Here is a 54,674-nt window from a genome sequence, read left to right on the forward strand (position 1 = left end):
GCCCCGGCCCAGGCCGACTGGCTGGACGACTACGCGCTCTTCATGGCCATCCGCTCGCCGCTGAACGGCCAGGCCTGGTGGACCTGGGCGCCCGCCCTGGCGCGCCGCGAACCGGCCGCGCTGGCGCAGGCGCGCGAGAGCCATGCCGAAGAGTTCCGCTTCTGGCAGTTCGTGCAGTGGTGTTTCGACAGCCAGGTCAGTGCGCTCAAGGCTTACGCCAACAGCAAGGGCGTGCATCTGATGGGCGACCTGCCCATCTTCGTGGCGCACGACAGCGCCGACTGCTGGTCGCGCCCGGACCTGTACGAGCTGGACGAACACTTCCAGACCGCCGTGGTCGCCGGTGTGCCGCCCGACGCCATGTCGGCCGAGGGCCAGCGCTGGGGCAACCCGCTCTACCGCTGGGACCGCATGGCCGCCGAAAACTACGCCTGGTGGACGGCGCGCGTGCGTCGCGCGCTGAGCCAGGCCGATGTCTTCCGCATCGACCATTTCCGCGGCTTTGCCGGCTACTACGAAATCCCCGGCGACAGCCCGGACGCCCGCCGTGGCCAGTGGAAGACCGGCCCCGGCCAGGCCTTGTTCGATGCCATCGCCGCGGCCCTGGGCCCGCTGCCCATCGTGGCCGAGGATTTGGGCTTCATCACCGAGGACGTCCATGCCCTGCGCGAGGGCTGTGGCTTCCCCGGCATGAAGATCCTGCAGTTCGGCTTCGGCGGCGACGGCACGCATGAGTTCCTGCCCCAGAACTGGCCGCGTGCCAGCGTGGCCTACACCGGCACGCACGACAACGACACGGTGCACGGCTGGTGGCGCACGGCTTCAGCGCGCGAGCGTGCGTTTGCCGGCGCTTATCTGCCTTGCAACGAACACGATGTGCACTGGGCCATGATCCGCGCCTGCTGCAACTCGGTCGCCAATATCGCCGTCTTCCCCATGCAGGACGTGCTGGGCTTGGGCAGCGAGCACCGCATGAATGTGCCCGGCGTGCTGGGCGGCAACTGGGCCTGGCGCTTCAGCTGGGACATGGTCGGCGCAGAGCCCGGCCGCGTGCTGGGCCTGATCACGGCGGCCAGCGGCCGCGCCGATGTGGGCTTGATGCAGCTGCCGGCTTGATTGATTGAGTTGGGTCGCTTGGCACAGTCGGATTAGGACTAACCCGTCCACACTCCTGGGGGATGGACGGGCATGGTCGTGGCTGCGAAGCTTCGTCCCATTGCAGCGAGCAATCTTTCCAAGGACTGGACGAGATCTGAAGCCATCAAGAGCCGGGCTCCGCTGTCATGGCATTGAGCAGGGCAGGAGCAACCAGGGGAGCCGAAAGGCTCCCTTTGTTGTTGGGGCTTCACTTGTTCGTCCTGTCACTCATTAGGTCATTCGGTCGAGCTCGCAAGAATGCGAGGCACATCCGGGTTCCGGGCGCGAGTGCGCCTGAACGGCCATGAGTTCTCCGACGCTTCCTGACTGCCACATGTGCTGCCCAGCGGCATCCAATGCATACGCCACCACGGCGTATTGGCCCATCAGGCCTCAAATTGCGGCTAGGCACTTTGCGGGAATATCACGCGCGTCTGATTTTGGATGCCGAGCATAATCGGCGTCATGTCTGTCCCCATTGCGAACCAATTTCCATTGTTAGCAAGCCGGCGGTGTCCGGAATTTGGGGTCAAGTCTTAAATGCCAAGTTGCTCGGCGGGCCATCTACTTCTGCTTCTAAGGAACTCCGCGACAGGCGAAACTGATGGTGTTTGGTGTCATCTAAAAAGACCAGATCCATTTTGGTGTGAGGTCGCAAACTAGCAACTAAAACTGAGCAAGCCAAGTAGCTGAATGAAGAATCCAGCGGCTGGAGGCTTAATATTTAAGACTTGACCCCGAATCGCACTGTGGGGTGAGGTTGTTGAAGGCTTTCGAACGTTGGGCAGAGAACCGACGTGTGGTTGAGATCTGTTTTGGCGTTAATAGTGGAACTAGCCATATACCGGGTGGATTCCGATTTTGTGAAAAAATGGGATACCTTGGCACTGGGGTGAATTACTCAAAGCAACTCAACTGAGCAGGAGGTTATGTCAACAATGAATAAGGCAACTTGCTATTTAAGTGCAATTGACTTTCATTTGCATCGGGCTTGCAGAATTAATAATATCTTCATTGTCATTTGCTCTGCTTGCCGTGTGGGGCTGTTGCTTGTTTTTTTGGTTGGCTATGAACAAGCTCGGGCTGAATCACTTGTGAATTCCCGCATATTGCCTGAAGTCACTCAAAAAGAATGCCTTGACGGAAAGACAATATTTCGTTCACCTGTGTTGGTGGAGTGGTTTCAAATATCGACCGGAGGCAGGGCAAGTGCGGAGGCTTCCCTCAATCCAGGAACCAAGAAGTTGTTGGATGTGGTACTTAAGTCTGTATGTGTGGACGACTATTTCTTTCAAGAAAAATCTGCGATTCGTGAGCTGAACGGAAAAGTCGAAAAAAGAGAGTGGCGCGATCCAGGTAAAAAGACTGCTGGTTATATCAGTTTCATCATTCAATTGGATATTGCTGAGGAGAGTTCTAACTGGCGAGCTGAATTGGATGTGCGCGGCCATGAACAGAGCGGCGGTACGCATTGGTATGCGGGGCTGAAGCTAGCTCGAATTGCCGACTCATGCTTATCGATAGACGCTGTTCGAGGTTACCTTGGGTTACCACTTCTTAGTTTGTCGAGAATTGTCGTGCGAGAAGCTGAAGCATCGCCCCGGGCTGGTGGATTAAATGAAAAATTCACGTTTGGAAATTCAAATCGTCGGCGCGCAAACCTCGGAATTGAATTTAAGGGGCAATGCGTGGCGAGTATTTTGATTGATAATTCAGGTATCTATAAGGGGGGTGATGAAAATGAAATTTACTAAAGACTTCGAAAATCTGGGTTGAGTCTTAAATATTAAGTTGCCCTCGTTGTTTTTGGAGGAAATCTCTGGTGTCGAGTCAAAGTCTGAACGCCCGCATACCCGCCTACAAAAACGCATTTTCCAGCGGTGAACTTCAAAAAACCTACCAGGACTTGGTCGGTGTGGTTCAGAATTTAAGAACCGAATTCTCGAAGAGATACGAAACCGAGTTCTCGGTCGCGGCCATTCTGCATGGGTACATCGACTTCACCTACTTCTACCTGCAGAATGAGTATCTCAAGCGCAAGAAGCTCAAGCTGGCCTTGGTTTTCAATCATCAACACGCGAACTTTGAGTTGTGGCTTCTGGGGCAAACCAAGGATGTGCAGATCCAGTACTGGAACAAGCTGCGGGGCGCGAAGTGGGTGAACCCAGAGGCCATGCCGGCGTATTCGGTGTTTGAAGCGCCGCTGCTGGTTGCGCCAGATTTTGATGATGCGGTGAAACTGACCGAAACGGTTTGCAGTCAATTTGAGCTTCTGCTGCAGGAGATTTTGGAGTTGCTGGAGGCGAGCGAGTAACTGCATTGAACGAATGAATCGTTCCCCGGCGTGCCCTGATTCATTGATTGAAGCCGGGTTCAAGCCTTCGTGGAGCGGTCTGCCAACCGCCACAGCCCTTTCACCGACCGGGTGAAGAAGTTCCCGGGCTTTGACTGCCAAGTGTTCCGCCCGGCTGTGCTCAGTATGCTGTTGCGCATTCGGCTCCAGTGAGGCCGCGATGTCGACGCTGGTACGGCCACTTCGCTTTTGAGACGCGCAGGCGCTCCTCTGGCACTCCCACAGCTGCATCCCAAGTTACACCTCAGTTCTTTCTGCGCCCGCAGGGAGGCAGGCCCTAGGCAGAAGCGCTCGGGGGAGCGCCGACCATTCGCACGCTTTTCCATTCCGTTGTGCCTGGCAAGGAGAGCGATGTGCACCGGGTCTTGAGCCGCGCCTGCTGCAACTAGGTGGCCAATATCGCCGTCCTCTTCAAGCAGGAGGCGCTGGGGCTGGCCAGCGAGCAGCGCATGAACGTGCCCGGCGTGCTCGGCGGCAAATGGCTCTGGCGCTTCAGCTGGGACATGGTTGGTGGGCAGCGAGCCCGGCTGTGTGCTGGGCCTGATCATGGCGGCCGGGCCAGCATGGACCAGATGGCGCTGGCGGCTTGAGTCAGCTTTTTTGCAAAGTCAAGGGTTGCTTCGGATTGCATGGCTAACATTTCGTGACCAATTTCATGCTCGTTAGGGGTACGCAGTTCGGCTTTGAGCTGTCATGCTGCGCTGCAACATGTTCGGGCACCTCAGGTGCCCGGCTGTTTGTTGTAAACCCAACATCTATGCGAGGTACTGCATGAAACTCAAATCAACGGCTGTTGCCGTCTTCGGTCTGTTGGCGGCGCTGTCCGCCCAGGCGACTGAAGTCGACTACGGTTCATTCAAGGTCAATTACGACGCCAGCACCGTCTTCGGTTCGCCGACGCTGAGCTTCAGTTCGTCCGGTGATGTGGTCGGCTTCGGTTGGACCGTGCCCACCGACGTACAGGTGCTCAGTCTGGGTTCTTTGGTCACTGCCAGTTTCGACCTGCCTTCTTTCACCATCACGGCCAACAGCGGCTGGGCTCTGAGCGGCGGCGTCAATGGCTTCCTGGGCAATCTGGTCTACAACGAGCTCGGTGGCAGCACCGCAGCTTCGGTGACCGGTTCGGTGGTGGTGGACGGCTCGCCGGCCTTCCCCTTCGGCGGTGCCCTGGACAAAGTCGTCCTGAGCTCAACCAGCGGTCTGTCGACCGGCTACTACTCGGGTTCCTATTCGGCCCCGGTGGGCGCGTTCAACAGCTTCAGCTTCAGCGGCGGCAGCCTGTCCCTCCAGGCTTCGGGCGGCGTGTTTTCGTCCATCATCGGCCAGCCGCAGAACGAGCTGCGAGTCAGCTTGGTGGCGGTGCCGGTGCCTGAGCCGGAAACCTATGCCTTGTTGCTGGCCGGTTTGGGCGTGATGGCCCTGCTGTTCAGCCGTCGTCGCCAGAGCAGCTGAACCCGTCAGACGCGATAACAGGTAGGAGCAGAGAGGGGAGCCGCAAGGCTCCCTTTTTTGTGGGCGATTGGCGGCTGCTTCGCTCGCTGTTTCCGGTGCGTGCCAGGGCTGGCACCGAGATACGAGGAGACGCTGCAAACATACGATGGCGACATCGTTCTCCGGTGCGAGTGGTGTCCAGTTGCCGATGCCGCCGCACCGCTTTTTTTGCAGCCATGAACACGACCGAAATTTTCCTGATCGCCATGCTCATCATTCTGAGCGTGCCTTACCTGGTATGGCGGCTGTTCAGGACCGACCATTTCGCGCCCCTGGTGGTGGTGCAGATCATTGCCGGCATCTTGCTGGGCCCGGGTGTGCTCGGTGCGGCATTTCCTGAGTACTACCAGTTCGTTTTCAACCCGGCGGTGATCCAGTCGCTCAGCGGCATTGCCTGGTGGGCGGTGATGCTGTTTGTGTGGATTGCCGGCATCGAGTTGGACCTCAAGGCCGCTTGGCAGCACCGGCGCGAGAGCGGCATCACGGCGGGCCTGGCCCTGGGCATGCCTTTGCTCTTCGGCTGCGGCGCGGCCCTGGTGATGCTGGCCGGCAGCGGCTGGATCGGCCCCAAGGCCCTGGACTGGCAGTTTGTGCTGGGCGTGGGCATGGCCTGCGCGGTCACGGCCTTGCCCATCCTGATCCTGCTGATGGAAAAAATGGACATCCTGCGCCAGCCCCTGGGCCAGCGCATCCTGCGCTACGCCAGCGTGGATGATGTGGCGATCTGGGGCGTGCTGGCCCTGATCCTGATGGACTGGAGCCGGGTCGGCAAGCAGCTAGCCTTTGTGCTGGCCTTCATCGTCGTGGGCGCCTTGTTCCGCCGCCTGATGGCGCGCCTGAATGCCAGCGACCGCTGGTTCGTCAGCCTGATCTGGCTGGCCTTGTGCGGATTTGGGGCCGACTGGTCGGGCCTGCATTACATGGTGGGCGCCTTCCTGGCCGGCGCCATCATGGATGCCGATTGGTTTGATCAGAAGCAGCTCGACAGCCTGCGCCACCATGTGCTGCTGGTCATCATGCCGGTGTTCTTCCTGAGCACGGGCCTGCGCACCAACTGGGGCGTGGGCGGCAGCATGGTGTTCCTGGCGGCGGCCGGGCTCTTGGTCGCCTCGGTGGCGGGCAAGCTGATCGGCGTGCACATGGCCGGGCGCATCCTGCGCTGGCAGCCGGGCGAGGCTTCGCTGATCGGCTGGCTGCTGCAGACCAAGGCGCTGATCATGATCATCTTCGCCAACATCCTGCTGGACAAACAAATCATCACGCAGGAGAGCTTCACCGCCTTGCTGCTGATGGCGGTGGGCAGCACCATGCTGACCACGCCGGTGGTCAAGCCCAAGCTGGCGCGCATGGCGGCGCTGCTGGGGCGCAGCAGCTGAGGCCTTTGCGCCTCAGAGCATCAGCGCATCAGCGCAATTCCAGCAGCAGGGCCGAGCGGGCCGGTAGCTCCAGGCTCTCGCTCCAGCGCCGCGTCTGGCCGCTGAGCACGTCGTGGCCCTCGCTGTGGCTGCCCAGGGCTTCGCGGAAGCGCGTCATATCGACCCGGCGCGGCTCTTTGGCCTTGTTCAGCATCAGCATCACCGTCTGCCCGCCACCCTGGCGGAACAGGGTGTAGACCTGGTGCATGGGGGCGTAATGCAGGCTGCGGCCGCCGTGCAGGGCCGGGGCGCTCTTGCGCCAGTTGAAGAGCCGGCGCACCAGGGCCTGGGCCTCTTGCTGCTCGGCACTCAGGCCCTGGCCGGTGAAGCCATTGGCCGCATCACCGGCCCAGCCGCCAGGGAAGTCGGCGCGCACCCGGCCGTCGTCGCGCTGCGCGGGGCTGGTGAGCAAGAGCTCATCGCCGTAGAAGAACTGCGGGATGCGCGGCGCGGTGGACAGGTAGAGCAGGGCCATCTTCCACAGGGCCAGGTCTTGCCCTAGCGCGCTGAACAAGCGGGGTGTGTCGTGGTTGCCCTCGAACAGCACCAGGCGCTGTGGGTCGGGGTAGAGGAAATCGTGGGCCAGGGCCTCGTAAAGCTTGGTCAGGCCGCTGTCATGGCCGTCGTCTTCTTTGAGCCCGGCGAGCAAGGCGCCGTGCAGGGGAAAGTCCATCATGCTGGGCATGTGGGAGACATAGCCGTCGTGCTTGCGCTTGCCGCGCTGCCAGTAGGCGACCACGGCCGGGTGCGGGCTCCATTCCTCGCCCACCAGGTTCAGGCGCGGGTACTCCTGCATCAGGCGCCGTGACCAGTCGGCGAGAAAGCCGCGGTCGGAGTAGGAGTAGGTGTCGGTGCGCAGGCCCGAGAGCCCGGCGTACTCCACCCACCAGATGCTCATCTGCGTCAGGTAGCGGGCCACGCGCGGGTTGCGCTGGTTCAGGTCGGGCATGCCGCGCGTGAACCAGCCGCTGACAAAGCGCTCGCGGTCGCTGGCGGCGGCGTGCGGGTCGAGCAGGCTCAGGCGCGCATGGTGGGTCTCGGTGTAGCTGGGCCACTGATTGAGCCAGTCGGGCTCAGGCAGCTGTCGCAGCCAGCGGTGGCCGGCGCCGATGTGGTTGAGCACGATGTCCTGGATCACGCCCAGGCCTTTGTTCCGCGCCTCCGCGACCAGATCGCGGTAGTCCTCATTGCGGCCGAAGCGCGGGTCGATGCGGTAGAAGTCGGTGGCCGCATAGCCGTGGTAGCTGTAGCTGGCGCTGTTGTTCTCGACCAGGGGCGTGGGCCAGATCTGGGTGAAGCCCAGGCCGGCGATGTAGTCCAGGTGCTGACGCAGGCCGGCGAGGTTGCCGCCGTGGCGGCCGCCGGGCTGGCTGCGGTCTTCGGCCTCGAGCATCTCGGCGTTCGAGACGCTCTCGCCGGCCTTGGCGAAACGATCGGGCACCAGCAGGTAGATCGCATCCTGCGGGCCAAAGCCGTGGCGCTGGGCCGAGCCGGGCGCGCGCGCTTGCAGGGCATAGCTCAGGCGCTGGGCGACGCGGCCGTCGGGCTTGAGCAGCTCGATCTGCAGCGTGCCCGGCCGAGCGGTGGCGGCGATGTGCAGGTTCAGGAAGAGGTAGTCCGGGCTGGCCACGCGCTCGGGCGGCAGCATGCGCACGCCGGCATGGGGCGTGTGGAGCCGCGGGCGCAGGCTGCCGATCTGCGAGCCCTGCAGCATCAGCTGCAGGCGCGGCTCCTTCATTCCGGCCCACCAGCTGGGCGGCTCGATCTGCTCGACGGTTTGGGCCAGGCTGCTGCTCGCGGGCAGCAGGACGGCGGCCAGGAGGAGTGCGGCGAGTTGCAAGCGCTTCATGGCCGGCCTTTCTGGGGTAAATCCAAACGCCAGACCTGCACGGACTGTGCCGGCACCCGCAGCAGGGCCTGGCCTTGCGCGTCGCTGCCCAGGCTGGCTTGCGCCGCGGTCTTCGGGTAGGCCTGCTGCAGCAGGGCGCCCGCAGGCAGGCCGCTGACCGCCTGCGTGGCGGCCTGCTCGCCGTAGTTGATCAGCACCAGGCTCAGCTCATCGCCCAGCCGGCGCTGGAAGCTCAAGACCTGAGCCTCGGCCCGGGCTTGGATGAAGCTGCCGCGCGCGATTGAGGGCAGCTGGCGGCGCAGGGTGATCATGGCTTTGTAGAAGTTCAGCAGCGAGCCGGGATCGCGCGCCTGAGCGCCGGCGTTGTGGCTGGCGGCATTGGGCGAGAGCGGGCGGTAGGGCGTGGCGCTGGAAGTGAAGCCACTGATGTCAGCCGTCCAACTCATGGGTGCCCGCAGGGGCTCGTCGCCGGGCAGCTGGGAGACGCCGGCCATGCCGATCTCTTCGCCGTAGTAGATGAAGGGCGTGCCCGGTGCGAGCAGGTAGCTGGCGGCCGCCAGCTTGTAGCGCGCCTCGTCGCCGGCCAGCTGGTCCCAGACGCGCGCGCCGGCAAAGATGTCGTGGTTGGCCAGCACATTGGCCATGGTGCTCGGGGCCTGGCTCAGGATGCGGGCAATCTCGCCCACGGCAGCGGCCTCGCCCCGCGCGGCCTTGATCATCTGCGCCTCCAGGCCGAAGGCAAAGGCGCTGCCGCAGACCTCGGGGCTGGCGTACTGCTGCGGGTTGGCGGTGGCTTCGCAGACCACATGGCGGCGCGGGTATTGCTTGATCAGGGCTTGCAGCTCGCGGCTCAGGCGGCGGCTCTCGGGTTGGTCGTTCCAGTCGACGGCGTTGTTCTCGATCAGGTGCGGCACGGCGTCGAGCCGGAAGCCGTCCAGGCCGCGGTTCAGCCAGAAGCGCAGGCTGCTGCGGTGGTAGTCGAGCACAGCCGGGTGGCGCAGATTGAAATCCGGCATGTGCGGGCCGAAGGTGCCGAAGTAGGCGCCAAGGTTGCTGCCGTCGCTGGCCTTCGTGGCGGTGGTCCAGGGGTTTTTGCCCCAGATGTCCCAGCCTTCCGGCGCAGGGTCCTGCCAGACAAACCAGTCGCGGTAGGGGCTGCGGCGGTCTTTCAGCGCCTGCTGGAACAGCGGGTGTTCGTGCGAGGCGTGGTTGATCACATAGTCGATGATGACGCCGATGCCGCGCCGGTGGGCCTGGCGGATCAGCTCGTCGAAATCGCGCAGGCTTCCGTACTGGGGCTCGATGCGACGGAAGTCGGTGGTGGCGTAGCCGTGGTCGTGGTCGGCGCTGGCGGTGATGGGCATCAGCCAGATGCCGCTGATGCCCAAATCCTTGAGATAGTCCAGGCGCTGGATCAGGCCGCGCAGATCGCCGACGCCATCGCCATCGCTGTCCTGGTAGCCGCGCACGAAAATTTCCATGAAGGCGCCATGCTCCCAGCCCGGGGACAGGGCGCTGGCCTTGGGGCGGGCGGGCACGGGAGACAGGTCCACCGGCGGGGCGGCGAGGCTGACGCCGCTGATCAGGGCGGCGCTGAGTGCCAGGCTGGGGAGCAGGCGTCTCCAAGGTGCAAGGCGGCTTTCTGATTCTGTAATTGAGTTACTTTTCATGGGTCGCGCCTTGGCAGGATTTCAATGGTGAAAAGCTTAGATGCTTTGGGTGGCTCATGGAATCCGTGCTGTTGCTATTGATGTAGTTTTGCTACTATTTTGAGCTTAAGGCTGCGGGTCCTGTGGGCGCAGCGACTTCACCTCTTGCACCGGATCGGATCGCTGTCGATGACTTCCCTTTCTTCCTCCCGGCTGGGCCTGATCCTTGCGCTGAACTTGCTGTCCAGTGCCACTTGGGCCGGATCAGTCACTGCTGCTTCAGCCGCCGAGCTGCGTGCCGCCTGTGACAGCGCTGATGCGGCCACCGTCTTGCAGCAGGCCGCCATGGCCGCGCCCGAGGCCCGCGCCTTTGCCCTGAGCCCGGCGCTGCTGCAGTGGCCGGGCCAGAGCCTGGCGCCCGGCGAGCGCGCGGCCCTGCTGGCCAGCGCGCGCGGCGGTATGCAGGTTAAGTTCGGTGCGGCAGCTCATGGCGTGGAGCAGCGCGTCGAACTGGCGCTCAGCGAGGCCCAGCTGCTCCCTGAGCTGGCTCAGCGTTTCAAGTACCTCGAATCCTTCGGCCCCGGCTTGCGCCTGGCCCTGAGTGCGGCCGACCAAGCCCGCTTGCCCCAGCTCTTGCGCGGTGAGCTGCTCCTGGTCAAGGAAGACGCGGCCGGCCAGGTGCTGGCGGTCACCGGCCTGCAGACACCGGGTGCCCTCGATGCGCTCTACGCTGATGCAGCCGAAGCGGCGGACGAGCTGGGCGCGGTGGTGAAGAAGGGCCGGCAGACAGAGTTCAAGCTCTGGGCGCCGACCGCGCAGCAGGTGCACTTGTGCCGCTATGCCGGCCCAGAGAGCCCGGCGGAGGACGTGAAAGCGCTGACCTTCGATCCGCGCAGTGGCTTGTGGCAGCAGCGCCTGACCGCGAATTTGAGCGGCAGCTACTACCGCTATCTGGTCGAGGTCTGGGTGCCCGGCCTGGGTCGGGTGCGCAACCGGGTGACCGATCCCTACTCGCTGAGCCTCAGCGCCGATTCGGCGCGCAGCATGGTGGTCGATTGGGCCGATCCGCGCCTGCAGCCGCCCGGCTGGCAAGACCGCCGCGCGCACCGCCAGGCCTCGGCCCGGGTGCGGCAGTCCACCGATATGGTGATTTACGAGCTCCATGTGCGCGATTTCTCCATCGGCGACGCCAGCGTTCCGCCGGCGCAGCGCGGCAAATACCTGGCCTTCACCCAGGCCGGCTCGCAAGGCATGCGCCACCTGCGCGCCTTGGCTCAGGCCGGCCTGACCGATGTGCATCTGCTGCCGGTGTTCGACCTGGCCAGCGTGCCCGAGCAAGGCTGCCTGACGCCGCAAGTGCCGGAGGCGGCCGCACCGGACAGCCCGGCCCAGCAGGCCGCGGTGATGAAGGTGGCCGGCCAGGATTGCTTCAATTGGGGTTATGACCCCTGGCACTACAGCGCGCCCGAGGGCAGCTACGCCAGCGATGCGCAGCGCGGAGAGCGCCGCATCCGCGAGTTCCGCCAGATGGTGCAGGCCCTGCACGGTGCGGGCCTGCGCGTTGGCATGGACGTGGTCTACAACCACACGGCCGCCAGCGGCCAGGGGCGCCATTCGGTGCTCGACCGCATCGTGCCCGGCTACTACCAGCGCCTCGATGCCAAGGGCCAGGTCGAGCGTTCGACCTGCTGCGACAACACGGCCACCGAGCAGCGCATGATGGCCAAGCTGATGATCGACTCGGTGGCGATGTGGGCGCGCGAGTACCGCATCGATTCCTTCCGCTTTGACCTCATGGCCCACCAGCCGCGCGCGGTGATGGAGGCGCTGCAGCAGCGCGTCAATGCGGCCGCGGGCCAGCCGGTGCAGCTGATCGGCGAGGGCTGGAACTTCGGCGAGGTGGCCAATGGTGCCCGTTTCGTTCAAGCCTCCCAGCTCTCGCTCAACGGCAGCGGCATCGGCACCTTCAGCGACCGCGCCCGTGACGCGGCCCGCGGCGGCAGCGCTGGCGACAACGGCCTCGATGTGCTGAAAAACCAGGGCTGGCTCAACGGATTGGGATATGCGCCCAAGCGCCACGCCGGCGCGCCTGCAGCGGCCACGCAGCTGATGGCCAGTGCCGACCTGCTGCGCGTGGGCCTGGCCGGCTCGCTGCGCGACTTCGAGCTGGACACCTGGCGCGGCCCGCGCCTGCGTGCGGAGCAGATCGCCTACGGCGACCAGCCGGCCGGCTATGTCTCGGAGCCCGGTGAGGTGGTCAATTACGTGGACAACCACGACAACCAGACCCTGTTCGACATCAACGTGCTCAAGCTGCCCCAGGACACGCCGCGCGCCGAGCGTGCACGCGTCCAGCTGCTGGGTGCGGCGCTGACGGCCTTCAGCCAGGGCGTGGCCTACTTCCACGCCGGCATCGATGTGCTGCGCTCCAAATCGCTGGACCGCAACAGCTATGACTCGGGTGACTGGTTCAATCGTCTGGACTGGAGTTACCAGCGCAACTTCTTCGGCACCGGCCTGCCGCCGGCTGCCGACAACCAGGCCATGTACCCCTGGCTGGCGCCCTTGCTGGCCGACCCGGGCATCGCCCCCGGGCCGGCCGAGATCGCCTGGATGCGCGATGGCTTTCGGGACCTGCTGAAGATCCGCGCCAGCAGCCGCCTGCTGCGCCTGAGCAGCGCGGTCGAGATCCGCCAGCGCCTGCGTTTTCTCAACACCGGCCCGGCGCAGAACCCGATGGTGCTGGCCGCTGAAATCGACGGTCAGGGCCTGAAGGACGCGGGCTTTGCCCGCCTGGCCTATTTCCTCAACACCAGCCCTGAGGCTCAGGTGTTGAACTTGCCCGAGCTGGCCGGACGGCGCTATGTGCTGCACCCGGTGCATCTGGCGCCCGGGGCGGCGGACCCGCGGCCGAAGCGGGAGTTCGCCTTCGAGGCCGCCAGCGGCCAGATCAAAGTGCCGGGGCGCACGGCCCTGGTGCTGGTCGAGCGCTGAGTTGGCTCGGCTTCAGCGCAGCTGAGCCCAGCGCTCCAGCATCAGCCGGGCGCCGGCCGTGTTGGTGGCGCAGGGCACGTTGTGCACGTCGCAGGCGCGCACCAGGGCGTTGATGTCCGGTTCGTGCGGCTGCGGCGTCATCGGGTCGCGCAGAAAGATCACGGCATCCACCTCGCCGACGGCCAGGCGCGCGCCGATCTGCAAATCGCCACCATTCGGGCCGCTGAGCAGTCGCTCCACGCTCAGGCCTAGCTCGGCCACCAGGCGGCCGCCGGTGGTGCCGGTGGCCATCAGCTGACAACCCTGCAAAAAGGCCTTGAACTCGGCCGCCAGCGCGACCATCTCGTTTTTCTTGCCGTCGTGGGCGATCAGTGCGAGTTTCATGGCGGGCATCTTAGTGAGTCCGGCTCGGCGGGACACAATCAATCGAGTTACCAAATCGCTTGCTGCCCGGACCTGCCATGCCCCGCTTCGCTGCCAATCTGTCCATGCTTTACACCGAGCTGGATTTCCTCGACCGCTTTGCCGCCGCCGCGCGCGATGGTTTCCAGGCGGTTGAGTTCCTGTTTCCCTATGGCTTTGCGCCCGAGGCGCTGGCAGCCCGGCTGCAAGAGCACCGGCTGCAGCAGGTGCTGTTCAACGCCCCGCCGGGCGATTGGGCGGCCGGTGAGCGCGGCCTGGCCTGTCTGCCCGGGCGCGATGCCGAGTTTTTAGCCGGCATCGAGCAGGCCCTGGTCTATGCCCGGGCGCTGCAATGCCCGCGGCTACATGTGATGGCCGGCCTGATCCCTGCCGATGAGTCGCCTGCAACTGCGCGGGCCTTGTATGTTCGGCGCCTTCGCGAGGCTGCCGGCTTGGCAGCGGCCCAAGGCGTGAGCTTGATGATCGAGCCCATCAACCAGCGCGACATGCCCGGCTATTTTCTGCAGCGCCAGGATCAGGCCCATGCCTTGCTCGACGAAATCGCCGCGCCCAATCTCCAGGTGCAGATGGATCTGTACCACGCGCAAATCAGCGAGGGCGACCTGAGCACCAAGCTGCGCCAGTACCTACCCAGCGGCCGTGTCGGCCACCTGCAGATCGCTGGCGTGCCCGAGCGACATGAGCCGGATGTCGGCGAGATCAACTACCGCCACCTGTTCCGGCTCATCGATGAGCTGGGCTATGTGGGCTGGGTGGGCTGCGAATACCGGCCGGCGCGCGGCACGGTGCCGGCGGGGACGTCGGCAGGCTTGGGCTGGCTGCGCACTGCGTCCTGAGGATCGAAAGTCATGGGTGTTCTTCTGGGGTCGCAATTGGGCGGGCGCTGCCTACACTTTGAACATCACCGGCGATTCGGCCGGTCTTGCTGAAGCGCAGGGAAAGGGGGCGGCCATGAGCATCGTGTCGGGGTTGCGGTATCTGTGTCTGTGGGCCGCAGTCGGCCTTTTGTCGGCCTGCGCCAGCGTGGCGGTGCCCAGCGGACCCGCGCCGGAGCTGCTGCGCGATGATTTGTTCAAGCCCAGCAGCAGCCCGATCTCGGCTGAGGCGGTGTTCGCCTTGAGTCCGGCCATGCGGGACTATGTCGATCATGAGATCGCCTACCGCATCCGCAGCCGCGGGGCGCGCGAGGCCTTGCTCGATTCGCTCTACACCAAGGGCCAGTTGCAGCTGGATTACGACTCTGAAGTCACCCGCACGGCGGCCCAGGCCTTTGAGCAGCGGCGGGGCAATTGCCTGTCGCTGGTGATCATGACAGCAGCCTTCGCCAAGCATCTGAACTTGCCGGTGCGCTTTCACAGCGTGTTTGTGGACGAGTTCTGGAGTCGGCGCGGCGATATGTACTTCCAGACCGGCCATGTCAATATGGCTCTGGCAGCGCGCCGGTCTGAAATCAACGCCACGTCGCTCCAGGAACTGGAGATGATGACGGTTGATTTCCTGCCTGGTGTGGATCTGCGCGGGCAGCGGCGTCGTTTGATTGAAGAGCACACCGTGATCGCCATGTTCATGAACAACCGTGCGGCCGAAAGCTTGGCTCAGGGTGCCGTGGACGATGCCTATTGGTGGGTGCGAGCTTCGCTGCAGGCTGACCCGAGAATGCTGTCGGCCTACAACACGCTTGGCGTGGTCTATCGTCGCCGAGGGGAACTGGATTTGGCCAAGGCCAGCTTTCAGGCGGTCTTGAGTTTGGAGCCAGAGAATGTGCAGGCCATGTCCAATCTGGTGCTGGTGCTTGAAGCAAGCGGGCAGTCACAGGCCGCCGCGAGCCTGAGCGCGCGCTTGCGCGACTTGCAGCCTTACCCGCCTTACAAGTTTTTTGACGAAGGTGTGCTTGCCATGCAGCGGGGCGACTATCAGCAGGCCAAGGCCTTGTTTGAACGCGAGTTGGCGCGCTCTGCCTTTTTTCATGAGTTCCATTTCTGGGCGGCGCTGGCCAACTATGGCTTGGGCGATGTCAAAGCCGCCCACAAGCACATGGCCTTGGCCTTGGAGAACAGCAGCACCGAGCGCGAGAAGCAGCTTTACACCGCCAAAATGGATTCACTGCGCTCTCGCAAGCACATCTTCCATTGAGCGGCGTTGTATGGGCTCAGGCGAGCGGCGGTAAGCCGTGCCTCGCCCGGGCTCGTGCACAAGCCTCATCCCCTATGCCCATGGGCGCGCGCAAGCCGAACTCCCGGCAAGGACCGGGGCGCCACTCGTAGATGCCGCAATGCGCGGCCTGGCCCACAGTGCCCACCAGGGCGGCGCAACGCGGGCGGGCATGGTCGGTGCCGCGCATGCGGGCCAGGCTGTCGTTGAGCTCCACGCTCAGGCCATCGGGCACGCAGCCGCCCTCGCTTTGCAGCTCTTCGCGTGCGAAATCGACGCGGAAGCTGGCGCAGCACGCGCCGCATTGGATGCAGGGGTTGGCAGCCGGCGCTGGAGCGGGCGCTGGAGCGGGGGTAAGGGAGGGCGCAGTGGTGGACATCACGCCAGTGTAGTGAGCTGCGCTTGAGCGATGCGCTGCCCGCCGGACTTGCTCAGGCCTCGGCGCCCAGCGGTTCTCGCACCACGGTGACCGAGCATTCCGACTGCGTCACCACCTGGGCCGACACACTGCCCAGATAGCGGCGCAGGGCCGAGGCGCCGCGCGCGCCCATGATGATGTGATCGGCGCCGTTCTTGGCGGCGAACTCGATGATGGCGGTGGCCACGTCCGGGGCTTCCAGCACATGGAAGGTCAGGCGGCCGTCTTCCAGATTCAGCGCCTTGCTGATCGGCCGCGCCCAGTGCTTGAGGGCTATCAGCTGCTTCACATGCACACTCTTGCCATCCTTGTCGGTCAGCTCGTCCATGCCGATGCGGGCAATCTTCATCACGCTGACGCAGGCCAGTCGGGCGCCCGGCTCGGTCTGCACGATGCGGCGCACGGTCTCGCGCAGCTGTTCCAGCAGGGCCGGCGTGGCGTGCTGCGTGTCGACTGCGGCCATGATGATGGGGCTGCGCGTGACCTGGGTGGTGACGGTGGCCTGCGGCGCTGGCTCCGAGCCCAGTGCGAAGAACCAGCGCTTCAGGGTCTTGAGGCTGCTGCTGCCCGTCATCTTGTCGGCGCGCCGGGTCAGCGTCACGCCTTCGGGCTGCTGCAGATCCAGGGCCAGCTGGGCGGCACTTTGGTAGCGGCGCTCGGGCTTGACCTCGAGGCAGTGCAGCACCACCTCCTGGAACCAGCGTGGCAGCTCGGGGTCGATGGCACGCGGGGGCACCGGTTCGATGTAGAGCCGGCGGCGCAGGCCGCGCACCGAGCTGGGCTGGCCGAAAGGCCGCTCACCGGTGGCCAGGTGGTAGAGCATGACGCCCAGGGCAAACAGATCGCTGCGCGGGTCGTTGCGCACGAATTGCACCTGCTCGGGCGACATGTACGGCCCCGTGCCCATGGGCAGGGAGAACTCTTCCTCCAGCAGATCGGGCAGGTGGTCGTGGCGCGACAGGCCGAAGTCCACCAGCACGGCCAGGCCGTCGGGCCGGAACATGATGTTGCTGGGCTTGATGTCCAGGTGCACCACATGCTGGCGGTGCAGGTCTTGCAGGGCGGTGGCCACGCGGATGCCGATGTCCACCACCTCGTCAAGTGGCAGCGGTGCCTCATCCAGACGCGGCCGCAAGGACTGACCCTGCACCTGTTCCATCACGATATAGGCCTGGCGGGTCCAGTCGCCGCGGGCCACGAAACGCGGCACATGCGGGCCTTTGAGCGCCGGCATCAGCATCTGCTCGACCTCGAAGCCGACGATGGTGGCCGGGTCCTCGCCGCCCTTGATGCGCGGCACCTTCATGATCAGCGGAAAGTCTTCACCGGGCTTGGGCTGCAGCCGCGTCACGCGCCAGATATGGGCCATGCCGCCCTGGTGCATGCGTTCTTCCAGGCGGAAGCCGTCCAGCTCCATGCCAGGTTCCAGCGGGCCCAGGGGCGGCGGGAGGTGCTGGACGCTGTGGGGGCCGGACGCGGAACTGGGCATGGTGGTGAAGATCCTGTGCTGGGGCCAGTGCGGCCTCTGGCCGCGAGTATGGGGTCAGGTCTTGCCTTGAATCGGGATGCTACTCGCCTTGCAGCAGGCGCGCGGCCAGGCGCTCGGGCAAGCCGGCAGCGCGAATCTGGGCTGCCGCCGCTTCGGCGTCGTAGGCCACGCGCTGAAAGCTCAGCTCGCTCGCCGCGCTGTCGAAGATGGCGTAGCAGGCGGCAGGGTTGCCATCACGCGGCTGGCCGCAGGAGCCGGGGATGGTCAGCCACTGGCGATTGGGCAGCAAGGGGATGCTGACGCCCTCGGCCGGGGTGAACTCACCGGCCTTGCCGGTCAGGCTCAGGTGGTAGAGCATGGGCTCGTGCATGTGGCCGCAAAAGGTGTAGCGGCATTCGGTGGCATGCAGGCTGCGCATGGCTTCCAGGCGGCCCTGGATGTATTCGTAGCCAGCCGGGTCGAAGGCATTGGCGTGGACATAGAGCCGGTCCTCGCGGGTGACGCTCAGCGGCAGCTTGGACAGGAACTCGAGCTGGGCTGGGTTCAGGCGGGAATGGGTCCATTCCACCGCCAGGCGGGCGTCTTCGCGCATGGTGCTGGAGCTGCCTTGCACCACGGCGGCATCGTGGTTGCCCATGACCGCCACGGCGCCCCGCGCCACCAGCTCGGCCACCTTGTCCACCACCCAGGCCGGGTCGCCGCCGTAGCCGACGAAATCGCCGAGCAAGGCGTAGTCGCTGACGCCCTGGGCCTGGGCATGCTCAAGCACCGCAGCGAAAGCCTGCGCATTGGAATGGATGTCGGAAATGAGGGCAATTTTCATGGCGATGCTGAGCTTGCCATGAGCGGCTGACGGCAGGCTGAAGGCAGGCAGAAGGCGGTGAAGCCCGGAGTTGGAGGAGGGGGGCGGGTGGCCGCGGCGTTGGATCGGGGGTGCCAGGTCTTGCGCAGCCCTGGCCTCCGGTGCAGCTTGCCGTTTGCGGGCACAAAGGGCAACAGGATTGACCCGCCCCTGCATTCGCGCGGCAGCGACACGCGAAAACGCCAGATCGCGTAAGCTGCGGGCGACTCGCAAGCGGGCCTTTCGTGTGCCTGCAATCCCCCGAAATTCTCAAAAGGTGCCTGATGTTGCGGTGGCCGTGGTGCGAAGGAGCGAACACTTGTCGGGCGGCCGGGTCCGCGGGTCTGATGGCCCTGGCCTTGGCGGCCCTGCCTGGCGCAGCGGCGGCGCAAGCCGGCTGTTCGCGCGAGCTGGTGGTGCCCGTGGCGCCGATTGGTCTCAGCGTCACGGTGACGGGCGAGGAGGTCGCGGGCGTTTACCCCGAGGTCTTGCGCAGCAGCCTGGCTCGTGAGGGCTGCCCGCTGAAGTTCTCGGTGGTGCCTCGGGCGCGGCAGGAGCTGATGTTCGAGACCGGCCGCGCCGATTTGCTGGTGCCCGCCACACGCACGCCCAAGCGCGATGAATCGGGCGTGTTCGTGCCCATGGTCAGCAGCCGGGCCATGGTGATCTCCATGATGCATGCGGAGCGCGCGCCGCTGCGCAACCTGGCCGATTTGCAGGCGCGCCGCGAGATCCGCGTGGTGCTGGTGCGGGGCTTTGATTACGGCGAGTCGTACCAGGCGCTGATCAAGGAGCTGGACCAGCAGGGGCGCCTGTTGCTGGCGGTGGATGCCGTGTCGGTGGCCCGCATGTTGGGCAATGGCATGGCCGAGGCTACGGTGATGGCACCCAGCATCCTGGTCGGTGCCATGCTGGGCGATGCCCGTGTGCGGCCTTTGCTGGAGCAGCTGCGCTACGAGCCGATGGACGAACTGCCCTGGGGTGAGAGCGGTGTCTACGTCTCCAAGACCGCCTTGTCCGAAGCAGACCGGCAGAGCCTGCTGGCGCTGCTGGAGCGCGCGGCCAAGTCGGGTCAGATCTGGCGCGAATTCGTCAAACACTACCCGCCGGGCAGCTTGACCGGCAGCGTGCGTCCGCGCTGAGCGGCTCGCACGCGGCGGCTGGTCAGCCGATGCGACCCAGCAGAAGGTACTCCATGAGTGCCAGCCCTTGCGGACAAGGGCTGGCCTTCGTCAGGCGTCAGACAGGCCGTGGGGCCTGTCTTCGGCCCTGACTCAGCCTTCTGCACGTGCATTCTGTTTGGGTGTGCACCCGCCGCTGACGCGGCTTCACTTGGCGGGCGCCAAGTGAGTGCACCCCGAATCGCATGCTGCCTTGACGGGCAGGGTTCACATCGGCTGGTCAGCCGATGCGACCTAGCAGTAGGTACTCCATGAGTGCCTTCTGCACATGCATGCGATTCTGGTCTTTGCCGCGCCTGGCGGCGCTTCACTTTGCGTCGCAAAGTGAGCCAAGCCCAAACAGAATGCACCCTGGCGGGCGCGTCTCGGCTGTCAGCCGATCCGCCCGAGCAAAAGGTACTCCATGAGTGCCTTTTGCACGTGCATTCTGTTTTCAGCCTCGTCCCAGACGACGGATTGGGGGCCGTCGATCACCTCGGCGGTCACCTCTTCGCCGCGGTGGGCGGGCAGGCAGTGCATGAAAAGGGCGTCGGGCTTGGCCACGCCCATCATCTCGGCATCGACGCACCAGTCGGCAAAGGCTTCGCGGCGCTTGTCGTTCTCGGCCTCATAGCCCATGCTGGTCCAGACATCGGTGGTCACGAGGTCGGCGCCGCGGCAGGCATCGAGCGGGTTCTTGAAGACCTTGTAGCAGTCGGTGTTCTGGATGCCTGCCACCTGCGCGTCCACCTCGTAGCCGCTGGGCGTGCTGACATGGACGGTGAAGCCCAGGATCTCGGCCGCCTGCAGCCAGGTGTTGGCCATGTTGTTGCCATCACCCACCCAGGCCACGACCCGGCCTTTGAGGCAGTCGGCATCGACGATGCCGCGCTGGTTCATGCCGCGGTTCTCGATGAAGGTGAACAGATCGGCCAGAATCTGGCAGGGGTGGTACTCGTTGGTCAGGCCGTTGATCACGGGCACGCGCGAGTGCGCCGCAAAGCGCTCGATCTTGGTCTGCTCGAAGGTGCGGATCATCACCAGGTCCACCATGCGGCTGATCACGCGGGCACTGTCCTCGATGGGCTCGGCGCGGCCCAGCTGGCTGTCGCCTGTGGTCAGGTGCACCACCGAGCCGCCCATCTGGTACATGCCGGCCTCGAAGCTGACGCGGGTGCGCGTGCTGGCCTTCTCGAAGATCATGGCCAGCGAGCGGTCGGCCAGGGGCTGGTAGCGCTCGTAGTTCTTGAAGCGGCGCTTGATGATGGCGGCGCGCTCGAACAGATAAGCGTACTCCTCAGCGCGGAAATCCTTGAACTGCAGGTAGTGGCGCATCAGTGCGTTGCCGGGCTTCATGCTTGCGGCTCCGACAGGAAGGTCTTGATCAAGGGCACCAGGATGGCGGCGATCTGGGCGGCTTCCTCGCGGCTCAGGATCAGGGCCGGCACCAGGCGCACCACGCGCTCGGCGGTGACGCTGATCATCAGGCCGGCATCGGCCGCGCGCTGCAGCAGGGCGCCGCAGGGGCGATCCAGGGCCACGCCCAGCATCAGGCCCTGGCCACGCACTTCCACCACGCCAGGCACGCCGTCCAGGCCCGCTTTCAGCGCTGCCTTGAGTTCGCTGCCAACCAAGGCGGCGTGCGCCAGCAGGCCGTCTTCTTCCATGATCTTCAGCGTCTCGACACCGGCACGCATGGCCAGCGGGTTGCCGCCGAAGGTGGTGCCGTGGTTGCCCGGCTGCATGATCTTGGCGGCGCGCGGGCCGCAGACCACGGCGCCGATGGGCACGCCCGAACCCAGGCCCTTGGCCAGAGGCATGACATCGGGCCGGATGCCGGCCCACTGGTGCGCGAACCACTTGCCGGTGCGGCCGATGCCGCACTGCACCTCGTCCAGCATCAGCAGCAGATCGCGCTGGTCGCAGATGCGGCGCAGGCCTTGCAGGAACTCGATGCGCGCTTCGTTGATGCCGCCTTCGCCCTGAATCGTTTCCAGGAAGACGGCGGTGATGTTGGGGTGGGCGTCCAGCGCGGCTTCGACCGCGGCCAGATTGTTCAGAGGCACGCGCACGAAACCGGGCACCAGCGGGCCGAAGCCGGCATGGATCTTGGGGTTGGCCGTGGCCGAAAGCGTGGCGATCGACCGCCCGTGGAAGGCGCCTTCAAACACCAGCACTTCCGGGTTGTGGTTGCCCCGGTCGTTGCCGAACTTGCGGGCGATCTTCAGCGCCGCTTCATTGGCCTCCAGGCCGCTGTTGCAGAAGAAGGCCACGTCCAGGCCGGACAGCTCGCACAGCTTGGCGGCCAGCTGCTCCTGCAGCGGCACGTGGTAGTAGTTGCTGCTGTGCATCAGCGTGGCCACCTGCTCCTGCAGGGCCGGCACCAGGCGCGGATGCGCATGGCCCAGGGTGTTGACGGCAATGCCGCCCAGCCCGTCCAGGTATCGTCGGCCGTTCACGTCCCAGACCCAGCAGCCTTCGCCACGCGCCAGGGCGATGGGCAGACGGCCATAGGTTTGCATCACGTGAGGTTCGGACGGCACAACAGCAGACGGGACAACGGGGGCGTTCATCAACTCTCCATGGGTTGGGGCATGCAAAAAAAGAAGACGTTTCGGCGGCCCGAAACGTCGGCGGATTCTAAAGGCCTGGTCTTTCTTCACGGCCTGACACCGGCCTGACGCGTGCGAATGTCCGGTCTTCCTGGACTGCCTGTGCTGCGGCGCAACACATCCAGGGCACAATAGCGCCTGTCGTAAAACCGTCTATTTTCGCGGCCGCGGGGTTGGCACCCAGCCCGGCGTCGAAGTCGCCCACCCATGAGCCAGTCCCCCAAATCGCGCGAAGTTTTCATCCAGGGCCTCACCCTGGAGGGCCGGACCTTCCGGCCCAGCGACTGGGCCGAGCGTCTGGCGGGCGCCATGTCCTGCTTCCGCCCGGGTGGCGCGCGCGGCGGGATTGGCGCCTACATCGGCTATTCGCCGCTGTGCGTGCCGCGGGTGATCAACGGCGTCAAATGCGTGATCGTCAACGAAGAATTGCGTCGCCTGGAGCCCATGGCCTGGGACTTCGTCATGAACTTCGCGCGTGACAACAATCTGCAGGTCGCCGAGGCCTGTTTGCTGCCCGAGGCTGGCTCTGCGGCCGCTTCGTCGCCCGCGCCCAAATCCACGGACTGAAGCGATGCGAGGTCGGGTGCCTGGGCGGGGTGGTTGCCGCTTCGGGCGTGGCTTCAGCGGCCGCGGCGTGCCCTCAGCAAGGCCAGCATTTCGATCCCGCCACCGAGCAGGCAGAGCAGCCAGCTGAGCTGTTGACGCAGGCGCTGGCCCAGGCTGGGCGTGTAGGTGTCGGCGCAGGTGTCGGTGTGTGGGGTTTGGGCCTGGATGTCCATGAGGAGGAGGCTAAACCGGCATTGTGAAGAATTGGTGACGGCTGACCTGAGCCCTTCGGCTGGTCAGATGCACCCTGGCTGCAGCAAGGTCTGGAGTCCGCCGCATTCAGCAGCTATGCTTGCCGCCTTCCGCGCGCCTGCGCGGGCGTCCAAACGTCTGGTCTCAGCGGATTCCGTCCGGTGCCTGGTTTTCACTCCTCTTCAGCGCAGCGCAGCCTGTCTTTGCCCGCACCGGCGCTGCCCGAGCTGGCGGAGCTGGAGCATTTGCTGCAGCAGGGTGGGGCGCTTTTGCAGCGTCATCACCTGGGTGATGTGGTGTTGCCGGGCGGCAGTCTGCCGGTGCTGGCCCTGACCTTGGGTAACCCCGATCCTGCGGTGCCTGCGGTCGGGTTTTTCGGCGGGGTTCACGGACTCGAGCGCATCGGCGCCGAGGTTGTGATGGCATTTTTGGCCAGCCTGATCTCGCGCCTGAAATGGGACAGCAGCCTGCATCGCATGCTCGAGTCTTTGCGTGTGGTGTTTCTGCCCCTGGTCAATCCGGGCGGCATCTGGCGTGGCACCCGGGCCAATCCTCAGGGCGTGGATTTGATGCGCAATGCCCCCGTGGATGCCGGTGCCGGCGCCTCGCCCTGGGTGGGTGGTCAGCGCCTCAGCGCCAAACTGCCGTGGTACCGCGGTATCGAGGCCGGGCCGATGGAGGCTGAAAGCCAGGCCTTGTGTGGTCTGGTGGAGCGTGAACTGCTCAGCCACGGGCAATCGCTGGCGGTCGATTGCCATTCGGGTTTTGGCCTGGTCGACCGGATCTGGTTTCCTTACGCCCATTCAGCGCGGCCGATCCCTCACCTGGCCGAGATGCACGCGCTGAGTCAGATCCTCGATCAGACCCACGCGCAACACCGTTATGTTTTTGAGCCGCAGAGCCGCCAGTACCTCACGCATGGCGACCTGTGGGACCATCTCTACCTGCAGGCCTGCAGCCGCCCGGCCTGCCTGCACCTGCCATTGACCCTGGAGATGGGTTCATGGCTGTGGATCAGGAAGAATCCTCGGCAATTGTTTTCCCGTCACGGCATGTTCAACCCCTTGGTCAGTCATCGTCAGCAGCGTGTGCTGCGCCGCCATATCGCATGGCTGGATTTCATTCTTCGGGCGGCGGCCGGCATGCCGCGCTGGTTGCCTTCGGGGCCGCAGCGGCTCTGGCATGAAGAGCAGGCCTTGAATCGCTGGTACCGGCGGGGAGCACGTGCATGAGCGGGGTGAAATCGTCGGCATTGGCGGACACCGTGCCCCAGGCTTTGCTGCCCTCAGAGCCCGCAGTTTCTGATGAGGCTGCGACCTGGGTGTTGTTGCGTGGCCTGTCCCGCGAGTCCGGGCATTGGGGGGAGTTCCCGCAGCAGCTCTTGCGCAAGATCCGTGAACAGCAGCCGGGCGCGCAGCTGATCATGTTGGATCTGCCGGGCAATGGCATGCTGCACCGCCAGTCCAGCCCGAGCGAGGTGCCGGCCATGGTGGAGGCTTGTCGTGCGCAGCTGGCGCGCTTTGGTGTGCAGGGTCCTGTCCATGTGCTGGCCATGTCGCTGGGTGCCATGGTGGCCAGCGACTGGATCGCCCGCCACCCCAGCGAGGTCTGCGCCGGAGTCTTGATCAACACCAGCTTGCGTCCTTTCAGCCCTTTTTACCGCCGCTTGCGGCCGCTGAACTACATGACCTTGCTGATGCTGAGCCTCAGCCGCCTGGGCTATCGCCAGCGCGAGGCCAAGGTGCTGCGCATGACCACGCGATTGCTCAAGCAGCCCGAGGCGGTGTTGGATCACTGGGTGGCCTTGCAACGCGAGCGGCCGGTGGGTGTGCGCAACACCGTGCGCCAGTTGCTGGCGGCCGCGCGCTATGAAGCCAGCCGGCGCCGCCCGGCGGCGCCCATCCTGCTCTTGTGCAGCAAGGCCGATCGCCTGGTCGACTGGCGCTGCTCACAGGCCATCAGCCGGGCCTGGGGTGCGCCTTTGCGCCTGCATGAGCATGCCGGGCATGATCTGCCGCTGGATGATGGCCCCTGGGTCGCGCAGGCCGTGGGTGACTGGCTCAAGATGCGTCGCATGCAGGGCCTGGATCACGGCGAGTGGCATTGATGGCGGAGGCGCGATGCGGCGCAGGCTGAGCGCTGCGCAGCAGGGTGCTTGCGACTTTGACGCGGTCCAGACGCAAAAAAGCCCGCTTGCGCGGGCTTTTCGACTTTGCACCAGAACTGGTTGTTAGGCGGCCAGCGCCTTGATCTTTGCCGACAGACGGCTCTTGTGACGAGCAGCCTTGTTCTTGTGGAAGATGCCCTTGTCAGCGACCGAGTCGATCACCGATTGAGCGGTCTTGAACAGTTCGGCGGCCTTGGGCTTGTCGCCAGCGATCACGGCCTTTTGCACGTTCTTGATGACCGTGCGGAAATGGGAGCGCAGAGCCGTGTTGGCTGCGTTGAGCTTGATGTCCTGGCGAGCGCGCTTGAGGCCCGATGCCGTACGGACAGTCTTCTTGACTTTGGAAGAGGATGCCATGCTGTAAATCTACCCAGTTGGTGCAAAGACCGCGAGTATAGCACTGAAATAACAGTGAAACAAAGGCCCATGCGGCGTTGGCCGCTCGAAAGCGACGAGGGCGCACATCATAATGCGTCGCCCGGCTCGCCATCAAGCGCGCCGTGGCCTGCTTTCGGTGTGACCTGTGCGACTTGCTTGCGGCTTGGTTTCGCGCAGCTGAAGCGGAGGGCGAGGGCGGTAGTTCTCGCGCATGCCGCTGCGCCGCCGGCTTGGTTTGCCTCGGCCCCTGTTCTTTCTTTTTGTTTGAGCCCGCTGCGCACGGCGCAGCGGCCGTCTTGCTCTTGATTGAGTCTGTGTCGACCATGAATTTATTGCGCGCTGCGTCCCTGATTTCCATCTTCACCCTGGTGTCGCGCATCACCGGGCTCATGCGCGAGCAGATGGTGGCGGCCATGTTCGGTGCGGGCGTGCTGTCGGATGCATTCCTGGTGGCCTTTCGCATTCCGAATATGTTGCGCCGCCTGTTTGCGGAAGGTGCTTTCTCGCAGGCCTTTGTGCCGGTGCTGGCGGCCACGCGCGCCAAGCATGGTGACGAGGCGACCCGTGATTTGATCGATGCGGTGGCCTCGGTGCTGGCCTGGGCTCTGGCGGCCACCTGTGTGATCGGCGTGCTGGCGGCGCCGGTGCTGGTCTGGATGCTGGGCTCTGGCATGCCTGACAAGGGACAGGATGCGGCCGTGGTGATGACGCGCTGGATGTTCCCCTACATCGGCTGCATGTCCATGGTGGCCTTGGCGGCCGGCATTCTCAACACCTGGAAGCGTTTCATGGTGCCGGCGGTGACGCCGGTGATTCTCAACCTCTGTGTGCTGGCTTTTGGTTGGTGGATGACACCGGTGGTGGCGGATTGGGGTTGCCCGCCGATTTATTCGATGGCCGTCGGGGTGATGGTCGGTGGCGTCCTGCAATTGCTGATTCAATTCCCGGCGCTGAGCCGCATTGGCGTGCGCCCGCGCATTGCGTTTCGTCCCTCGGGCCTGCGTCGCGCCAGCACCCACCCCGGCGTGGGCACGATCTTGCGTCAGATGGGGCCGGCCCTGCTGGGCGTGGGTGTGGCCCAGCTGTCCTTGTTGATCAACACGCAAATTTCCAGCCACATCGCCGAAGGCGCCACCTCCTGGCTGAACTACGCCGACCGCCTGATGGAATTCCCCATGGCTTTGCTGGGCGTGGCCCTGGGTTCGGTGCTCACGCCTCAGCTTTCGGCCGCGCAGGCCAAGGACGATGGTCAGCAGTATTCCGATCTGTTGGATTGGGGCTTGCGCCTGGTGCTGCTTTTCGGTCTGCCGTGCGCCGTGGCGCTGCTGGTGTTTGCCGAGCCGCTGGTGGCGGTGCTCTACCACCGCAAGGCGTTTCTGGCGGTCGATGTCGTGAACACCGGCCATGCGGTCATGGGTTGGGGCGTGGGTTTGATGGGCTTGCTGGCCATCAAGGTGCTGGCGCCGGGCTTTTATGCCAAGCAGGACACGCGCACGCCGGTGCGCATCGCCATCGGCGTGCTGGCTTTGACGCAGCTGTTCAATCTGATCTTTGTGCCCCTGGTGGGCGTGGCGGGGCTGGCCTTGTCGATTGGCCTGGGCGCCATGGTCAATGCTTTCTGGTTGCTGCGTGGCCTGCGGCGGCAGGGCAGCTACCGTCCGGTGGCGGGCTGGTGGCTGTTTGCGCTCAAGGTGGCGCTGGCCAGCGCAGCCATGGGCGTGCTGCAGTGGCAGCTGGCGCAGCGCCTGGACTGGATCGCCCTGGGCAAGACCGAGGGTCTGCGGGCGCTCTGGATGGCGGGCAGCCTGGGCGCGTCGGCCTTGCTGTACTTCTTGCTGCTCACGGTCATGGGCTTGCGTCTGCGACAGTTCATGCGCCGCGCCTAAACTGAGGCCATGAGCCATTCCCTGCGCCTGGAGGCGCCCACGCCGATCGAGTACTTTGCCGCGCTGGTGGCCGAGGATGCGGGCCTGAACCTGCTGGAGGCGGCCGCCTCGCTGGCGCAGGATGAGCACCCGGATCTGGATGTGCAGGCCGTCTTGTCCGAGGTGGATGCGCTGGGCTTGCGTCTGCGCCAGCGCCTGCCGGCCGATGCCTCGGCTCAGAGCAAGTTGCGCAGCCTGTGCCGCTACTTCTACGAAGAGCTGGGCTTTGCCGGCAACGTCAACAACTACTACGAGCGCGACAACAGCTTCATCCATCAGGTGCTGGCCACGCGGCGCGGCATCCCCATCAGCCTGGCCGTGGTTTTTCTGGAGCTGGCCACACAGCTGGGGCTGCGTGCGCAGGGCCTGGCCTTTCCCGGGCATTTCCTGGTGCGCATCAGCATGGGCAATGGCGAGCTCATCCTGGACCCGTTCACCGGCCAATCGCTGTCGCGCAGCCGGCTGGATGAAATGCTGCAGGCTTTTCGCGGCAGCACCGGCCTGCAGGGTGAGGTGGATCTGCCGGTGGACTTGTTCCTGCAGCCCACGCCACCGCGCGACATCCTGGCCCGCATGCTGCGCAATTTGAAAGAGATTCACCGTGCCGCCCAGGACTGGACCCGCTTGCTGGCGGTGCAGCAGCGCCTGGTGATCCTGCTGCCGCATTCGGCTCTGGAGCGACGGGATCGTGGCCTGGTGCTGGAGTCACTCGGCCATTGGCCGGCGGCGGCGGCGGACCTGGAGGCCTACCTGGCCCAGGAGCCCAAGGCGCTCGACGGCCCCGTGTTGCAGGAGCGGCTGGCGCGTCTGCGCGAGCGAGGCGGCCCGGCGCTGCATTGAGGGCTGGCGATGAATTTCATGCCGGCGCACGCCTTTAGAATCGGGGCCGCCGTGAGCGAGCTGTTGGCTTGGGCTGACAGATTTTTGGCTTGCAGGGCACAGGCGTTTGCTGCCAGCTCGCATGGGGTGTGCATGAGGTATGAGGTGAACGTGGTCTTGGAGATGAACCGGTTTTGAAGCAGATCCCGCTTGCCATCGGCCCCGCGCCGATGTTCACCTTTGACAATTTCCTGCCCGGTGCCAACAGCGCGGCGTTGGCCCATCTGCAGTCGCTGCGCACCGGTTCGGTGGCGCCGCCGCCGGTCTTCCTCTGGGGTGTGCCCGGCTGCGGCAAGACCCATGTCCTGCGTGCCCTGGCCCACGCCTGGCAAGAGGCGGGCGCCCAGGTCGGCTGGTACGACGCCGACACGCCGCTGCCCTGGGAGCTGCCCAGCCAGCCCAGCCTTTTGCTGATGGACGATTGCGAGCGCTTCGATGCGGGCCAGCAGCATGCCGCTTTTGCCCTGTTTGTCGAGGCGGCCACCCATGGCCTGGCCGTGGTGGCCAGCGGCAGCGCGCCGCCGGTCGATCTGGATTTGCGCGAGGACCTGCGCACCCGCCTCGGCTGGGGGCCCACCTTTGCCTTGCAGCCGCTGAGCGAGCAGGAGATGCGCGCCGCCCTGCGCCGCGAGGCCGACCGGCGCGGCATTTTGCTGGCCGATGAGGTGATCGATTATTTGTTGACCCGCTTTGCCCGTGATCTCAAGCACCTGATGCGCTTGCTCGATCGTCTCGATGAATTTGCCCTGGCCGCCAAGCGCGCGGTCACGGTGCCCCTGTTGCGCCAGATGCTGGCCGATGAAGGAATGGCCGGATGAATGCGCCTGCCCCGCAAGCCCTGACCCTGTTTGATCTCGACGGTACCCTGATCCCGAACGATTCTGACCATGCCTTCGGCAGCTTCATGGTCCAGATCGGTTGGGCCGATGGCGCCGAATGGCAGGCGCGCAACGACGAGTTCTATGCCCAGTACCAGGCCGGCTGCCTGGATCTGAATGCCTACATCGAGTTCGCCACCTCGGTCTGGCGGCGCCGCCCAGCGGCTGAGGCCCTGGCTGCGCGTGAGCGCTTCATGGCCGAGGTGATGGCGCCCTTGATCGGTGACAATGCGCGGGCGCTGGTGCAGCGGCATGCCGACGCTGGTGACTTGCTGGCCATCGTCACCGCCACCAACGAGTTCGTCACGGCGCCGATTGCTGCGGCTTTTGGCGTGCCCCACCTGATCGCCGTGCGCCTGGAGCGCGACGGGCAGGGCCAGTGCACCGGGCGGATCGACGGCGTGCCGTCCTTCCAGGCCGGCAAGATCGAGCGCGTCCAGCAATGGCTGGCGGGCTTGGGACGACAATGGCAGGACTTCGAGCGCGTGAACTTCTACAGCGACTCGATCAACGATTTGCCGCTTCTGGAGCTGGTCAGCCACCCGGTGGCCACCAACCCGACGCCGGCCCTGGCGGACATCGCGTCCACCCGCGGCTGGCCCCAACTGAATCTGTTCGCATGATCAAAAAATTCATAGACAAGCTGCTGGGCAAGCCCTCCGCGGGCAAGGCCGCCAAGGCACCCAAGGAAGCGAAGACCGGCCATGGCTCGCTCGGCAAGCGGGTCGAGGTGGGCGTTGAGGATCACGGCATCGACCCCAGCCTGCTTGACGAACGCGCGGTGCGCGTGGTCGAGACCCTGGCCAATGCGGGCTTCGAGGCCTATATCGTCGGCGGCGCGGTGCGCGACCTGCTGCTGGGCATGCGGCCCAAGGATTTCGATGTGGCGACCAATGCCACGCCCGAGCAGGTCAAGGGCTTGTTCCGCCGTGCCTTCATCATCGGCCGGCGCTTTCGCATCGTCCATGTGGTTTACGGTCGGGGTCGTGAACATGAGGTGATCGAGGTGTCGACCTTCCGCGCCTTGCTGGGCCAGGAATCGGCCGAGCAGGTCAGCGGCAACGAGAAGACCTCCAAGGCCGAACTGGCTGGCAAGAGCCATGTGGTGGACGCCGAAGGCCGCGTGCTGCGTGACAACGTCTGGGGTCCGCAGATCGAGGATGCTGCCCGCCGCGACTTCACCGTCAACGCCCTCTACTACGACCCGCAGCGTCAGCTGGTGGTTGATTACCACGGCGGCCTGGCCGATGCAAAGCAGCGCGTGCTGCGCATGATTGGCGACCCGGAAGCCCGCTATCGTGAAGACCCGGTGCGCATCATCCGTGCCGTGCGTTTTGCCGCCAAGCTGGGCTTCGAGCTCGAACCCAAGACCCGTGCGCCCATCCAGGCCAGCGCGGCTTTGCTCAGCAATGTGCCGATTTCGCGCATGTTCGACGAGATGATCAAGCTGCTGCAGACTGGCCACTCCCTGGCCAGCCTGGAGTCGCTGCGCAAGCTGGGCCTGGCACGCGGGGTGTTCCCGGTGCTGGATGCCATGCTGACCGAATCGGGCGAGCTGCCGGCCGGCATGCGCGGCGATTTTGTGCGCATGGCTTTTGAGGATACCGACCTGCGCGTGCGCGAAGGCCGTGGTGTCTCGCCCAGCTTCATGCTGGCCTGCATGTTGTGGTTCGAGGTGCTGGAACGCTGGAATCGCCTGCGCGAAGCCGGCGAACCGGTCGTGCCGGCCTTGCAGCAGGCCATCGACACGGTCTTCGACGCCCGCATCGGCGATATTTCCGGCCGCGGCAAGCTGGCCACCGATATGCGCGAGATCTGGATGATGCAGCCGCGCTTCGAGCGCCGCAGCGGCAGCGGGGTCTACACCTTGATCGAACAGCCGCGCTACCGCGCCGGCTTTGACTTCCTGCGCCTGCGTGCCGATGCCGGCGAGATCGAGCCGGCCCTGGCCGATTGGTGGGAAGACTTTGCCCTGGGCAGCGACGACGAGCGCGAAGCCTTGCTGGAAGACGTGCGCGAGCTGGAGAAGCAGCAGCGCCGCGCCGCCAAGACCCATCAGCTGCCGCGCAAGGAGGGCATAGGCCCGGTGGGCGCGCCCGATGATGTGGCCGAGGCCTTGTCCGAAGGCAAGGCGCCGGCCAAAAAGCGACGTCGCCGCCGCAAGCCGGCCTCGCAGCGCGGAGGCGCTGAGGGCGGAGCGACGGCATCGGGCGGCGAGGGCGGTGAGGGTGGCTCGGGCGGTGAGGCCTGAGTCCTTGGCCTCTGCGGGTGTGCAGGGCTCAGCCGCTGAGGTTTTCGTCGGCCTGGGTGCCAATCTCGGGGATCTGGCGGCCACGCTGAACGCCGCACTGGCCGAGTTGGCGGCCTTGCCGCAGACGCAGTTGCAGGCTGTGTCCAGCGCCTACCGCAGCGCGCCGGTGGAGGCGGGTGGGCCGGATTTCCTCAATGCGGTCGCTCGACTGCATACCGGGCTGTCGCCCTTGGAATTGCTGGATGCGCTGCAGGCCATCGAGCTGCGTCATGGCCGCGAGCGGCCTTTCGTCAATGCGCCGCGCACCTTGGATCTGGATCTGCTCAGCCATGGCGGCCAGAGCCTGGATCTGCCGCGCCTGCGCTTGCCGCACCCGCGCCTGCATCAGCGAGCTTTTGTCCTGCGGCCCTTGATCGAGCTGGCGCCCGAGCTGCGCCTGCCGGGCCTGCAGCGCTTGGATTCGTATCTGGCGGGCGTTCAGGGCCAGGTCATCGAATGCCTGGGTCCGATCCTGAGCGACCGGAAAGGCGTCCCATGCTGAGCAGTCTTGCGGGTTGGCAGACCCTGGGTCTGCTGCTGCTGTCGAATCTCTTCATGACGGTGGCCTGGTACGGCCACCTCAAGAACATGGCGTCCAAGCCCTGGTGGATCGCGGCACTCCTGAGCTGGGGCATTGCCCTGTTCGAGTACCTGCTGCAGGTGCCAGCCAACCGCATCGGCTACGGCGCCGGCTTCAGCCTGGCCCAGCTCAAGATCACGCAGGAGGTGATCACCTTGGCGGTCTTTGTGCCGTTTTCGGTGATCTACATGGGTCAGCCCTTCAAGTCCGATTTCATCTGGGCCGGTCTGTGCCTGATGGGCGCGGTCTATTTCATCTTCCGCGGCCCCTGATCGGGCCGGTTTGATGGGCGCTCAGCGGCTGCTGCTTGGGTCCTGGCTGATTTCCTGCGCCGCCTCGACCTGGGTTTCGAAGTAGCGCTGGGCGCTGAAGGCGATGGTGGTCATCAGCGAAATGCCGCCAAGGAACACGCAAGCCACCACCCCGATGACGGCACCCCAGCCGCTGGGTCGGCTGGCCCGGCCGCCGTTGTGCTGGGCATCCCATTTCTCGTCCGAGCTCAGGCCGTAGACGATGCCGCAAATCATGGCATTGACCAGCATCAGGCCCAGCAAGGGCATCAGCACCCAGCTCAGGCGGTCGTCCTGGCCCAGCAATTCCATGCGCTGCAGGCCGTAGAGGCCCAGCAGGGTCGGCCAGGGGTGCAGCCAGGCCAGGCGGTCGCCGAAGCCGTAGAGGTAGAAGCGGTGCAGGCCCAGGCTGCCAAGCACCAGGGCCAGCCAGGTGGCCAGGGTCTTGGATTTGTGCGCGCCGCTCGGGCTTGCGTCAGTCGGCTTCAACTCGCTCATTCCGGGCTCCCGCTGTCGCCCAGGCCGAGCTGGCGCTGCATCAGGATGACGTCCAGCCAGCGGCCGAATTTCCAGCCCGCGCTCTTTAGCACCCCGGTGTCCTGAAAGCCCAGGGCCCGGTGCAGGCCGATGGAGCCCAGGTTCTCGGCATCGCCGATCACGGCCAACATCTGGCGCGCACCCAGCGCCTCGCAACGAGCGATCAGCTCGGCCAGCAGCAGGCTGCCGATGCCTTGGCCCTGGCTGTCCTGGTGCAGGTAGATCGAGTCCTCCAGGCAGAAGCGGTAGGCCATGCGCGGGCGGAAGTAATTGGCGTAGGCGTAGCCCAGGATCTGGCCTTCGCGCTCGGCCACCAGCCAGGGCAGGCCGCGGCTCAGCACCTCGGCGCGGCGGCGGCTCATTTCGGCTGTGTCGGGGATCTCGGTCTCAAACGTGCCGGTGCCGTGCGCCACGGCATGGGCGTAAATGGCCTGAATGGCGGGGATGTCGGCGTCGGTGCTGGGGCGCAGCAGGGTCGCGCTGGCGGGATTCGTGTTTTTTTCTGTGCTCATATCTCTGTTGATCCTTGGCGCCGAGTTTATAATGCTGGGTTTTGGCCTTGGTCGAACTGGTTGGTTGGAGCGTGCGCTTGGGTGATGTCCATCACCGCGGGGCGTTCGCGAAGGCGGTCGGTGCGGCGTATCTACAGGGCCAGTCACGGCAGAAGGTGTTCAGCAGCAAAGCTGGCAGCGCATTGTGCAGTGCATTCCTCCGGGGTGCGCTCAAGGTGCGAGGCAAGGCTGGTGTTTGATGTAGCCCGAGGCCACCCCGATCTACTCGCCCTGAGTGTCTCCTGGTGCGATGGATGCAATAGATTCATAGGAAACATCATGGTTGTTATTCGTCTGGCTCGCGGCGGCTCCAAGAAGCGCCCCTTCTACAACATCGTCGTGGCCAACAGCCGCCAGCGTCGTGACGGCCGCTTCATCGAGAAGGTCGGCTTCTACAACCCGGTCGCTTCGGGTGCTGCTGAGTCCCTGCGCGTTGCGCTGGACCGCGTCAGCTACTGGACCGGCGTGGGCGCCCAGCTGTCGCTCACCGTCGAGCGTCTGGTGACCGAAGCCAAGAAGGCCGCGGTCTAAATGTCGAGAACACCCGCCTCCGATTCGCGCGCTCCCGCCAGCACCGGCTCCGAAGAGCTGGCCTGGCCTGAGGACGCGGTGGAAGTCGGGTGCATTCTGGACGCCTGGGGTGTCAAAGGCTGGTTCAAGGTGCAAGCCTATTCCAGCGATGCCCAGGCTCTGTTCTCCTCGCGGCGCTGGTTCCTCCGTGCGCCCGAGGGCAACGCGCCGGCGGTGGTCAAGGTCAACAAGCCTTTGCCCCGCCTGCTCAAGATTCTCTCGATCCGCGAACATGGCGAGGGCCTGGTGGCCAACGCCCAGGACTGCGCGGATCGCAATGCGGCCGAAGCCTTGCGCGGCGCCCGCATCTTCATCTCCCGCTCGGCCTTCCCGGCGGCGGACCCGGATGAGTACTACTGGGTCGACCTGATCGGCCTGTCGGTGGTCAATCGCCAGGGCGAAACCCTGGGCGAGGTGCTGGGTCTGATCGATGCCGGCCCGCACAGCGTGCTGCGCATTGCACCGCCCGGTCTGAGCGCGCCCATCAAGCCCGATCAAGAGCGCCTGCTTCCCTTCGTTTCCGCCTACGTGGACGATGTCGATCTGGAGCAGCGCATCATCACCGTGGACTGGGGTCTGGACTACTGAGCCCAGGCGGCGCGCTTTGATGCTTCAGCCGCCTGCTTTGTGCCTCGGTTTTCCTCCCGGCCACCGTCTTTCTTTGCGCACCCTTCCTCATGCGCTTTGACATCCTGACCCTGTTCCCCGAGCTCTTTGGCCCGCATATGAGCCAGGGGGTGACGCGGCGCGCTTTCGAGAGCCGCCAGGTTGATGTCCATCTCTGGCAGCTGCGCGATTTCGCGAGCGACAACTACCGCCGTGTTGACGACCGCCCCTTTGGCGGCGGCCCGGGCATGGTGATGCTGGCGGAGCCGCTCGAGCGTGCGCTCGCCGCGGCCAAGGTGGCGCGGGTGGAGGCGCTGGCGGATGGTGCGGTCGACACGCCGCCCGCCATCATTCATTTCAGCCCCACCGGCCGGCGCATGGACCAGGCCCTGGTGCAGGAGCTGGCGCGTGGGCCCGGCGCCGTGCTGCTGTGTGGCCGCTACGAAGGCATGGATCAGCGTTTTCTCGACCGCCATGTCACGCTGGAAATCAGCCTTGGCGATTTCGTGCTTTCGGGTGGTGAGTTGCCCGCCCTGGCCTTGCTCGACGCCGTCGCGCGCCTGCAGGATGGTGTGCTGGGCGATGCCCAGTCGCATGTGCAGGACAGTTTTTCCGACGGCCTGCTCGATTGCCCGCACTACAGCCGCCCCGAGGTCCTGACCGGCCTGCCGGGCCAGACCGAAGACCTGCCGGTGCCGGCGGTGCTGATGTCCGGCCACCATGCCCAGATCGCGCGCTGGCGCCGCGAGCGCTCGCTCGAGCTGACCCAGCGCCGCCGCCCCGATTTGATCCTGGCCGCGCGTGCTGCAGGCCGCCTGAGCAAGGCGGACGAGCGCTTTCTGGCTCAGCTGCCTGCAGAAGTACGCTGAGCCGCGGCTTCTGGGAGGGCGCCGGCGTGGCCCAGTGGCGCCATGGCGGCAGGCATCTTGAGCGGCTCTAGCGGGCTGGCCCTTGGTGAATCGGTGCTGAGCGGGCTATAATGGCGGGCTGTCCGATCCTCTGGCGGGTCGAACGGGGGTAGAGCTGCTTGCCTTGGCCAGCAGCAACACTCTCACACAGCCGTGAAGCCCAGGTTGCAAGACCTGTTTTCATCGGCGCTATTTCAGCAGTCTTGGTGCGTCGAGTGACGTGTCCGAGCATCGTCGCCGCCACGATCATTTGGAGAACCTCATGGACTTGATCCAAACCCTTGAGCAAGAAGAAATTGCTCGCCTGAACAAGAACTTTCCGTCGTTCGCCCCTGGCGACACCGTGATCGTCAGCGTCAACGTCGTTGAAGGCACCCGCAAGCGCGTGCAGGCATTCGAAGGCGTCGTGATTGCCAAGCGCAACCGCGGCCTGAATTCCGGCTTCATCGTGCGCAAGATCTCCAACGGTGAGGGCGTGGAGCGTACGTTCCAGCTGTACAGCCCGCTGATCGCTTCGATCGAAGTGAAGCGTCGCGGTGATGTGCGCCGTGCCAAGCTGTACTACCTGCGTGATCGTTCGGGCAAGTCGGCTCGTATCAAGGAAAAGTTGGGCTGATCTGGCGCTTGCCAGGTTTCCCTGCGAGAAAGCCGCCTTCGGGCGGCTTTTTTTATGCCCCATCGGCTCAGCCACGAGCGAGCTGTACCCCGGGGCGGGGTGCTGCCAAAGCTATGCTTGCCCACCATGAGCCGACCTCCGATTCTTGACCCCCGCGCCGTGCCAGTCAGCGGCGTGGATGCCCATCTGCCGCCGGTCGATCCCTTGCGCCTTCAGGCCGAAGCCTTGCGCCAGCGCTTTGCCTCATCGCCGACGTGGCAGCCGGAGCATGCCGGAGATGGGGGCGCCCCGGGTTTCGCCGAGCGCAGCCCAGCGGCGGCGGCCGTGCTTCTGCCTCTGGTCGAGCGCCCGGACGGTTTGCAGTTGCTGTTGACGCGGCGCACCGACCATCTGCGCCACCACGCCGGCCAGATCAGCCTGCCGGGCGGCAAGACCGAACCCGACGATGCCGGTCCGGTGGTCACCGCCCTGCGCGAAGCCGAGGAGGAGATCGGGCTGCTCAGCGCTCACATCGAGGTGCTGGGCAGTTTGCCGATCTACACCACGGTCACTTCTTTTCAGGTGACGCCCGTGGTGGCCCTGGTGCAGCCCGGTTTTGATCTGCGTCTGGACCCCGGCGAAGTGGCCGAGGTGTTCGAGGTGCCGCTGCAGTTTCTGATGACGCCGGCGCACCATCGCCGGCATGTGTTCGTCTACGCCGGCGGGCAGCGCCAGTTCTTGTCCATGCCCTGGGGCGGGCATGCCGGCGAGCGCGATGACTTCATCTGGGGCGCCACCGCCGCGATCTTGCGCAACTTCTACCGCTTCCTCTCAGCCTGAGCGGTGGCGCCCGCTATCATCCCGGCCCATGAACTTCTTCGCGGTCCTCCTGGCATTGCTGTGTGAACAGCTCAAACCTCTCCGCCACGGCAATGGCATCCATCAAAGCGTGATCGCCTGGGTGCGCTGGACCGGTCGCAACTTCGATGCCGGCGACGAGCACCACGCCACCGTGGTCTGGTCCATCACCGCCCTGGGGCCGGCCCTGCTGACCACGGCGATCTACCTGGCTGTGCACCATTTCAGCGTCATCCTGGCGCTGGCCCTCGATGTGGTGGTGCTCTACCTGACCCTGGGCTTCCGCCAGTTCAGTCATTACTTCACCGACATCCGTGACGCGCTCGAGCGCGGCGATGACAACGAGGCCCGGCGCCTGCTGTCCGAATGGCGCCATCTGGACGCCAGTGAATTGCCGCGCACCGAGCTGGTCCGCCATGCCATCGAGCACTCGCTGCTGGCCGCGCATCGCCATGTGTTTGGCGTGTTCTTCTGGTTCGTCGTGCTGTCCACGGTCGGGCTGGGCCCGGCCGGCGCGGTGCTGTACCGCATGGCCGAATTCGCCAGCCGCTACTGGGCCTTCAAGAGCCGCACGCTGGATGCGCCGACCAATGAACGCCTGATGCTGCTCTCGCGCCGCCTGTTCGGTTGGATCGATTACCTGCCGGCACGTTTCACCGCCACCGGCTTCACCATCGTCGGCAATTTCGAAGAAGCGGTGAATGGCTGGCGCCGCGATGCCGGGCTCTGGCTGCATCCCAACGAAGGCATCATCCTGGCCTCGGCCGCCGGCGCGCTGGGCTTGCAGCTGGGCGGCGTGGCCGCACCGGGCGTGACGCCCGATCGCAGCAAGACCTTCGAAGCCGGCGTGGATGCCGACGCCACCCGCGCCGAGGGCAGCACGCCCGGGCAGCCGGCCCAGCTGGGCCATCTGCAAAGCGTGGTCGGCCTGATCTGGCGCTCGGTGGTCTTGTGGATGCTGCTGCTGGCCTTGCTGACCCTGGCCAATTTGGTCGGCTGACAGGCGCCTGCCGCAGTTCTAGCGCGGGTTTGGCTGGTGTTTTGGGCTTGATTTCGGCGATTGCCTTGTCGGCACGGCGAGATGATTGGGCAAGACCTCCGCTCACGCATTAAAGTGGAAGTATTCAAGTTGCGTGAAGGATTGGTCGAAATCCAATCCATGTACTGGTCGGCCAGTGGCTTTGCGGCGTGATGCCGCCTCCGCTGACAGTGGGCCAGCCCTGCAAAGTCTCTCTCGCGGAGGTTTGCCATGATCAACTCAGTCGCCAGCCAAAACGAAGTCGCCAGCGCTTCCATCGTTGCGCCCGCTCGTTTCAGTGCCAACACCAGCAGCAGCGCCGAGCTGCAATCACGCAAGGCCTTGCCCACCAAGCAAGCACCTCTGCCGGCTGAACCCGAATCGGCCGTGGTGGAAATCTCTAGCGAGGGCGCCCGTCGAGCCCAAGCGGCACCTGCGCAAGCAGCGCCAATTCAGGCCACGGCTGTACCGGTTGCCCAGGTGCGCCCCGAGCCGCTGCCTGGCCCCCTGCCGCCAAGCAACTCGGGTGCCGACCCAACCGGCAGGAAGCCGCGCGTGGTGGAGGCCTCACCGGATCGCAGCGAAACCCCAATCAGCCTGCCCCCCGATACGCCGGCACCGGCTGCTCAGCTGGCAACATCGGCCACGGGCAACAGTGCGGCCGCAGTGCAGAGCAGCGGTGTCGCACCGACTGATCAAGGTCTGAGCAGCGCTCAGTTCGAAGATGCCGATACCAACCAGGACGGCACCATCGATGTGATGGAGCGCAAGATCTACGATTTTTCCTACCCGACCTTGGATGGAAAGGCGTCCAGCGCCGCAGAGAGCAGTTTGGAAGCCAGTCGGCGCCAGAATCTGGCCGAACTGCGGGCCTACGAAGCGGTGGCCCGCAGCGGACGCAATCTCTGAACCTTGCCCGGAGCTGCCATAAAAAAGGCCCGCAGACGCGGGCCTTTTGCTTGCCGCAGGCCCCTGCCGTTCAACGGCCGGGCCAACGGAGTTCGGCCGATTCAAGCCGTAGCTTGAATGCCTGCAATCGCCCACTCGCGGCTTTCGTCCAGCGGGCGCACCAGATGCCAGACTTCATCGAAGTTCTCGGCAGCGGCCTCGCTTTGCTCGCGGATCAGGCCCCAGAAACGCACGCTGACGATTTGCTGGCCGTTTTCCTGGGTGCGTTCGATCACGCGGGCGTCCAGCTGCAGCACATCGGTGCGTTGGGTCGCGCCCTTGCGGTCCAGCAGCTCTTGCTGCACGGCGCCGTACATCTCGGGCGTGGTGAAGCGGCGCAGATCGGCCTGGTCACCGGCATCGTTGGCCGCTTGCAGGCGGATGAATACGCGTTTGGCGATTTGCTCGAAGGCGGCGTTTTCAGCGCTCGGGCCGGCCGGGACCGGCGCCGCACTGGCGGCTGCGGGTTGTGCCGGCTGGAAGGCCTGCGGCTGCAGTGCCGGCGCGGGCTGGGCCGGTTGCGCGGCCGGGTAAGCCGGGCCGGCCGAGGCATATTGCAGGCCGCCAGCCTGGGCGTTCTTGTTGCCGGCAAAGCGGCGCATCAGGAAGGTGATCAGGAGCAACGCAGCGCCGCCAATCAGCACCATGGTCATGATGTTGGCCAGCGCTCCACCCATGCCGAAGTGGCTGGCCAGGGCGGCGATGCCCAGGCCGGCGGCCAGGCCGGCAATCGGGCCCATCCAGCTGCGCTTGGGCGCCGCGGCAGCAGCAGCCGGTTGCGCGGCAGGGGCGGCCGGCGCGGCTTGCTGGGGTGAGGGCGTGGCCTGCTGGCCTTGGGCCGGCGCGCCGGGGGCGCTCTTGGCCGCATCATGGTTTTGCTGGGGCACGGCCCGTTTCATGCCTGCCGATCCACCGCCACCGAGGCGCTTGGCCTCGGCGTCGAAGGAGGCCAGGCTCAGAACCGAGACGGCGCTCAGGGCGATCAGGGCAGACAAGACAGCACGTTTCACAAAAACTCCTTGAAGGTCAGACGTGACCAGGGTGGCAGATGGGGGAGGCGCGGGGGATTTCAAGACTCACGAACGTCGGCCAGCACGGTGTTGCCGAAACCTGCGGAGGCCAGGAAGCGCAGCACCTTGCCCGCCGCCTCGGCCGGGCTCATCAGCTGGCCGCCGCTCTTGAAATCGGCAAAGACCTGGCGGTTTGGAAACTTGGCCGGGTCGGCGCTGCGCAGCTGCAATTGCATCTCGGTGTCGATGATGCCGGGCGCCAGCGAGACGATGGCGGCGCCCTGGCCGGCGGGCTTGGCGGCTTCGTCCAGGGCCATGGCGCGTGAAAGGTTGTCCATGCCGGCCTTGGCGGCGCAGTAGGGCGCACTGCCGGCCATGGCGCGGCGGCCCAGGCCGGAGGAGATGTTGAGGATGCGCCGCTTGGACCCCAGCTCGGCCGTGCCGTTCAGGAAGGCGCTGCTCAGCAGCAGACAGGACTCCAGGCCCACACGCAAGGCCATGGACAGCTCGGCCAGTGGCACGCCGTCTACCGGGCCGGGCGTGCTGACCACGCCGGCGTTGTTGATCAAGGTGGCGCGGCGGAATCGGCTCAGGTCTTGTTGCGCCAGCCAGGCCGCCAGGCGCTCGGCGGCCGCCAGGGGCTCGGCCAGATCGGCCTGCCATTGCTCCAGCGCCAGGCCGCGTGTGTCGGCTTCGCGCTGCAAGGCTTCGCTGCGGCCGCGCGAGATGCCGATCAGCTGATGTTCGGGCGCCAGCAGTTGCAGAGCGATGGCTTCGCCCATGCCGCGCGAGGCGCCGGTGATGATGAAAAGTTCGTGAGTGGCACTCATGGGTTCTCCTGCGCTAATCGTGGGTCAGGGCTGGCGTTCCCACACCAGCAGCAGGTTGTTGGCCGGCATGCCGATGCGCTCGCGCAGTCGCAGGCCGGCATCTTGCGCGCAGGCCAGCACCTGGTCCAGCTGACGCAGGCCCCAGGCTGGATTGCGGCTGCGCAGCTCGGCGTCAAAGGCCAGGTTGCTGGGCGCCGTCGGCTCGCCCGGCACGACAAAAGGGCCGTAAACCGTCAGCAGACCGGTCTTGGCCAGATGCCGGGACGCGCCCTGAAACAGACCTTTGGCGCTGGAGCTGGGGGCGATGTGCAACATGTTCGCGCAGTGGATCAGGTCCAGCGGCAGATGCCCGGCCGGCAAGCCCCAGTCAGCGTCTTGGACATCGAGGGCCAGGGCTGCAGGCCCTTGCGGCCACCAGGCGGCGATGGAGGCGCGGGCCTCGGGCGAGGGGTCGGAGGCCAGCCAATGCCAGCCGGGCAGGCCGGCGGCGAAGTGGGCGATGTGCTGGCCACTGCCGCTGGCGATCTCCAGCGCCCGGCCGCGGGGCGGCAGCAGGGCTTGCAAGGCCTCCAGCATGGGTTGTTTGTTGCGCTCGGCGGCCGGCGAGTGCCGGGCGCCAGGTGATTCGGGCAAGGCTGAGGACATCAAAACTCCGGCGGGCAATCGAAGGACCAGCCGTGTTCCGGCAGGCTCAGGTGGCAGGCGTGCAGCAGCAGGCGAGGTGCGGGGTGCTCGGGTGCGTACAAGGCATCGCCCACGATGGGGTGGCCCAGGGCCAGCATGTGCATTCGCAACTGGTGGGTGCGGCCGGTGATGGGCTCCAGCTCGACGCGGGTGCAAGCCTGGCCCTCGTGCAGCTCATGGCCGAGCACGCGGTAGCGGGTCTGCGAAGGCTTGCCTTGTTCGAAGCAGACCTTCTGGCGCGGCCGATTTGGCCAGTCGGTGATCAGGGGCAGGTCGATCAGCTGCCAGTCCGCTCCCGCCGCCAGGCTGCCTCGCAGCACCGCGATATAGCGCTTGTGCACGCGGCGCTCGGCAAAGTCCTGGCTCAGGCTGCGCTGCCACTCGGGGCCTCGTGCCAGCAGCAGCAGGCCGGAGGTGGCCATGTCCAGGCGGTGGACGATCAGGGCCTCGGGAAAGCGGGCTTGGGCGCGGTGGATGGCGCAGTCCTGCTTGTCCTCGCCGCGGCCGGGCACGGACAGCAGGCCGCTGGGCTTGTTCAGCAGCAGGATCTCCTCGCGCTCAACCAGCAGGTTCAGGGCGGGCAGGGGTTCCACCTTCAGAACTGGTCCACCCAGCCCGACTGCAAGGCCGATTGCGGGTTGGAGCCGGCCGCGCGCACGGCGGCCAGGGCTGCCTCGCGCGGCAGGCCCAGGCTTTTCAGCACACAGGCGGCCACGGTGCCGGTGCGGCCGATGCCGGCGGCGCAGTGCAGCAGCACCTGCTCGCCCAGCACCAGGCTGTGGGCGATCTGCTCCACACCCTGGCGGAAGGCCAGCGGGTCGGCACCGAGGCCGAAGTCACGCATGGGCAGGTGCTGCCAGCGGAAGGGCAGCCGGCCCTCGGCGATCGCCTTGTGATAGCCGGGCGAGAGCTGGGCCACCTCTTCGAGCGGGTTCAGGCAGACCACCAGATGCAGCTGGCGCAATCGCGCTTCGTCGAGGAAGGCGGGCCAGGATTCGAGGCGGCCGGGCATGGATTGCAGCCACAGGCGACCCGAGGAATGTGGATCCAGCGCAGGCAGGGAAACGGGGCGAAACGGCATGTTGTCAGGGCTTCAGGGAAGGCGGGCGGGCTCGGCGCTCAGCCAGGGGCCATCGAGGATATCGCGGGTTTCTTGCACGGCGATGGTCCAGAGCCGCTCCATCACCTCGGGCGGCTGCTGGTAGTGGCCGCCGTAGCAGCCATCGCCGAGGTAGGCGCGCTTGGCGACCGGGTCCATCAAGGCCATGCGGGCGTAGTCGACCAGGGGCTTGGGTGCATCGGGCAGGGCGACGCCGGGCAGACGGGTCAGGCCCTCGAAATTCTCCGTCCAACTGGCGTGCGAGGCCTGCGGGTCCTGCTCGCGCACAAAAGCCATGGTGCGCGGTGCCGCCCACCAGTTGTGCCATTTGAGCTGGATGCCCGGCAGCTCGGCGCCCAAGGCCTGCAAGAGCGCGGAGGCGCCGTTGTTACCGCCATGGCCGTTGACGATGACGATGCGGCGAAAACCATGCTGGTGCAGCGAGCCGATCAGGTCACGCAAGACCTGCAGCAAGGTCTCCAGACGCAAGCTCATGGTGCCAGGGTAGGCCATGTAAGTGGGTGTGACGCCGTAGGCCTGGGCCGGAAAAACGGGCACACCCAGCGGTTCGGCTGCAGCCGCCGCCACTTCTTCCGCCAGGATGGCATCCACGGCCAGGGACAGAAACGCGTGCTGCTCGACGCTGCCCAGGGGCAGCACGGCGCGGTCGTCCTGGCGCAGGTAGCGCTCGACCATGGACCAGTTGCAGTCTTTGATGCGCATGAGCTCAGAAGAAGAGGGTGGACAGGCTTTGAACGGCAGGGCGAAAGGCGTGGCGATTGTGCCCTGCAAGCGGCTTCTCATGCAGCCAAGCTGCCATGATGGCGGCCGCCTTGTTTTGCATGGCGAACACATTCTTTTCATGCCCTGTCCCCGATGAGTCCAGCTTCCGCCGCGCCTGCCATCCGCCACCCCCGCTGGGTGCTGCTGGCCATCTGCGCCCTGTCCTTGATGAGCACGGTGGGCATGGCCTTGCCCTATCCCATCCTGGCGCCGATCTTTGTCGGCGGGCCGGTCGATGATTTCACCCATTTCGCCGGCCTGGACCCGCGCCTCTTGATGGGGCTGGCGCTGGCGGCCAATCCGCTGGGCATCCTGATCGGCAATCTCTTCATCGGCCCGCTGTCCGATCGCCATGGCCGGCGCCGTGTGCTGGCCGTGACCATCACCGCCACCTTGCTCAGCTACGGGCTCACGGCCTTTGCCCTCGGTCAGCGCTGGTACCTGCTGTTCGTGCTGGCGCGCTTCATCACCGGCCTGACCGAAGGCAATGTGGCGGTGGCGCGTGCTCTGCTGGCCGATATGCATGAGCAGATCGACCGCACCCAGGCTTTTGCCTGGCTCAATGCCTGCCTCTACATGGGCTGGCTGCTGGGCCCCCTGGTCGGCGGCCTGACCCTGCCGCTGGGCGAGAGCGTGCCGTTTTTGTTGGCCGGCCTGGCCATGCTGCCTTGCCTGCTGGTGCTGACGCTCTGGGTGCCCGATTGGCGGCCGACTCCAGCGCCCGGCAGTGCCCCTCAGCCGGGTTTCTCGGGTTTCTGGCGCCAGCTGCGCGAGCAGCAGGTGTTGGGGCTCTTGCGTGCCGACCCGGTGCTGGCGGCCTTGTTTGCGCTGCAGCTGATGTACTGCCTGGGCGTCAACGCGCTGTACGAGTTCGCACCGCTGTGGATGCTGGAGAACATGGGCCTGGGCAGCGCTGGCATCGCCTGGGTGACGGCGGCGCAATGCGCGGCCATGACCACGGCCAGTGTGGTGGCGGGCCGCCTGCCCGCCAGCCGGCGACCGCTGCGGCGGGCGGCCCTGCTGGCGCTGTGTGCCGCCCTGGGCCTGAGCAGCCTGGTGCTGCTGCCCGGGCCGCTGGGCCTGGCGGCCATCGTCGGCCTGGGCTTGCCGCTGGCGCTTTACAACGCGGTGCTGCCGGCCTGGATGTCCGAGCGTTTTGCCGGCCATGGCCAGGGCCGGGTGATGGGCCTGCTGTCCACGGTGTTCTGCCTGTCGAATGTCTTGATGGCGGTGATCGGCGGTGGCCTGGCCCTGCTGTCCACACGCTGGATCATGGGCCTGGGCGGTGTCTGCTGCGTGGCCGCGTCCTTGCTGCTGCTGCGTTTGGCGCGGCGCGAAGCAGCCCGGCCTGAGCCGGTTCAGGACACGATGTAGGCGCCGGCGCCGCAGCTGATCAATCGGTCCTGCGCGTCGAAGAACTCCATGCGGGTGGAGGCCACGCGGCTGCCCAGGCGCAGCACCTGGGCGGTGGCGCGAAAGGCGGGCCCGTTGCCCGGGCGCAGGTAGTCGATGCGCAGGTCGATGGTGCCCAGCTTGCCGAAGCGCTGCAGGCGGGCCTCGGCGCTCTCGTCCAGATGCCGCGCGCCGATGGCTGCCATCACCGCCAGGCCACCCATGGCATCGAGCGTGGCACTGATGACGCCGCCGTGCAGACGCTGGTGCGTGAAATGGCCGATCAGCTCGGGCCGCATCTGCAGGCAGGCGCTGGCGGCATCGGCGGCCAGCGATTCGATCTGCAGGCCCAGCACCTGGTTGAAGCAGATCTGGCGCTCGAACATCTCGCACAGGCGCTCGGTGAACTCCGTGTCGAAGATGCTGTTCACAGGGGCGTGGTTCATGGGAGGCATGTCGCAGGAGAGCAGAAAAGAGCAGCCGGCTCAAACCACCAGCAGTTTGTGGATCAGATCGGGCGTGGAGGCGGCGCCGTATTTCTTCATCAGCCGGGCGCGGTAGACGTCCACCGTGCGCGGGCTGATGGCCAGGCGGCGGCCAATCAGCTTGCTGGTCAGGCCCTCGATCAGCAGGGCGGCGATTTCGCGCTCGCGCGGGGTCAGCTCGGCCTTGAGGCTACGGTGCGGCGAGAGGTCGACAAAGCTCCAGATGCCTTCCGCATGCGGATCGCTGGGCTTGAGCGCGCGGCCCGAGACATGGCACCAGAACAGCTGGCCGTTGCCGAGGCGGCGCATCAGGCGGTCGTCGGCATAGCAGCCCTGGGCATCGAGGCTGGCGATGATGCGCTCGCCGGTGCGTTCGAACTCGACCACGCTGGGGTAGAGGATCTCCAGGCTCTGGCCGACCAGATCCTCACGCCGCGCCTGGAACATGGCCAGCAGCTGCTGGTTGCAGTCCTGGATCAGGCGCTGCGCAGACAGCACCAGGCCCATGGGCGCGAGGTCAAAGGCGGTGCGGTAGTCGAGCGGCATGGGCAGTCGGCAGGCAAGCGATGGCGGGGCGCAATTGTGGGGCGCGATTGTGGCTCAGGCGGATCGCTTCAGGGCGCTGCGCAGCGTTCAGGGCGGGCTGACCGGCGGCATGTAGACGATTTTGAGCGAGGGATCCAGGCCGCTGCTGTCCATGAAGGCCAGGGCATTGGGTGTGTTCAACAACCAGGCGCGCAGCGCTGCGCTCTGCCCGAACTCGCGCGGCGCGCGGCCACGGCCGCTGAAGGTCATGCGTGACCAGATGGCCTTGACCTGGGCCGCATCCTTCTCAAGCACCCGGTTGTAGAACTCGTGCTTGAGCTCACCGCTCTGGCTGCCCAGCACCGGCCGGCCGCCGCCGGGCAGCTCCAGCGTTTCACCCAGGAACAAGGCCGCCACCTGCTGCTGGCTCAGCAGCTTGACCGAATTCTGGGCCGACATCACCAGCACCGGCTGGGGCGGGCTGTAGTTCCTGATGATCTGCTCGATGCGACCGCTGGCCTGCAGCCGCTCCAGTCCGGCCAGCAGCATGGCGGCATCAAGCCGGCCGTTGCGCGGCACGGCGCAGCGGAACTCGGTGCGCGTGATGGGAAGCCGCCAGTTGGCGAACTGGTGGCCGGGGGTGTTGCGCATATGCCATTCGATCTCACGCGTGTCGGACACGATGTAGGGCGAGCGGATCAGCTTGAGCTTTTGCAGATTGCGATCGACGGCAAAGGTGTCGTCCCGGCGCAGCCGCCCATCATTGAAGCGCTCCTCCAGCCCGGGGTAGACAAAGCCCAGCACCGTACCGATGGTCTGGCCACGGTGCAGCTGATCGAGTGCTGTGATGGGCACAGCCGATTCATGACCGGCCAGCACCGTGGCCAGTTCGAACAGCGGCGGACCCCAGTGGTAAGCCTCGGGGTTGCGCACCCAGTCGCGGCTCAGGTGGCAGCGCAGATCCACATCACCGGCCAGCACCGCCGCATCGACCCGGGTGCGCGGCAGTACCTGGGTTTGCACCGTCAGACCCAGTTGCTCGGCCAGGGTTTGGACGATGTCGTGGTTGATGCCTGCCACCAGTGCCCCATCGCGGTAAAAGGCATAGGGCGCCGACCACGACTGCACGGCCGAGACTCGGAGTGCTTTGCCGGCCTCCGATCTGGCGGGCGCCGAAGCCAGCGTTTGAAGCGGCGCCTGAACCGACGGCTGGGCCAGGGCCGGTGTCGCCAGCATCGCCGAGGCCGCCAGCAGCAAAGCTGGCAGGCAGGCGCGCCCGGCCCGGCCCGGCACCGGGCGGAGCCGCAGGCTGTCGCAGGTGCAGGGGCGGGCGCGTGCGTTCATGGGTGCTTCACCTCAGAACACAAAATCCAGATTCAGGCTGAGCACGCGCAACTGGCCGTCCCAGCTTGGGCCGCGGTAGCTGCCGATGGGCGGAGGCGCCGGGTAGCTCACGCTGCCGGTCTGGCCCAGGCGGATCTCCTGGGTGTTCTTCAGCCATTCGTAGTGGAGCTTGAGTGCCAGGTTCTCTGCAAAGTCCCAGCGCAGGCCGGCCTGCCAGCTGCGCCGTCCGTTGGCGCTTTGCAGGAAGCGATCAAACGCAGCGTTGGCCGCCTGCGCGGCCGGCGGCGCTCCGGCAGCGCTTTGAAATCCCAGCGCTGCCTCGACGAAGCGGGTCTGGCCAATGCCTAGGAAAGGCGTGAAGGCGCCCATGCGGCGAGACAGCTGGGCATACCAAGCATTGGCGTCGGCCACCAGGATGGAGTCGGAGCGGCGCCGCATCCATTCGCCACTCAGGGTCCAGGCGCCTTGCTCCAGATTGAACCCCCCGGTATCGATGACTGCGCGTACCTGAGCCGGCGCTCGTGCACTCAGGACACTGGCGCAGTTGGCGCAGCCTGTGGCGCCCGAGGCCAGCACTTGCAACTGGGCCAAGGTGGCGGGCAGCTGGGCGTCGATCTGATACTCCGAGCGCCCCAGGCGCAAGCTCCAGTTCCCTTGGCGCCATTGGGCTGCCAGGGCCGTGATGGCGCGAGCCTTGATGCGTCCGGTGGTCAGGTCCACTTTGGCGCGGCCGTGGACCGCGTCCAGGCTCAGCTCGCCCGGGCCCAAGGTGTGGCGCCAGATGGCGCCCAGGCCATCAACCTTGGTGATGGGGTTGAGGTGGTAGAGCGAGCTGTAGGGCCGCACATTGGTCAGGGCGTAGGCCACATTGCGTGTCTCAGACAACATGAACACCGGCAGCGCCAGGCGACCGGCCCGCAGGCTCAGCGGGGTCGAGGTCTCCCAGCCGAGGTAGAGCCATTCGGTGCGGGGCCGGAAACGCAGCACGATATCGTCCTTGGCCAGCACCTGCCACACCAGGCGCAGCGGCCCATTGGGGTTGAGGGTGAGCTGCCCGGAGAGCTGGCTGTCGCCGTCGAAGCGCCAGTCGCGCAGCGAGGCATTGGCATTGCGCGCATCGGGCCGCATGCTGGCCACGGCGTCGTTGGAGCGGTAGGCGCCCAGAGTGCCGAAACCATCGAGCTTGACCCATTCGGCCAGCTCGCCGGCGGCCGGTGCGGCGCCGATTTCCGCGTTCGGCATAGGCTCCGGTTCGGCACGCACAGCCATGGCGCCCGCGGCCAGCAGCAGGGCCGACAGCACCGATGGTCGCCAGCCGTGGCGTGCCGCGTCCTTCATAGCAGGGCGTAGGTGGTGGTGGCCTGGGCGGCCAGGCGTTCATCGGGGTTGAGGATGTCGATGCTGCCAAAAGCCAGGCTCTTGCCCCGTCGCAGCACCGTGGCGCGAATCAGGCAGAAGGGCCCCGAGACCGGACGCAAAAAGCTGGTTTGCAACTGCACGGTGGTCATGGGTTTGAATTCACCCAGCTCGGTCATCATGGCCAGCACCATGGCCGTATCGGCCGCGGCCATGGCCACCTGGCCGCACATCACGCCGCCGACATGGACAAACGCGGGCTTGACCGGCAGGCGCAGGCTCACTTCACCGGGGCTGCAGCTCAGCACCTCCAGACCCATGTCGACGATCCAGGGCGCGAAGATGCGGGGCAGGGCGGCTTGCAGGTCCGAGGCCTGGAGGCCGGACGCTGGCGGAGGGGTGTGGGTGCTCATGGCTGGTTCTCAAGGCATGTAGACAATGCGCAGGCTCGCATCCACCAGGGCCAGGGGCAAAAAACCCACGGCTTCCGCGTGACGCTGCAGGAAGAGCTTGGTGGTTTCGGCCGAACTCAATTCTGCGGGGGCTTTACGGCGACCTCCGAACTGTTGCGCCGCCCAGGAGGCTCGAAACTGGGCGGGCTCTCGCTTGAGTATCGACGCAAAAAATTGTTGACGCTCGGGGCCGTTGCTCATCACCGGCAGAGCCGGCAGATCGTCTTGCAGACTGTGGCGCAAGCCCAGGAACAGCTCGGCCAGTGCGTTGCGACTGACTTGCCGCAGACGGCTGCGTACGGACACCACCACAGCCAACGCGGGTGCGCTGCGCGCGGTGACGATGGCTTCGATGCGGCCGCTGCTGAGCAGTTGCTCCATACCCGCCAGCATGTGCTTGACCTCGTAGCGGCCACGCGGCGAAAACCAGCAGCGGTAGGCCCGTGTGCCCAGCAGCAGGCGCCAGGACGCCAGCCCTGCCGGTCCTTCGCTGCCGCTCTGGCTGGTGAACCAGCTCAGTGTCTGTCGGCTGCCAACGGCATACGGGTGGCGATCCAGGGCGAGCTTGCGCAGCATGCGCTCCTCGTCCAGTGCGTCGTCGCGCTTGAGGTGGCCCTGCGCAACCAGGGTGTCGAGCACGGGGTATGCCTGGGCTTGCAAGGTGCCGATGGCGCTGCCGAGAGGCACTTGTTCCAGCGAGTCCACCGCCGCTGCGTCGGGGTGGGCTGCCAACAGGTCCTGAACATCGAACAGACCCGGGCTTTGCGGCAGCGGCTCCGGACGAGGGGCCTGCAAGGGGCTGAGATTGCAGGCCATGTCGGCCTCGCCGTTCAGCAAGGCCGTTTCGATGCGCAGCCGTGGCAGGGCCTGCCATTCGAAGCGTGCATGAAGCAGTGCCGCCAAAGCCTGGCCAATCTCGACATCGATGCCGGCGCTGACCTGCTGCTCTCGCCAGATCACAAAGGGCGGGCTGTTGGCCCGGGAGACCGCGACCCGCAGGGCCGGCGGCTCCTCTGCGCAGCGGGCGGGCAGGGGCAGGCCACTGCACAGGACCAAGGCCGAGCACAGGGCCCGCCCGCCCGCGAGCCATTTGCCCGGCCTGCGGGACCTGCGGCGCTCGGTGTCTTGAGTGAGGCGCATGCTCGCGGCCGGTTCAGAACACAAAATCTGCGCTGACCGTCAGCAGGTTCAAGCGCCCATCCCAGGGGGCGCTGTTGGGCAGCAGGCGGATCTCGCCATCGCGCGGCGTGCTGCGGTCGCGCGTGGCCGTCCAACGTTCGAGCTGCAGCTTGAGGGCCAGCTTCTCAAAGCAATCCCAGCGCAGGCCCAGCAGTTCGATGCGGCGGTCCCAGGGGCGCTGCAGGCTGCGGTCCAGGTCGGCCAGGCTTTGCGCGCTCGCTTCGGGGCTGCCGGGTGCCGCTTGCAAGCCCAGTGGCGCTTCGGTGTGGGCGGAACGGCCGACCGCGGCATAGGGCGTCCAGCGCCCGAAACGGCGCGACAGCAGGGCGTACCAGGCCTGGACCTTGGCGTTGAAGACCGAGTTGCCGCCGCGCTGCATGGCCTCGGCGGTCAGCGTCCAGTCCTCATGCTCCCAGACCAGGGCGAGGTTGATCACATGGCCTTGGACGCCCCGGGTGCGCGCGCGCTGTGGCAGGACCTCGCTGCAATTGAGGCACAGCTGCGGCGAGTTGCTCAGCGCCTGCAACTGCGCCTCCAGGCCGGGCGAGATCAAGTCAAAGCGAAATGCGGCCCCGCCCAGGCGCAAGGCCAGGCCCTCACGCTGCCAGCGCAGGGCGCTGGCCAGCAGGGCCTGTGTGTCTACCCGTCCGCGCGGCACGGTCAGGCGGTTGCGCCCGGCGCCCAGGTCCCAGCTCAGGGTGCCACCCAAGGCTGCGCCGCTCCAGCTGGCGTTGATGCCGTCGACCGGCTCGCTGCTGTTCAGGCCGTAGACGGCCGACATGGGGCGAACGGTGGTGTGGGCAAAACCCACCCGGCTGCTCTCCGAGCTCAGAAAGATCGGCAGCGGCTGGCGCCCGATGCGCAAGGACCAATCTGGCGCGAATTGCCAGCCCAGATAGGCCCATTCGGTGTTCGGTCGGTAGCCGCGGGACAGTTCGTCCCGAGCTTGCACCTGCCAGACCCATTCCACCGTGTCGCTGCTGGACCATCGCAGTTGCAGGCCCAGCACGGTGTCGCCATCGGCGCGCCACTGCCCCGCTTGCGAGGCCAGCCGCACCCGCTCGCCGGGCCGGGCCGCCACCACGGCATCGTCATTGCGGTAGGCCGACAGAGTGCCGAAGCCTTCCAGCTGCAGGCCCTGCGCGCCGGGAGCGCCCTCAGCGAGCGCAGGGCTGGACAGGCCGCCGAGCAGGCACCCGAGCCCTAACAGCCGCGCGACCCAGGCGGGTCGAGGCTTTTGCCATCCCTTCATGCGGTTCTCCTGGAGTGAGCGCGTGTGCGCATTCCGACCGTCGAGTGTTAGGCGATTCTACGTAATGGAGTAAGTAGTAAGCTGCGAATCTTCCGGTGGATTGATGGAGAAGCATCGATGAACAAGGTTTTTGCGAGCGCGGCTGAGGCGCTGTCCGGCCTGGTCCGAGACGGCCAGCTGCTGGCCGTGGGCGGCTTCGGCCTCTGCGGCATCCCCGAGGCTTTGATTGCCGCGCTGCGCGACAGCGCCGTCAAGGACTTGACGGTCATTTCCAACAACGCCGGCGTCGACGGCTTCGGCCTCGGCCAGCTGCTGGAAACCCGCCAGATCAAGAAGATGATCTCCAGCTATGTGGGCGAGAACAAGGAGTTCGAGCGCCAGTACCTGGCCGGCGAGCTGCAGCTGGAGTTCACCCCGCAAGGCACGCTGGCCGAGAAGCTGCGCGCCGGTGGCGCCGGCATTCCGGCCTTCTACACCCGCACCGGCGTCGGCACCATCGTGGCCGAAGGCAAGGAGCTGCGCGAGTTCGACGGCCAGACCTATGTGCTGGAACACGCCCTGCTGCCCGATGTGGCCCTGGTCAAGGCCTGGAAGGCCGACAAGAGCGGCAATCTGGTCTTCCGCCGCACGGCGCGCAACTTCAACCCGGCCGTGGCCATGGCCGGCAAGGTGACCGTGGTCGAGGTGGAGCAGCTGGTCGAGGTCGGCGAGATCGATCCTGATGCGGTGCACCTGCCCGGCATCTACGTCCAGCGCATCGTGGTCAATGCCACGCCCGAAAAGCGCATTGAGAAACGCACCTTGACTGTAAAGGAGGCCTGAGATGCTGCCCCCACGTTCACTTTGTTCACTGCCCCCCGAGGGGGCGCAAGCCTCCTTCGGGACGGCCCATCAGGAGACTTGATCATGGCCTGGACCCAAGACCAAATGGCCGCCCGCGCGGCCCAGGAACTGCAAGACGGTTTCTACGTCAACCTCGGCATCGGCATCCCCACCCTGGTGGCCAATTTCGTGCCCAAGGACATCGAGGTCTGGCTGCAGAGCGAGAACGGCATGCTGGGCATCGGCCCTTTCCCGACCGAGGACGAGGTCGACGCCGATTTGATCAACGCCGGCAAGCAAACCGTCACCACCATCCCCGGCTCCAGCATTTTTGGCAGCCATGAGAGCTTCGCCATGATCCGCGGCGGCAAGATCAATCTGTCCATCCTCGGCGCCATGCAGGTCAGCGAAAAGGGCGATCTGGCCAACTGGATGATCCCGGGCAAGATGGTCAAGGGCATGGGCGGCGCCATGGACCTGGTGGCCGGCGTCAAGCGCGTGATCGTGCTGATGGAGCATGTGGCGCGCAAGAAGGACGGCACGACCGACCTCAAGATCCTGCCCCAGTGCACCCTGCCGCTGACCGGCCTGGGCGTGGTCAACCGCATCATCACCGACCTGGCCGTCATGGACGTGACGCCCGAGGGCCTCAAGCTCGTCGAGCTGGCCGAAGGCGTGACGCGCGAAGAGGTGCAGAGCAAGACCGGCGTGCCCCTGCTCTGAGCCAGGACTGAGATTCACGGCGCCCGCTCGGGCGTCTAGCCCCGCCGCTATCGTGCATGGTCGCGGGGCTTTTTGTTGGCCTGTGTTTCATGGGGGGCTGGGATCGGCCCCCGCATTAACCAGAATTTCAAGCGGCAGGGTGCTGGCTAGAGTGAGGCCTTCCACGACAACCGGCGTGAGCAGCGCCGCAGCTGTATGGCATCCGCTAGTGCGAGCCGCGAGTCTCAGGAGACTGGCGCCGATGGTGCCGCCGAAGCGCGTCTGCGCTGGCGGGCCGCCCTGTTCTTTCTGAGCATGCTGGCCCTGCTGCTGATTCCGGCGGCCTATTTTTTTCAGGCGCGCTTCGAGCCCTGTGGCAACCCGCTGGAGCCCGGCCCGGCAGCCTGGAGCCGCGACTGGTGGGCCTGTCCGATCGAGCGCAACCGCGCCGAGCGCCGTCATGGCATGGACTTGCTGGCCGAGCTGCGCGCCGTCCACACCCATGCGGACGGGCAGCGCGGCTGGGCCGTCGGCAGCCGTGGCGCCCTGCTGCGCACCGAGGACGGCGGCCGCTCCTGGGATCTGGTGGATCTGCCTGCAGAGCTGAAGTCGTCCATCCTGAACGCCCTGGTGTTCGCGGCCGATGGCTTGCGTGGCTGGGCGGCGGTTGAAGACGGCGAGATCCTGGCCACGCTCGATGGCGGCAAGAACTGGAAGCTGCAGCGGCGTGAAGCGGGCAAGAGCTGGGTGCAGCTGCTGAGCACGGCCGATGGCCTGAAAGTCTGGGCCTTGAGCCGTCAAGGCGAGGTCTATGCTTCGGAGGATGGTGGCCAGAGCTGGGTCTCGCAGGCGGAGGAGCTCTCGCGGCGCATCCTTGGGTTGGCCTTGCAAGCCGGAGGCCAGCGACTGTGGGCCGTCGACGGTAACGGGCAGGCCTGGGAGCGTCCGAGCTTGGGCGAGCCCTGGCGCATGCGCAGCTCGAGCGAGCGCCAGGCCTTTCAAACGCAGGACCCCTTGGGCATTCCGAGCCGCGTCCAGCTTTCCGCCCTGGGTACCAGGGCTTGGGCCTTGAGCCGGTCAGGCTTGTTGCAGTTCACCGAGGATGGCGGCGCGAGCTGGGCCTCACCTGCCCAGCTTCCTGGTCTGGAGATCCTCGCGGTCCACGCTCAAGAGGATGGCCTGAGTGTCTGGGCGGTGGGCCGGCGTGGGCGCATCGCCCTCAGCCGCGATGGCGGACGCACTTGGGCGCTGCAGGCCAGTGCCAGCAGCGCCGATTTGTACGCTGTGAGTTTTGCACCCGATGGCCTGCGAGGCTGGGCCGTCGGCGAGCAAGGGACGGTGCTGCGTACCGTCGATGGTGGGCAGCACTGGCGCTTGCAGCAATCCAGCCAGCGGCCGATCTGGGGCCAGGTCGCCTTGATGCCCGATGGGCGGCAGGCTTTTGTGGCCGGCCAGCCGGGCGCCATCCAGCGCACGGTTGACGGGGGGCGTGTCTGGCAGGTGCAGGCCACGGGCACGCGTGAAGATTTGTACCGCGGTGCATTCTTGAGCGATGGGCTGCGTGGTTGGGTGGTCGGCAGCCGCGGCGCCATTTTGGCGACCCGCGATGGCGGGCAAAGCTGGCAGCCCCAGGCCCGTGGTCAGATCGACAGGGAGCTCGTGGGCGTGTACTTCCTGCCTGACGGACTCAGGGGCTGGGTGGTGGGTCAGAAAGGGCTGATCCGGGCCACGGTCGATGGCGGCCTGACATGGTTGGAGCGCAGCCTGGACGCTGGGAAGCCCCAAGAGCAGACACTGTTCGGCATTCACGCCTCGGCGGACGGGCGGCGTCTGTGCGTGGTGGGCGAGCGCGGCGGCATCTGGCTCAGCGAGGATGGCGGTCAGCGCTGGCGTGTGGCCAGCCCAGCGACGCTGCCCAGAGACTTGATGGCGGTGACGGGTTCGCCCGATGGCCAGCGGCTCTGGGCTGTGGGCGAAAAGGGCCAGATGCTGCGCAGCCAG

The 54,674-nt window shown here is 65.9% G+C and carries 55 protein-coding genes and 1 pseudogene (2 of these 56 cut by a window edge); 31 read left to right on the forward strand and 25 right to left on the reverse strand.

From position 1 onward, the window contains the following. From malQ to C1O66_RS21415, 6 genes are all read left to right on the forward strand, one after another. Nucleotides 1-1,116, forward strand: partial view of a 4-alpha-glucanotransferase gene (gene malQ / locus C1O66_RS21395; RefSeq protein ID WP_102770038.1) — the 3' portion only. Its footprint begins 408 nt before the window's first position; the window shows 1,116 of its 1,524 coding nt (coding positions 409-1,524); its start codon lies off the left edge, out of view; its stop codon occupies nt 1,114-1,116. Between the two features lie 959 nt (nt 1,117-2,075). Further along, complete coding sequence (locus tag C1O66_RS23810) at nt 2,076-2,891, forward strand: hypothetical protein (protein WP_133155325.1); 816 nt, start codon at nt 2,076-2,078, stop codon at nt 2,889-2,891. A gap of 68 nt (nt 2,892-2,959) precedes the next feature. Beyond that, nucleotides 2,960-3,451 carry a DUF7000 family protein gene (locus tag C1O66_RS21400; RefSeq protein WP_207796053.1) on the forward strand — a complete coding sequence of 164 codons (492 nt, stop codon included), beginning with the start codon at nt 2,960-2,962 and terminating at the stop codon, nt 3,449-3,451. A 428-nt stretch (nt 3,452-3,879) separates the two neighbouring features. After that, nucleotides 3,880-4,080, forward strand: coding sequence for a hypothetical protein (locus tag C1O66_RS21405; protein WP_102770040.1), 201 nt, complete (start codon nt 3,880-3,882; stop codon nt 4,078-4,080). Between the two features lie 181 nt (nt 4,081-4,261). Beyond that, a complete protein-coding gene (locus C1O66_RS21410; protein ID WP_223696540.1) occupies nt 4,262-4,942 on the forward strand; it encodes a PEP-CTERM sorting domain-containing protein in 681 nt (226 codons plus the stop codon). 215 nt (nt 4,943-5,157) lie between these two features. Then, nucleotides 5,158-6,357 carry a cation:proton antiporter gene (locus tag C1O66_RS21415; protein WP_102770042.1) on the forward strand — a complete coding sequence of 400 codons (1,200 nt, stop codon included), beginning with the start codon at nt 5,158-5,160 and terminating at the stop codon, nt 6,355-6,357. 28 nt (nt 6,358-6,385) lie between these two features. On the opposite strand, the gene C1O66_RS21420 is transcribed toward C1O66_RS21415, so the two are convergent. Together C1O66_RS21420 and C1O66_RS21425 are read right to left on the reverse strand one after the other, a co-directional pair. Then, nucleotides 6,386-8,245: a glycoside hydrolase family 13 protein gene (locus C1O66_RS21420; protein ID WP_102770043.1), complete on the reverse strand. Its 1,860-nt coding sequence runs from the start codon at nt 8,243-8,245 to the stop codon at nt 6,386-6,388. Then, a complete protein-coding gene (locus C1O66_RS21425; protein WP_243392914.1) occupies nt 8,242-9,798 on the reverse strand; it encodes an alpha-amylase family glycosyl hydrolase in 1,557 nt (518 codons plus the stop codon). Before C1O66_RS21425 ends, C1O66_RS21420 begins: the two co-directional genes overlap by 4 nt. Before the next feature lie 285 nt (nt 9,799-10,083). Between C1O66_RS21425 and pulA the strand changes: the two genes are divergently transcribed. After that, entirely contained in the window at nt 10,084-12,888 is a 2,805-nt protein-coding gene (gene pulA, locus C1O66_RS21430; protein ID WP_102770045.1) for a pullulanase-type alpha-1,6-glucosidase, read from the forward strand. 12 nt (nt 12,889-12,900) lie between these two features. Here pulA and C1O66_RS21435 read toward each other — a convergent pair whose 3' ends face one another. Beyond that, nucleotides 12,901-13,272 (reverse strand): methylglyoxal synthase, encoded by a 372-nt coding sequence (locus C1O66_RS21435; protein WP_102770422.1) that lies wholly within the window; start codon nt 13,270-13,272, stop codon nt 12,901-12,903. 77 nt (nt 13,273-13,349) lie between these two features. On the opposite strand from C1O66_RS21435, the gene otnI reads away from it, so the two are divergent. Both otnI and C1O66_RS21445 read left to right on the forward strand, forming a co-directional pair. After that, the gene (gene otnI, locus C1O66_RS21440) at nt 13,350-14,147 is read left to right on the forward strand and encodes a 2-oxo-tetronate isomerase (protein ID WP_102770046.1); all 798 of its coding nucleotides are present in this window, start codon (nt 13,350-13,352) and stop codon (nt 14,145-14,147) included. 115 nt (nt 14,148-14,262) lie between these two features. Then, complete coding sequence (locus C1O66_RS21445; RefSeq protein WP_165794728.1) at nt 14,263-15,444, forward strand: tetratricopeptide repeat protein; 1,182 nt, start codon at nt 14,263-14,265, stop codon at nt 15,442-15,444. Between the two features lie 16 nt (nt 15,445-15,460). Here the strand turns inward: C1O66_RS21445 and C1O66_RS21450 are convergent, their stop codons facing one another. The 3 genes from C1O66_RS21450 to C1O66_RS21460 form a co-directional block, all read right to left on the reverse strand. Then, nucleotides 15,461-15,841 carry a YkgJ family cysteine cluster protein gene (locus tag C1O66_RS21450; protein ID WP_102770048.1) on the reverse strand — a complete coding sequence of 127 codons (381 nt, stop codon included), beginning with the start codon at nt 15,839-15,841 and terminating at the stop codon, nt 15,461-15,463. Between the two features lie 52 nt (nt 15,842-15,893). Next, the gene (locus C1O66_RS21455; RefSeq protein WP_102770049.1) at nt 15,894-17,369 is read right to left on the reverse strand and encodes a bifunctional serine/threonine-protein kinase/universal stress protein; all 1,476 of its coding nucleotides are present in this window, start codon (nt 17,367-17,369) and stop codon (nt 15,894-15,896) included. A 79-nt stretch (nt 17,370-17,448) separates the two neighbouring features. After that, nucleotides 17,449-18,192: a metallophosphoesterase family protein gene (locus C1O66_RS21460; protein ID WP_102770050.1), complete on the reverse strand. Its 744-nt coding sequence runs from the start codon at nt 18,190-18,192 to the stop codon at nt 17,449-17,451. A gap of 365 nt (nt 18,193-18,557) precedes the next feature. On the opposite strand from C1O66_RS21460, the gene C1O66_RS21465 reads away from it, so the two are divergent. Further along, nucleotides 18,558-19,352 carry a substrate-binding periplasmic protein gene (locus C1O66_RS21465; RefSeq protein WP_102770051.1) on the forward strand — a complete coding sequence of 265 codons (795 nt, stop codon included), beginning with the start codon at nt 18,558-18,560 and terminating at the stop codon, nt 19,350-19,352. A gap of 411 nt (nt 19,353-19,763) precedes the next feature. On the opposite strand, the gene argF is transcribed toward C1O66_RS21465, so the two are convergent. Together argF and C1O66_RS21475 are read right to left on the reverse strand one after the other, a co-directional pair. Next, nucleotides 19,764-20,726, reverse strand: a complete 963-nt coding sequence (argF, locus tag C1O66_RS21470) for an ornithine carbamoyltransferase (RefSeq protein WP_102770052.1) — start codon at nt 20,724-20,726, stop codon at nt 19,764-19,766. Then, nucleotides 20,723-21,943: an aspartate aminotransferase family protein gene (locus tag C1O66_RS21475; RefSeq protein ID WP_165794729.1), complete on the reverse strand. Its 1,221-nt coding sequence runs from the start codon at nt 21,941-21,943 to the stop codon at nt 20,723-20,725. The genes argF and C1O66_RS21475 overlap by 4 nt, the downstream gene beginning before the upstream one ends. 246 nt (nt 21,944-22,189) lie before the next feature. Between C1O66_RS21475 and C1O66_RS21480 the strand changes: the two genes are divergently transcribed. Then, complete coding sequence (locus C1O66_RS21480; RefSeq protein ID WP_102770054.1) at nt 22,190-22,549, forward strand: DUF3579 domain-containing protein; 360 nt, start codon at nt 22,190-22,192, stop codon at nt 22,547-22,549. A 53-nt stretch (nt 22,550-22,602) separates the two neighbouring features. Here C1O66_RS21480 and C1O66_RS24005 read toward each other — a convergent pair whose 3' ends face one another. Continuing rightward, nucleotides 22,603-22,761: a hypothetical protein gene (locus C1O66_RS24005; RefSeq protein WP_165794730.1), complete on the reverse strand. Its 159-nt coding sequence runs from the start codon at nt 22,759-22,761 to the stop codon at nt 22,603-22,605. A gap of 180 nt (nt 22,762-22,941) precedes the next feature. Here C1O66_RS24005 and C1O66_RS21485 point away from each other — a divergent pair, with 180 nt between their 5' ends. Further along, nucleotides 22,942-24,012: a M14 family zinc carboxypeptidase gene (locus C1O66_RS21485; RefSeq protein WP_243392915.1), complete on the forward strand. Its 1,071-nt coding sequence runs from the start codon at nt 22,942-22,944 to the stop codon at nt 24,010-24,012. Then, nucleotides 24,009-24,887: an alpha/beta fold hydrolase gene (locus C1O66_RS21490; RefSeq protein ID WP_102770056.1), complete on the forward strand. Its 879-nt coding sequence runs from the start codon at nt 24,009-24,011 to the stop codon at nt 24,885-24,887. The genes C1O66_RS21485 and C1O66_RS21490 overlap by 4 nt, the downstream gene beginning before the upstream one ends. A gap of 123 nt (nt 24,888-25,010) precedes the next feature. On the opposite strand, the gene rpsT is transcribed toward C1O66_RS21490, so the two are convergent. Continuing rightward, nucleotides 25,011-25,304 carry a 30S ribosomal protein S20 gene (gene rpsT, locus C1O66_RS21495; RefSeq protein WP_102770057.1) on the reverse strand — a complete coding sequence of 98 codons (294 nt, stop codon included), beginning with the start codon at nt 25,302-25,304 and terminating at the stop codon, nt 25,011-25,013. A 344-nt stretch (nt 25,305-25,648) separates the two neighbouring features. Between rpsT and murJ the strand changes: the two genes are divergently transcribed. The 7 genes from murJ to C1O66_RS21530 all read left to right on the forward strand — a co-directional run bounded on the left by murJ (nt 25,649) and on the right by C1O66_RS21530 (nt 32,149). Continuing rightward, the gene (gene murJ / locus C1O66_RS21500; RefSeq protein ID WP_102770058.1) at nt 25,649-27,211 is read left to right on the forward strand and encodes a murein biosynthesis integral membrane protein MurJ; all 1,563 of its coding nucleotides are present in this window, start codon (nt 25,649-25,651) and stop codon (nt 27,209-27,211) included. Nucleotides 27,212-27,220: 9 nt separating this feature from the next. Beyond that, nucleotides 27,221-28,090 carry a SirB1 family protein gene (locus C1O66_RS21505; protein ID WP_102770059.1) on the forward strand — a complete coding sequence of 290 codons (870 nt, stop codon included), beginning with the start codon at nt 27,221-27,223 and terminating at the stop codon, nt 28,088-28,090. 173 nt (nt 28,091-28,263) lie between these two features. After that, a complete protein-coding gene (hda, locus tag C1O66_RS21510) occupies nt 28,264-28,947 on the forward strand; it encodes a DnaA regulatory inactivator Hda (protein WP_102770060.1) in 684 nt (227 codons plus the stop codon). Continuing rightward, on the forward strand, nt 28,944-29,630 hold the full coding sequence (locus tag C1O66_RS21515) for a histidinol-phosphatase (RefSeq protein ID WP_102770061.1): 687 nt from the start codon (nt 28,944-28,946) through the stop codon (nt 29,628-29,630). The genes hda and C1O66_RS21515 overlap by 4 nt, the downstream gene beginning before the upstream one ends. Beyond that, complete coding sequence (pcnB, locus tag C1O66_RS21520) at nt 29,627-31,258, forward strand: polynucleotide adenylyltransferase PcnB (RefSeq protein ID WP_102770062.1); 1,632 nt, start codon at nt 29,627-29,629, stop codon at nt 31,256-31,258. Before C1O66_RS21515 ends, pcnB begins: the two co-directional genes overlap by 4 nt. A 19-nt stretch (nt 31,259-31,277) precedes the next feature. After that, nucleotides 31,278-31,799, forward strand: a complete 522-nt coding sequence (gene folK / locus C1O66_RS21525; protein WP_102770063.1) for a 2-amino-4-hydroxy-6-hydroxymethyldihydropteridine diphosphokinase — start codon at nt 31,278-31,280, stop codon at nt 31,797-31,799. Beyond that, the gene (locus C1O66_RS21530; protein WP_102770064.1) at nt 31,793-32,149 is read left to right on the forward strand and encodes a DMT family protein; all 357 of its coding nucleotides are present in this window, start codon (nt 31,793-31,795) and stop codon (nt 32,147-32,149) included. Before folK ends, C1O66_RS21530 begins: the two co-directional genes overlap by 7 nt. Nucleotides 32,150-32,170: 21 nt before the next feature. Here C1O66_RS21530 and C1O66_RS21535 read toward each other — a convergent pair whose 3' ends face one another. After that, on the reverse strand, nt 32,171-32,665 hold the full coding sequence (locus C1O66_RS21535; protein WP_102770065.1) for a TM2 domain-containing protein: 495 nt from the start codon (nt 32,663-32,665) through the stop codon (nt 32,171-32,173). Beyond that, nucleotides 32,662-33,216, reverse strand: a complete 555-nt coding sequence (locus C1O66_RS21540; RefSeq protein WP_102770066.1) for a GNAT family N-acetyltransferase — start codon at nt 33,214-33,216, stop codon at nt 32,662-32,664. The genes C1O66_RS21535 and C1O66_RS21540 overlap by 4 nt, the downstream gene beginning before the upstream one ends. Before the next feature lie 318 nt (nt 33,217-33,534). On the opposite strand from C1O66_RS21540, the gene rpsP reads away from it, so the two are divergent. The 7 genes from rpsP to C1O66_RS21575 all read left to right on the forward strand — a co-directional run bounded on the left by rpsP (nt 33,535) and on the right by C1O66_RS21575 (nt 38,719). Beyond that, a complete protein-coding gene (rpsP, locus tag C1O66_RS21545) occupies nt 33,535-33,786 on the forward strand; it encodes a 30S ribosomal protein S16 (protein WP_102770067.1) in 252 nt (83 codons plus the stop codon). Beyond that, nucleotides 33,787-34,413, forward strand: a complete 627-nt coding sequence (gene rimM, locus C1O66_RS21550; RefSeq protein WP_102770068.1) for a ribosome maturation factor RimM — start codon at nt 33,787-33,789, stop codon at nt 34,411-34,413. Between the two features lie 89 nt (nt 34,414-34,502). Further along, nucleotides 34,503-35,300, forward strand: coding sequence for a tRNA (guanosine(37)-N1)-methyltransferase TrmD (gene trmD / locus C1O66_RS21555; RefSeq protein ID WP_102770069.1), 798 nt, complete (start codon nt 34,503-34,505; stop codon nt 35,298-35,300). Nucleotides 35,301-35,601: 301 nt separating this feature from the next. Then, nucleotides 35,602-35,955, forward strand: a complete 354-nt coding sequence (rplS, locus tag C1O66_RS21560; protein ID WP_102770423.1) for a 50S ribosomal protein L19 — start codon at nt 35,602-35,604, stop codon at nt 35,953-35,955. A 126-nt stretch (nt 35,956-36,081) separates the two neighbouring features. Continuing rightward, nucleotides 36,082-36,774 (forward strand): CoA pyrophosphatase, encoded by a 693-nt coding sequence (locus C1O66_RS21565; protein WP_207796054.1) that lies wholly within the window; start codon nt 36,082-36,084, stop codon nt 36,772-36,774. Between the two features lie 28 nt (nt 36,775-36,802). Next, a complete protein-coding gene (locus C1O66_RS21570; protein ID WP_102770071.1) occupies nt 36,803-37,792 on the forward strand; it encodes a CobD/CbiB family protein in 990 nt (329 codons plus the stop codon). Between the two features lie 249 nt (nt 37,793-38,041). Beyond that, nucleotides 38,042-38,719, forward strand: coding sequence for a hypothetical protein (locus tag C1O66_RS21575; RefSeq protein ID WP_102770072.1), 678 nt, complete (start codon nt 38,042-38,044; stop codon nt 38,717-38,719). A gap of 101 nt (nt 38,720-38,820) precedes the next feature. On the opposite strand, the gene C1O66_RS21580 is transcribed toward C1O66_RS21575, so the two are convergent. The 6 genes from C1O66_RS21580 to C1O66_RS21605 are packed head-to-tail and all read right to left on the reverse strand — an operon-like array spanning nt 38,821 to nt 43,104. Next, nucleotides 38,821-39,768: a Tim44 domain-containing protein gene (locus C1O66_RS21580; RefSeq protein WP_207796055.1), complete on the reverse strand. Its 948-nt coding sequence runs from the start codon at nt 39,766-39,768 to the stop codon at nt 38,821-38,823. A gap of 59 nt (nt 39,769-39,827) precedes the next feature. Beyond that, nucleotides 39,828-40,598 carry an SDR family NAD(P)-dependent oxidoreductase gene (locus tag C1O66_RS21585; protein WP_102770073.1) on the reverse strand — a complete coding sequence of 257 codons (771 nt, stop codon included), beginning with the start codon at nt 40,596-40,598 and terminating at the stop codon, nt 39,828-39,830. Between the two features lie 24 nt (nt 40,599-40,622). After that, complete coding sequence (locus C1O66_RS21590; RefSeq protein ID WP_102770074.1) at nt 40,623-41,243, reverse strand: DUF938 domain-containing protein; 621 nt, start codon at nt 41,241-41,243, stop codon at nt 40,623-40,625. Next, nucleotides 41,243-41,875 (reverse strand): pseudouridine synthase, encoded by a 633-nt coding sequence (locus C1O66_RS21595; protein ID WP_243392917.1) that lies wholly within the window; start codon nt 41,873-41,875, stop codon nt 41,243-41,245. The genes C1O66_RS21590 and C1O66_RS21595 overlap by 1 nt, the downstream gene beginning before the upstream one ends. A 2-nt stretch (nt 41,876-41,877) precedes the next feature. Then, a complete protein-coding gene (locus tag C1O66_RS21600) occupies nt 41,878-42,363 on the reverse strand; it encodes a protein-tyrosine phosphatase family protein (protein ID WP_102770075.1) in 486 nt (161 codons plus the stop codon). Between the two features lie 12 nt (nt 42,364-42,375). Next, nucleotides 42,376-43,104, reverse strand: coding sequence for a creatininase family protein (locus C1O66_RS21605; RefSeq protein WP_102770076.1), 729 nt, complete (start codon nt 43,102-43,104; stop codon nt 42,376-42,378). Nucleotides 43,105-43,257: 153 nt separating this feature from the next. Between C1O66_RS21605 and C1O66_RS21610 the strand changes: the two genes are divergently transcribed. Beyond that, a complete protein-coding gene (locus C1O66_RS21610; protein ID WP_102770077.1) occupies nt 43,258-44,538 on the forward strand; it encodes an MFS transporter in 1,281 nt (426 codons plus the stop codon). Here C1O66_RS21610 and C1O66_RS21615 read toward each other — a convergent pair. The 7 genes from C1O66_RS21615 to C1O66_RS21645 all read right to left on the reverse strand — a co-directional run bounded on the left by C1O66_RS21615 (nt 44,523) and on the right by C1O66_RS21645 (nt 51,149). Then, nucleotides 44,523-45,002 (reverse strand): thioesterase family protein, encoded by a 480-nt coding sequence (locus C1O66_RS21615; RefSeq protein ID WP_207796056.1) that lies wholly within the window; start codon nt 45,000-45,002, stop codon nt 44,523-44,525. The genes C1O66_RS21610 and C1O66_RS21615 overlap by 16 nt on opposite strands. A gap of 39 nt (nt 45,003-45,041) precedes the next feature. Next, a complete protein-coding gene (locus C1O66_RS21620) occupies nt 45,042-45,587 on the reverse strand; it encodes a PAS and helix-turn-helix domain-containing protein (RefSeq protein WP_102770079.1) in 546 nt (181 codons plus the stop codon). Nucleotides 45,588-45,674: 87 nt separating this feature from the next. Then, on the reverse strand, nt 45,675-46,910 hold the full coding sequence (locus tag C1O66_RS21625; protein WP_102770080.1) for a substrate-binding periplasmic protein: 1,236 nt from the start codon (nt 46,908-46,910) through the stop codon (nt 45,675-45,677). A gap of 12 nt (nt 46,911-46,922) precedes the next feature. After that, complete coding sequence (locus C1O66_RS21630; RefSeq protein WP_133155327.1) at nt 46,923-48,248, reverse strand: hypothetical protein; 1,326 nt, start codon at nt 48,246-48,248, stop codon at nt 46,923-46,925. Further along, nucleotides 48,245-48,679, reverse strand: a complete 435-nt coding sequence (locus tag C1O66_RS21635; protein ID WP_102770082.1) for a PaaI family thioesterase — start codon at nt 48,677-48,679, stop codon at nt 48,245-48,247. The genes C1O66_RS21630 and C1O66_RS21635 overlap by 4 nt, the downstream gene beginning before the upstream one ends. 9 nt (nt 48,680-48,688) lie before the next feature. Further along, a complete protein-coding gene (locus C1O66_RS21640; protein ID WP_102770083.1) occupies nt 48,689-49,858 on the reverse strand; it encodes a substrate-binding periplasmic protein in 1,170 nt (389 codons plus the stop codon). Between the two features lie 13 nt (nt 49,859-49,871). Continuing rightward, nucleotides 49,872-51,149, reverse strand: coding sequence for a hypothetical protein (locus C1O66_RS21645; protein ID WP_102770084.1), 1,278 nt, complete (start codon nt 51,147-51,149; stop codon nt 49,872-49,874). A 117-nt stretch (nt 51,150-51,266) separates the two neighbouring features. Between C1O66_RS21645 and C1O66_RS21650 the strand changes: the two genes are divergently transcribed. The 3 genes and pseudogenes from C1O66_RS21650 to C1O66_RS24755 all read left to right on the forward strand — a co-directional run. Further along, nucleotides 51,267-51,971 carry a CoA transferase subunit A gene (locus C1O66_RS21650; protein ID WP_102770085.1) on the forward strand — a complete coding sequence of 235 codons (705 nt, stop codon included), beginning with the start codon at nt 51,267-51,269 and terminating at the stop codon, nt 51,969-51,971. An 84-nt stretch (nt 51,972-52,055) separates the two neighbouring features. Beyond that, nucleotides 52,056-52,694, forward strand: coding sequence for a CoA transferase subunit B (locus C1O66_RS21655; protein ID WP_102770086.1), 639 nt, complete (start codon nt 52,056-52,058; stop codon nt 52,692-52,694). Between the two features lie 444 nt (nt 52,695-53,138). Beyond that, nucleotides 53,139-54,674 (forward strand): annotated as a pseudogene (locus C1O66_RS24755) (YCF48-related protein) (its annotated part continues 1,413 nt past the right edge of the window); the annotation flags it as partial.

The sequence above is a fragment of the Paucibacter aquatile genome, assembly GCF_002885975.1.
In the GTDB taxonomy this organism is placed as follows: Bacteria; Pseudomonadota; Gammaproteobacteria; order Burkholderiales; family Burkholderiaceae_C; genus Paucibacter_A; species Paucibacter_A aquatilis.

Bases quoted from the DNA above. Each gene is read 5' to 3' on its own strand.
- C1O66_RS23810 (WP_133155325.1), top strand. From the start codon at position 2,076: ATGAATAAGGCAACTTGCTATTTAAGTGCAATTGACTTTCATTTGCAT.
- C1O66_RS21410 (WP_223696540.1), top strand. From the start codon at position 4,262: ATGAAACTCAAATCAACGGCTGTTGCCGTCTTCGGTCTGTTGGCGGCG.
- C1O66_RS21415 (WP_102770042.1), top strand. From the start codon at position 5,158: ATGAACACGACCGAAATTTTCCTGATCGCCATGCTCATCATTCTGAGC.
- C1O66_RS21420 (WP_102770043.1), bottom strand. From the start codon at position 8,245: ATGAAGCGCTTGCAACTCGCCGCACTCCTCCTGGCCGCCGTCCTGCTG.
- pulA (WP_102770045.1), top strand. From the start codon at position 10,084: ATGACTTCCCTTTCTTCCTCCCGGCTGGGCCTGATCCTTGCGCTGAAC.
- C1O66_RS21435 (WP_102770422.1), bottom strand. From the start codon at position 13,272: ATGAAACTCGCACTGATCGCCCACGACGGCAAGAAAAACGAGATGGTC.
- otnI (WP_102770046.1), top strand. From the start codon at position 13,350: ATGCCCCGCTTCGCTGCCAATCTGTCCATGCTTTACACCGAGCTGGAT.
- C1O66_RS21445 (WP_165794728.1), top strand. From the start codon at position 14,263: ATGAGCATCGTGTCGGGGTTGCGGTATCTGTGTCTGTGGGCCGCAGTC.
- C1O66_RS21450 (WP_102770048.1), bottom strand. From the start codon at position 15,841: ATGTCCACCACTGCGCCCTCCCTTACCCCCGCTCCAGCGCCCGCTCCA.
- C1O66_RS21455 (WP_102770049.1), bottom strand. From the start codon at position 17,369: ATGCCCAGTTCCGCGTCCGGCCCCCACAGCGTCCAGCACCTCCCGCCG.
- C1O66_RS21460 (WP_102770050.1), bottom strand. From the start codon at position 18,192: ATGAAAATTGCCCTCATTTCCGACATCCATTCCAATGCGCAGGCTTTC.
- C1O66_RS21465 (WP_102770051.1), top strand. From the start codon at position 18,558: ATGGCCCTGGCCTTGGCGGCCCTGCCTGGCGCAGCGGCGGCGCAAGCC.
- argF (WP_102770052.1), bottom strand. From the start codon at position 20,726: ATGAAGCCCGGCAACGCACTGATGCGCCACTACCTGCAGTTCAAGGAT.
- C1O66_RS21475 (WP_165794729.1), bottom strand. From the start codon at position 21,943: ATGAACGCCCCCGTTGTCCCGTCTGCTGTTGTGCCGTCCGAACCTCAC.
- C1O66_RS21480 (WP_102770054.1), top strand. From the start codon at position 22,190: ATGAGCCAGTCCCCCAAATCGCGCGAAGTTTTCATCCAGGGCCTCACC.
- C1O66_RS24005 (WP_165794730.1), bottom strand. From the start codon at position 22,761: ATGGACATCCAGGCCCAAACCCCACACACCGACACCTGCGCCGACACC.
- C1O66_RS21490 (WP_102770056.1), top strand. From the start codon at position 24,009: ATGAGCGGGGTGAAATCGTCGGCATTGGCGGACACCGTGCCCCAGGCT.
- rpsT (WP_102770057.1), bottom strand. From the start codon at position 25,304: ATGGCATCCTCTTCCAAAGTCAAGAAGACTGTCCGTACGGCATCGGGC.
- murJ (WP_102770058.1), top strand. From the start codon at position 25,649: ATGAATTTATTGCGCGCTGCGTCCCTGATTTCCATCTTCACCCTGGTG.
- C1O66_RS21505 (WP_102770059.1), top strand. From the start codon at position 27,221: ATGAGCCATTCCCTGCGCCTGGAGGCGCCCACGCCGATCGAGTACTTT.
- C1O66_RS21515 (WP_102770061.1), top strand. From the start codon at position 28,944: ATGAATGCGCCTGCCCCGCAAGCCCTGACCCTGTTTGATCTCGACGGT.
- pcnB (WP_102770062.1), top strand. From the start codon at position 29,627: ATGATCAAAAAATTCATAGACAAGCTGCTGGGCAAGCCCTCCGCGGGC.
- C1O66_RS21530 (WP_102770064.1), top strand. From the start codon at position 31,793: ATGCTGAGCAGTCTTGCGGGTTGGCAGACCCTGGGTCTGCTGCTGCTG.
- C1O66_RS21535 (WP_102770065.1), bottom strand. From the start codon at position 32,665: ATGAGCGAGTTGAAGCCGACTGACGCAAGCCCGAGCGGCGCGCACAAA.
- C1O66_RS21540 (WP_102770066.1), bottom strand. From the start codon at position 33,216: ATGAGCACAGAAAAAAACACGAATCCCGCCAGCGCGACCCTGCTGCGC.
- rpsP (WP_102770067.1), top strand. From the start codon at position 33,535: ATGGTTGTTATTCGTCTGGCTCGCGGCGGCTCCAAGAAGCGCCCCTTC.
- rimM (WP_102770068.1), top strand. From the start codon at position 33,787: ATGTCGAGAACACCCGCCTCCGATTCGCGCGCTCCCGCCAGCACCGGC.
- trmD (WP_102770069.1), top strand. From the start codon at position 34,503: ATGCGCTTTGACATCCTGACCCTGTTCCCCGAGCTCTTTGGCCCGCAT.
- rplS (WP_102770423.1), top strand. From the start codon at position 35,602: ATGGACTTGATCCAAACCCTTGAGCAAGAAGAAATTGCTCGCCTGAAC.
- C1O66_RS21565 (WP_207796054.1), top strand. From the start codon at position 36,082: ATGAGCCGACCTCCGATTCTTGACCCCCGCGCCGTGCCAGTCAGCGGC.
- C1O66_RS21570 (WP_102770071.1), top strand. From the start codon at position 36,803: ATGAACTTCTTCGCGGTCCTCCTGGCATTGCTGTGTGAACAGCTCAAA.
- C1O66_RS21575 (WP_102770072.1), top strand. From the start codon at position 38,042: ATGATCAACTCAGTCGCCAGCCAAAACGAAGTCGCCAGCGCTTCCATC.
- C1O66_RS21585 (WP_102770073.1), bottom strand. From the start codon at position 40,598: ATGAGTGCCACTCACGAACTTTTCATCATCACCGGCGCCTCGCGCGGC.
- C1O66_RS21590 (WP_102770074.1), bottom strand. From the start codon at position 41,243: ATGTCCTCAGCCTTGCCCGAATCACCTGGCGCCCGGCACTCGCCGGCC.
- C1O66_RS21600 (WP_102770075.1), bottom strand. From the start codon at position 42,363: ATGCCGTTTCGCCCCGTTTCCCTGCCTGCGCTGGATCCACATTCCTCG.
- C1O66_RS21605 (WP_102770076.1), bottom strand. From the start codon at position 43,104: ATGCGCATCAAAGACTGCAACTGGTCCATGGTCGAGCGCTACCTGCGC.
- C1O66_RS21610 (WP_102770077.1), top strand. From the start codon at position 43,258: ATGAGTCCAGCTTCCGCCGCGCCTGCCATCCGCCACCCCCGCTGGGTG.
- C1O66_RS21615 (WP_207796056.1), bottom strand. From the start codon at position 45,002: ATGAACCACGCCCCTGTGAACAGCATCTTCGACACGGAGTTCACCGAG.
- C1O66_RS21620 (WP_102770079.1), bottom strand. From the start codon at position 45,587: ATGCCGCTCGACTACCGCACCGCCTTTGACCTCGCGCCCATGGGCCTG.
- C1O66_RS21625 (WP_102770080.1), bottom strand. From the start codon at position 46,910: ATGAACGCACGCGCCCGCCCCTGCACCTGCGACAGCCTGCGGCTCCGC.
- C1O66_RS21630 (WP_133155327.1), bottom strand. From the start codon at position 48,248: ATGAAGGACGCGGCACGCCACGGCTGGCGACCATCGGTGCTGTCGGCC.
- C1O66_RS21635 (WP_102770082.1), bottom strand. From the start codon at position 48,679: ATGAGCACCCACACCCCTCCGCCAGCGTCCGGCCTCCAGGCCTCGGAC.
- C1O66_RS21640 (WP_102770083.1), bottom strand. From the start codon at position 49,858: ATGCGCCTCACTCAAGACACCGAGCGCCGCAGGTCCCGCAGGCCGGGC.
- C1O66_RS21645 (WP_102770084.1), bottom strand. From the start codon at position 51,149: ATGAAGGGATGGCAAAAGCCTCGACCCGCCTGGGTCGCGCGGCTGTTA.
- C1O66_RS21650 (WP_102770085.1), top strand. From the start codon at position 51,267: ATGAACAAGGTTTTTGCGAGCGCGGCTGAGGCGCTGTCCGGCCTGGTC.
- C1O66_RS21655 (WP_102770086.1), top strand. From the start codon at position 52,056: ATGGCCTGGACCCAAGACCAAATGGCCGCCCGCGCGGCCCAGGAACTG.